At 44.3% G+C, this 57,671-nt stretch carries 52 protein-coding genes (2 of these 52 running past the window's edge); 32 read left to right on the top strand and 20 right to left on the bottom strand.

Annotated elements, in window-relative coordinates; genetic code table 11:
* Positions 1-740: the 3' portion of a ferrochelatase gene (hemH, locus tag L3V36_RS14815; RefSeq protein WP_102448536.1), read on the top strand. It extends 223 nt beyond the left edge of the window; 740 of the gene's 963 nt are visible here — the last part of the coding sequence; its start codon lies off the left edge, out of view; the stop codon is at positions 738-740.
* Between the two features lie 90 nt (positions 741-830).
* On the opposite strand, the gene L3V36_RS14810 is transcribed toward hemH, so the two are convergent.
* Positions 831-2,216, bottom strand: coding sequence for a peptide MFS transporter (locus L3V36_RS14810; protein ID WP_102453297.1), 1,386 nt, complete (start codon positions 2,214-2,216; stop codon positions 831-833).
* Positions 2,217-2,718: 502 nt separating this feature from the next.
* On the opposite strand from L3V36_RS14810, the gene rfaH reads away from it, so the two are divergent.
* The gene (gene rfaH, locus L3V36_RS14805) at positions 2,719-3,225 is read left to right on the top strand and encodes a transcription/translation regulatory transformer protein RfaH (protein WP_004734235.1); all 507 of its coding nucleotides are present in this window, start codon (positions 2,719-2,721) and stop codon (positions 3,223-3,225) included.
* 87 nt (positions 3,226-3,312) lie between these two features.
* On the opposite strand, the gene asnB is transcribed toward rfaH, so the two are convergent.
* The 4 genes from asnB to nagA all read right to left on the bottom strand — a co-directional run bounded on the left by asnB (position 3,313) and on the right by nagA (position 9,242).
* Complete coding sequence (asnB, locus tag L3V36_RS14800) at positions 3,313-4,983, bottom strand: asparagine synthase B (protein ID WP_017079461.1); 1,671 nt, start codon at positions 4,981-4,983, stop codon at positions 3,313-3,315.
* 234 nt (positions 4,984-5,217) lie between these two features.
* On the bottom strand, positions 5,218-6,804 hold the full coding sequence (locus L3V36_RS14795) for a cation:proton antiporter family protein (protein WP_017079462.1): 1,587 nt from the start codon (positions 6,802-6,804) through the stop codon (positions 5,218-5,220).
* 84 nt (positions 6,805-6,888) lie between these two features.
* Entirely contained in the window at positions 6,889-8,103 is a 1,215-nt protein-coding gene (locus L3V36_RS14790) for an ROK family protein (protein WP_004734232.1), read from the bottom strand.
* Between the two features lie 2 nt (positions 8,104-8,105).
* Positions 8,106-9,242, bottom strand: a complete 1,137-nt coding sequence (gene nagA / locus L3V36_RS14785) for an N-acetylglucosamine-6-phosphate deacetylase (RefSeq protein ID WP_017079464.1) — start codon at positions 9,240-9,242, stop codon at positions 8,106-8,108.
* 475 nt (positions 9,243-9,717) lie between these two features.
* Between nagA and nagE the strand changes: the two genes are divergently transcribed.
* Together nagE and glnS are read left to right on the top strand one after the other, a co-directional pair.
* Positions 9,718-11,277, top strand: a complete 1,560-nt coding sequence (gene nagE, locus L3V36_RS14780; protein ID WP_017079465.1) for an N-acetylglucosamine-specific PTS transporter subunit IIBC — start codon at positions 9,718-9,720, stop codon at positions 11,275-11,277.
* Positions 11,278-11,579: 302 nt separating this feature from the next.
* Positions 11,580-13,247 (top strand): glutamine--tRNA ligase, encoded by a 1,668-nt coding sequence (gene glnS, locus L3V36_RS14775; protein WP_017084091.1) that lies wholly within the window; start codon positions 11,580-11,582, stop codon positions 13,245-13,247.
* A gap of 160 nt (positions 13,248-13,407) precedes the next feature.
* Here the strand turns inward: glnS and fcrX are convergent, their stop codons facing one another.
* Complete coding sequence (fcrX, locus tag L3V36_RS14770; RefSeq protein ID WP_004734226.1) at positions 13,408-13,857, bottom strand: ferric iron uptake transcriptional regulator FcrX; 450 nt, start codon at positions 13,855-13,857, stop codon at positions 13,408-13,410.
* 207 nt (positions 13,858-14,064) lie between these two features.
* Here fcrX and L3V36_RS14765 point away from each other — a divergent pair, with 207 nt between their 5' ends.
* Complete coding sequence (locus tag L3V36_RS14765) at positions 14,065-14,571, top strand: DUF4442 domain-containing protein (protein ID WP_004734225.1); 507 nt, start codon at positions 14,065-14,067, stop codon at positions 14,569-14,571.
* A gap of 96 nt (positions 14,572-14,667) precedes the next feature.
* Here L3V36_RS14765 and fldA read toward each other — a convergent pair whose 3' ends face one another.
* The 3 genes from fldA to L3V36_RS14750 all read right to left on the bottom strand — a co-directional run bounded on the left by fldA (position 14,668) and on the right by L3V36_RS14750 (position 16,347).
* Positions 14,668-15,201: a flavodoxin FldA gene (gene fldA, locus L3V36_RS14760; RefSeq protein WP_004734224.1), complete on the bottom strand. Its 534-nt coding sequence runs from the start codon at positions 15,199-15,201 to the stop codon at positions 14,668-14,670.
* Between the two features lie 57 nt (positions 15,202-15,258).
* Entirely contained in the window at positions 15,259-15,477 is a 219-nt protein-coding gene (locus L3V36_RS14755; protein WP_004734223.1) for a DUF2788 domain-containing protein, read from the bottom strand.
* 108 nt (positions 15,478-15,585) lie between these two features.
* A complete protein-coding gene (locus L3V36_RS14750) occupies positions 15,586-16,347 on the bottom strand; it encodes an alpha/beta fold hydrolase (RefSeq protein ID WP_208775005.1) in 762 nt (253 codons plus the stop codon).
* Between the two features lie 93 nt (positions 16,348-16,440).
* Between L3V36_RS14750 and seqA the strand changes: the two genes are divergently transcribed.
* Complete coding sequence (gene seqA, locus L3V36_RS14745; RefSeq protein WP_004734221.1) at positions 16,441-16,980, top strand: replication initiation negative regulator SeqA; 540 nt, start codon at positions 16,441-16,443, stop codon at positions 16,978-16,980.
* Positions 16,981-17,072: 92 nt separating this feature from the next.
* Entirely contained in the window at positions 17,073-18,719 is a 1,647-nt protein-coding gene (gene pgm, locus L3V36_RS14740) for a phosphoglucomutase (alpha-D-glucose-1,6-bisphosphate-dependent) (protein ID WP_208774936.1), read from the top strand.
* A 127-nt stretch (positions 18,720-18,846) separates the two neighbouring features.
* Here pgm and L3V36_RS14735 read toward each other — a convergent pair whose 3' ends face one another.
* Positions 18,847-19,605, bottom strand: a complete 759-nt coding sequence (locus tag L3V36_RS14735; RefSeq protein ID WP_102448539.1) for a DUF1853 family protein — start codon at positions 19,603-19,605, stop codon at positions 18,847-18,849.
* Between the two features lie 90 nt (positions 19,606-19,695).
* Between L3V36_RS14735 and L3V36_RS14730 the strand changes: the two genes are divergently transcribed.
* The gene (locus L3V36_RS14730; protein WP_102453294.1) at positions 19,696-20,454 is read left to right on the top strand and encodes a Nif3-like dinuclear metal center hexameric protein; all 759 of its coding nucleotides are present in this window, start codon (positions 19,696-19,698) and stop codon (positions 20,452-20,454) included.
* A gap of 136 nt (positions 20,455-20,590) precedes the next feature.
* Here L3V36_RS14730 and L3V36_RS14725 read toward each other — a convergent pair whose 3' ends face one another.
* Positions 20,591-21,880 carry a citrate synthase gene (locus L3V36_RS14725; protein WP_004734217.1) on the bottom strand — a complete coding sequence of 430 codons (1,290 nt, stop codon included), beginning with the start codon at positions 21,878-21,880 and terminating at the stop codon, positions 20,591-20,593.
* A gap of 414 nt (positions 21,881-22,294) precedes the next feature.
* Between L3V36_RS14725 and sdhC the strand changes: the two genes are divergently transcribed.
* The 8 genes from sdhC (at position 22,295) to sucD (ending at position 31,913) form a co-directional block, all read left to right on the top strand.
* Complete coding sequence (gene sdhC, locus L3V36_RS14720) at positions 22,295-22,687, top strand: succinate dehydrogenase cytochrome b556 subunit (protein ID WP_012604532.1); 393 nt, start codon at positions 22,295-22,297, stop codon at positions 22,685-22,687.
* Positions 22,681-23,028 (top strand): succinate dehydrogenase, hydrophobic membrane anchor protein, encoded by a 348-nt coding sequence (sdhD, locus tag L3V36_RS14715; protein ID WP_004734215.1) that lies wholly within the window; start codon positions 22,681-22,683, stop codon positions 23,026-23,028. The genes sdhC and sdhD overlap by 7 nt, the downstream gene beginning before the upstream one ends.
* The gene (gene sdhA / locus L3V36_RS14710; protein WP_004734214.1) at positions 23,029-24,795 is read left to right on the top strand and encodes a succinate dehydrogenase flavoprotein subunit; all 1,767 of its coding nucleotides are present in this window, start codon (positions 23,029-23,031) and stop codon (positions 24,793-24,795) included.
* 12 nt (positions 24,796-24,807) lie between these two features.
* Positions 24,808-25,521: a succinate dehydrogenase iron-sulfur subunit gene (locus L3V36_RS14705; RefSeq protein WP_004734213.1), complete on the top strand. Its 714-nt coding sequence runs from the start codon at positions 24,808-24,810 to the stop codon at positions 25,519-25,521.
* 97 nt (positions 25,522-25,618) lie between these two features.
* Entirely contained in the window at positions 25,619-28,438 is a 2,820-nt protein-coding gene (sucA, locus tag L3V36_RS14700) for a 2-oxoglutarate dehydrogenase E1 component (RefSeq protein WP_017079473.1), read from the top strand.
* A 21-nt stretch (positions 28,439-28,459) separates the two neighbouring features.
* The gene (gene odhB, locus L3V36_RS14695; RefSeq protein WP_004734211.1) at positions 28,460-29,668 is read left to right on the top strand and encodes a 2-oxoglutarate dehydrogenase complex dihydrolipoyllysine-residue succinyltransferase; all 1,209 of its coding nucleotides are present in this window, start codon (positions 28,460-28,462) and stop codon (positions 29,666-29,668) included.
* A 206-nt stretch (positions 29,669-29,874) separates the two neighbouring features.
* Positions 29,875-31,041 (top strand): ADP-forming succinate--CoA ligase subunit beta, encoded by a 1,167-nt coding sequence (gene sucC, locus L3V36_RS14690; protein ID WP_004734210.1) that lies wholly within the window; start codon positions 29,875-29,877, stop codon positions 31,039-31,041.
* Positions 31,041-31,913, top strand: coding sequence for a succinate--CoA ligase subunit alpha (gene sucD / locus L3V36_RS14685; protein WP_004734209.1), 873 nt, complete (start codon positions 31,041-31,043; stop codon positions 31,911-31,913). The genes sucC and sucD overlap by 1 nt, the downstream gene beginning before the upstream one ends.
* A gap of 175 nt (positions 31,914-32,088) precedes the next feature.
* Here the strand turns inward: sucD and znuB are convergent, their stop codons facing one another.
* Positions 32,089-32,874 carry a zinc ABC transporter permease subunit ZnuB gene (gene znuB / locus L3V36_RS14680; protein WP_004734208.1) on the bottom strand — a complete coding sequence of 262 codons (786 nt, stop codon included), beginning with the start codon at positions 32,872-32,874 and terminating at the stop codon, positions 32,089-32,091.
* Positions 32,874-33,653, bottom strand: coding sequence for a zinc ABC transporter ATP-binding protein ZnuC (gene znuC, locus L3V36_RS14675; RefSeq protein WP_102445058.1), 780 nt, complete (start codon positions 33,651-33,653; stop codon positions 32,874-32,876). The genes znuB and znuC overlap by 1 nt, the downstream gene beginning before the upstream one ends.
* Positions 33,654-33,736: 83 nt before the next feature.
* Here znuC and znuA point away from each other — a divergent pair, with 83 nt between their 5' ends.
* Together znuA and L3V36_RS14665 are read left to right on the top strand one after the other, a co-directional pair.
* On the top strand, positions 33,737-34,621 hold the full coding sequence (znuA, locus tag L3V36_RS14670) for a zinc ABC transporter substrate-binding protein ZnuA (RefSeq protein WP_017088032.1): 885 nt from the start codon (positions 33,737-33,739) through the stop codon (positions 34,619-34,621).
* A 247-nt stretch (positions 34,622-34,868) separates the two neighbouring features.
* Positions 34,869-38,252 carry an AraC family transcriptional regulator gene (locus L3V36_RS14665; RefSeq protein WP_017093868.1) on the top strand — a complete coding sequence of 1,128 codons (3,384 nt, stop codon included), beginning with the start codon at positions 34,869-34,871 and terminating at the stop codon, positions 38,250-38,252.
* Between the two features lie 80 nt (positions 38,253-38,332).
* Here L3V36_RS14665 and L3V36_RS14660 read toward each other — a convergent pair whose 3' ends face one another.
* Positions 38,333-38,593, bottom strand: a complete 261-nt coding sequence (locus tag L3V36_RS14660; RefSeq protein WP_237296683.1) for a hypothetical protein — start codon at positions 38,591-38,593, stop codon at positions 38,333-38,335.
* Between the two features lie 352 nt (positions 38,594-38,945).
* Between L3V36_RS14660 and L3V36_RS14655 the strand changes: the two genes are divergently transcribed.
* From L3V36_RS14655 to L3V36_RS14645, 3 genes are read left to right on the top strand one after another with little or no spacing between them, the layout of a single operon-like run.
* Complete coding sequence (locus L3V36_RS14655; RefSeq protein WP_004734203.1) at positions 38,946-39,167, top strand: FeoA family protein; 222 nt, start codon at positions 38,946-38,948, stop codon at positions 39,165-39,167.
* A complete protein-coding gene (feoB, locus tag L3V36_RS14650; protein WP_102456985.1) occupies positions 39,168-41,441 on the top strand; it encodes a Fe(2+) transporter permease subunit FeoB in 2,274 nt (757 codons plus the stop codon). It abuts the gene before it with no gap.
* Positions 41,438-41,668: a FeoC-like transcriptional regulator gene (locus tag L3V36_RS14645; protein WP_004734201.1), complete on the top strand. Its 231-nt coding sequence runs from the start codon at positions 41,438-41,440 to the stop codon at positions 41,666-41,668. Before feoB ends, L3V36_RS14645 begins: the two co-directional genes overlap by 4 nt.
* A gap of 137 nt (positions 41,669-41,805) precedes the next feature.
* Here L3V36_RS14645 and L3V36_RS14640 read toward each other — a convergent pair whose 3' ends face one another.
* Both L3V36_RS14640 and argS read right to left on the bottom strand, forming a co-directional pair.
* Positions 41,806-42,234, bottom strand: coding sequence for an HIT domain-containing protein (locus tag L3V36_RS14640; protein WP_004734200.1), 429 nt, complete (start codon positions 42,232-42,234; stop codon positions 41,806-41,808).
* Positions 42,235-42,340: 106 nt separating this feature from the next.
* Entirely contained in the window at positions 42,341-44,074 is a 1,734-nt protein-coding gene (gene argS / locus L3V36_RS14635) for an arginine--tRNA ligase (protein ID WP_017088029.1), read from the bottom strand.
* Between the two features lie 350 nt (positions 44,075-44,424).
* Between argS and L3V36_RS14630 the strand changes: the two genes are divergently transcribed.
* Complete coding sequence (locus L3V36_RS14630) at positions 44,425-45,021, top strand: VOC family protein (protein ID WP_208774940.1); 597 nt, start codon at positions 44,425-44,427, stop codon at positions 45,019-45,021.
* Positions 45,022-45,328: 307 nt separating this feature from the next.
* On the opposite strand, the gene purU is transcribed toward L3V36_RS14630, so the two are convergent.
* Positions 45,329-46,162 (bottom strand): formyltetrahydrofolate deformylase, encoded by an 834-nt coding sequence (purU, locus tag L3V36_RS14625; RefSeq protein ID WP_017093523.1) that lies wholly within the window; start codon positions 46,160-46,162, stop codon positions 45,329-45,331.
* 282 nt (positions 46,163-46,444) lie between these two features.
* Between purU and L3V36_RS14620 the strand changes: the two genes are divergently transcribed.
* The 8 genes from L3V36_RS14620 (at position 46,445) to rnd (ending at position 54,558) form a co-directional block, all read left to right on the top strand.
* Positions 46,445-46,645 carry a hypothetical protein gene (locus L3V36_RS14620; RefSeq protein WP_208774942.1) on the top strand — a complete coding sequence of 67 codons (201 nt, stop codon included), beginning with the start codon at positions 46,445-46,447 and terminating at the stop codon, positions 46,643-46,645.
* A 160-nt stretch (positions 46,646-46,805) separates the two neighbouring features.
* Positions 46,806-48,734, top strand: a complete 1,929-nt coding sequence (locus L3V36_RS14615; protein WP_017079482.1) for an ATP-dependent DNA helicase — start codon at positions 46,806-46,808, stop codon at positions 48,732-48,734.
* A 59-nt stretch (positions 48,735-48,793) separates the two neighbouring features.
* Positions 48,794-49,495, top strand: coding sequence for a tRNA (adenosine(37)-N6)-threonylcarbamoyltransferase complex dimerization subunit type 1 TsaB (tsaB, locus tag L3V36_RS14610; protein ID WP_004734194.1), 702 nt, complete (start codon positions 48,794-48,796; stop codon positions 49,493-49,495).
* A 91-nt stretch (positions 49,496-49,586) separates the two neighbouring features.
* Positions 49,587-49,892 carry a chromosome partitioning protein ParA gene (locus L3V36_RS14605; RefSeq protein ID WP_208774944.1) on the top strand — a complete coding sequence of 102 codons (306 nt, stop codon included), beginning with the start codon at positions 49,587-49,589 and terminating at the stop codon, positions 49,890-49,892.
* 39 nt (positions 49,893-49,931) lie between these two features.
* Positions 49,932-50,492 carry a Slp family lipoprotein gene (locus tag L3V36_RS14600; RefSeq protein WP_208774946.1) on the top strand — a complete coding sequence of 187 codons (561 nt, stop codon included), beginning with the start codon at positions 49,932-49,934 and terminating at the stop codon, positions 50,490-50,492.
* A gap of 47 nt (positions 50,493-50,539) precedes the next feature.
* Entirely contained in the window at positions 50,540-51,496 is a 957-nt protein-coding gene (locus tag L3V36_RS14595; protein WP_102459147.1) for an alpha/beta hydrolase, read from the top strand.
* A 106-nt stretch (positions 51,497-51,602) separates the two neighbouring features.
* Positions 51,603-53,297 (top strand): long-chain-fatty-acid--CoA ligase FadD, encoded by a 1,695-nt coding sequence (gene fadD / locus L3V36_RS14590; protein WP_004734190.1) that lies wholly within the window; start codon positions 51,603-51,605, stop codon positions 53,295-53,297.
* Between the two features lie 142 nt (positions 53,298-53,439).
* The gene (gene rnd, locus L3V36_RS14585) at positions 53,440-54,558 is read left to right on the top strand and encodes a ribonuclease D (RefSeq protein ID WP_032500282.1); all 1,119 of its coding nucleotides are present in this window, start codon (positions 53,440-53,442) and stop codon (positions 54,556-54,558) included.
* A 113-nt stretch (positions 54,559-54,671) separates the two neighbouring features.
* Here rnd and minE read toward each other — a convergent pair whose 3' ends face one another.
* The 3 genes from minE to minC are packed head-to-tail and all read right to left on the bottom strand — an operon-like array spanning position 54,672 to position 56,438.
* Entirely contained in the window at positions 54,672-54,935 is a 264-nt protein-coding gene (gene minE, locus L3V36_RS14580; RefSeq protein WP_010436847.1) for a cell division topological specificity factor MinE, read from the bottom strand.
* Between the two features lie 6 nt (positions 54,936-54,941).
* Entirely contained in the window at positions 54,942-55,754 is an 813-nt protein-coding gene (gene minD / locus L3V36_RS14575) for a septum site-determining protein MinD (RefSeq protein WP_009848498.1), read from the bottom strand.
* Positions 55,755-55,775: 21 nt separating this feature from the next.
* Positions 55,776-56,438, bottom strand: a complete 663-nt coding sequence (minC, locus tag L3V36_RS14570; RefSeq protein ID WP_017084080.1) for a septum site-determining protein MinC — start codon at positions 56,436-56,438, stop codon at positions 55,776-55,778.
* A 221-nt stretch (positions 56,439-56,659) separates the two neighbouring features.
* On the opposite strand from minC, the gene L3V36_RS14565 reads away from it, so the two are divergent.
* Together L3V36_RS14565 and L3V36_RS14560 are read left to right on the top strand one after the other, a co-directional pair.
* Positions 56,660-56,950, top strand: a complete 291-nt coding sequence (locus L3V36_RS14565; RefSeq protein WP_017084079.1) for a YcgL domain-containing protein — start codon at positions 56,660-56,662, stop codon at positions 56,948-56,950.
* 30 nt (positions 56,951-56,980) lie between these two features.
* On the top strand, positions 56,981-57,671 hold the 5' portion of the coding sequence (locus L3V36_RS14560) for a lytic murein transglycosylase (protein WP_208774947.1). It continues 308 nt past the right edge of the window; only the first 691 of its 999 coding nucleotides appear in the window; the start codon lies at positions 56,981-56,983; its stop codon lies beyond the right edge, outside the window.

Raw genomic sequence — 57,671 nt, 5'->3', positions numbered from 1 at the left:
CACCACTGCTTGTATATTCTCAAAGACAAGCCGACAAGCTCCAGAAAAAATTAGGGATGCCCGTAGCGCTGGGTATGACCTATGGCAACCCAAGCCTTAAGACGGGGGTTGAGCAACTGATGGAGCAGGGTGTTGAAGATATTATCGTCCTGCCTTTATATCCTCAGTACTCAGGTACAACCACAGCGGCCGTTTCTGATGGTTTAACTAAAGCCTTCAAACAAATGCCTGTCATCCCGAGCTATCGCTTTATTCGAGATTATTACTCTCACCCTAGCTATGCGAAAGCACTGGCTGAAAGTGTTCGTAGCCATTGGGAAGAAAATGGCAGAGGCGATCACTTGGTGTGTTCATTCCACGGTATTCCGAAAAGGTTAGCCGATGAAGGCGATATCTACCCTCAGCATTGTGAAGCGACGACAAAATTACTTGCTGCTGAGTTAGGTTTATCCTCGGAAGACATCACCATGACATACCAATCTCGATTTGGTCGAGAAGAGTGGTTGAAGCCTTACACTGACGAGACACTTGAATCACTGCCGAGTAAGGGCATCAAGAAGATTGATATCATGGCTCCTGCGTTCTCGGTTGACTGTTTGGAAACGTTAGAAGAGATTTCTGACCAGTGTAAAGAGACGTTCATTGATGCTGGTGGCTCAGACTTTAGCTACATTATGTGTCTTAACGACAGAGACTCACACATCGATATGATGGCTGAGCTAGTGGCGCTTCATCGCTAACTGATATGCCAATTGAATAAATAACAAAAGGGCTGCTCATTGAGCAGCCCTTTTTGATCTTGATGTTTTTTCTTGAAATCGATCTAGCTATTAAGCGACCGAAGTTTCTGCTTTTGGTTCTGCTTCAAGAGTCATGTTGGTTTCTACACCATGCATCCATGATACAAGCTTGCCAGCACAAAGAAGCAGTAAGACGCCACTTATTGTCGCTGTAATTGCGATACCACCGAAGATAGACATTGCGCCAAGCTCACCAACGTGAGAACCCACAAGGCCAGCTACGTAGTTTGCGACAGCATTGAAACCAAACCATGCACCCATCATTAACGATGCTAGACGAAGCGGAGCTAACTTAGTGACCAACGACAGGCCAATAGGAGATAGACAAAGCTCACCAAGGGTATGGAAGAAGAAAGCACCGACTAGCCATAGCATTGATGTTTTCACTGTTAGGTCGCCGCCTTGCTCCATTACTGCACCCATCATGCACACAAAGCCTAGTGCTAAGAAAAACAACGCCATCGCAAATTTCACTGGCGAGTTTGGTTCACGCTTACCAAGCTTGACCCAAAATGCAGCAATGATTGGTGCAAGTGTAATGATGAAGAATGGGTTCAGAGATTGGAACCAAGCTGCAGGAACTTCAAAGCCACCAATCATACGATCCGTATATTGTTGAGTGTAGATGTTCATCAAACCGCCAGCTTGTTCAAAGCCAGCCCAGAAAACGATTACGAACAGACCCATAACAAGAATAACTTTTAGTCTGTCGAACTCTTCTTTGGTCAGTGGTGTTTTCTCTTTCGATTTGTTCAGCGCTTTCGCTCGTGCAGCTGCAGGTACTGAGCCAATGTTGCCTAACCATGACTGAGCCATCGTCAATTGCATAACTAAGCTAATAACCATACCGATACCAGCGGCTAGGAAGCCAGCTTTCCAGCCGAATGACTCGACTGCAGCACCTGAAATTAAGCCACCCAGTAGCGCGCCTAAGTTGATGCCCATGTAGAAAATGGTGAAAGCGCCGTCACGTCGGTTATCGCCTTCTTGGTATAGGTCGCCAACCATGGTCGAGATGTTTGGTTTAAACATACCGTTACCACTGATAAGCAGTGCTAAACCTAGATAAAGAGCATTTACTTGGTCTAAGCCAATAGCGCCGTTAGGAAGAGCAAGCGTAAATTGGCCTAATGCCATTAATACACCGCCCACTAGGATCGATTTACGTTGTCCTAAGTAGTTATCGGCAAGCCAGCCGCCGATTAATGGCGTGATATAGACTAAACCAGTATAGATACCATAAAGATCGAGGGCATCTTTTGTTGACCAACCAAGGCCACCATTGATAGTGGTATCGGTAAGAAATAAAACAAGGATCGCACGCATCGCATAGTAGGAGAAACGTTCCCATAGCTCTGTGCTAAAAAGTAGAAATAGGCCTCTAGGGTGGCCAAAGATGTTGTGATTGCTTGGCATAAGTTTTACTAATTTTAGGTATTAAAAGATTTTATAGTTCCTTATGTATACAGAGTGGAATAACCATCTGCAATAGGTGTCTTTTATGGTCACGATAACTATTTTTTTATAAGCTCATGAAAATATGGGGTTTTATTGTGAATGTTGCCCAGATAATGCGTGCTGCAAACTAATTTTCCAGTTTTGAGTTGAGCGCATAGTGTTCTTTTTAAAAGAATTATCGAATGCTAACCGTCGAATTGATTGGTTTGTCGGATGGTTTCTAGATTTAAATGGTATTGCGTTCTTTTTGTGTGTAGCATACATAGCCTTATAATAATGCGTCTTTTTATCTGTAAATGTTCCCTGTACAATGCTTAACCACTTTTTGTCCCTATGGCTTTTTGTTGATAAGTTGGCCTGTTACGCATAATTTATTGCTTATCAGGATTCATTTTATTAACGGTGATTAACGGTTTTAGGCTTGTGGTAATATGTCCCAAAATAGAAAATGGCTAGTAAAATGAAACGTTGGTATTTACTTTACTGTAAGCGTGGTGATCAAAAACGCGCTCAACAGCACCTAGAAAACCAGGGGGTAGAGTGCTTTTATCCTCAAATCGATGTCAAGAAGGTCGTGAGAGGGAAAGAGAAGCAGGTCAAAGAACCGCTGTTCCCGTCTTATATCTTTGTTCGCTTTGATTATGAACAAGGCCCTAGTTTTACGACAGTTCGTTCGACTCGTGGCGTTGTCGACTTTATTAAGTTTGGCGCAAGGCCACATGAAGTCCAAGGCGACTTAGTGTATGAACTGAAAGAGTTTGAGAAGTGTTGCGAAGATGAACCTGAAGAGTGCTGTGTTGAGTTTGAATCAGGGCAAGTGGTCAAGATCAATAGTGGTCAGTTTGCTGGGGTTGAAGCTATTTTCCATCAGAAAGATGGTGAAGCTCGATCTATTATGCTGGTAAAAATGATCAGCAAAGTGGTTCCGATCAGTATTGAGAACGAAGCACTACAAGCTCACGCATAAGTGCAGTAATACAAAGCAAAAAATAGGCTTAAAACAAAAAGGCGCATAATGCGCCTTTTTTAGTCTTTAGGGTTTGTTCAAAACGCGCTAAGCGTTGTAAGCATCGTTGTGAACGGCTTGTACTGCACGGCCTGATGGGTCGACACAGTTTTTGAATGACTCATCCCATTCAATCGCTTTCGCTGATGAACAAGCAACTGAAGGACCACCAGGTACACATTCTGCCGCTGATTCTAGAGGGAATAGCTCCTCAAAAATTTCACGGTAAGCATAACCTTCTTTGGTTGTTGGCGTGTTGTAAGGGAAACGGAACTTCGCAGCTTCCATTTGTTGATCCGTTACTTTTTCTTCAGCCGTTGCTTTTAATGTGTCAATCCAATCGTAGCCAACACCATCAGAGAACTGCTCTTTTTGACGCCATGCAATTGAATCTGGTAGGTAGTCTTCAAAACACTCACGTAGAATGTGTTTCTCCATTTTACCGTTACCACACATCTTATCTTCAGGGTTCAAACGCATTGCTACATCGATGAACTCTTTGTCCAAGAATGGAACACGACCTTCAACACCCCATGCTGCAAGAGATTTGTTGGCGCGAGCACAGTCAAACATGCTTAGAGCAAGAAGTTTACGCACGGTTTCTTCGTGGAACTCTTTTGCGTTTGGCGCTTTATGGAAGTACAGGTAGCCACCAAAGATCTCATCAGCACCTTCACCAGACAGTACCATTTTGATACCCATTGCCTTGATCTTACGAGCAAGCAAGTACATCGGCGTTGAAGCACGAATCGTCGTTACATCGTAAGTTTCAATGTGATAGATAACATCACGGATTGCATCTAAGCCTTCCTGAATGGTGTAAGTCATCTCGTGGTGTACGGTACCAATCTTATCAGCAACTTCACGAGCAGCGATAAGGTCAGGCGCGTTTTCTAGACCTACTGCGAATGAGTGTAGTTGTGGCCACCAAGCTTCTGATTGCTCATCGTCTTCGATACGCATTGCAGCAAAACGTTTAGCTACTGCTGAAGTGATTGAAGAATCAAGACCACCAGATAGAAGTACACCATAAGGTACATCTGTCATTAGTTGACGTTTAACTGCAGCTTCTAGCGCTTCAGTCAGTTCTTCTTTACTTGTGCTGTTACCTTGTACCGCAGCGTATTCATTCCAATCGCGGATGTAGTAGCGTTGAGGCTCTGCATCTTTCGAAGAATAGAAGCTACCAGGAGGGAACTCACTGATCGTCTTGCATACTTCAACGAGTGCTTTCATCTCTGAAGCAACGTAGTAGTTGCCGTGCTCGTCGTAGCCTTGGTAAAGCGGGATGATACCAATATGGTCACGGCCGACTAGGTACTCGTCTTTCTCTTCGTCGTATAAAACGAATGCGAAAATACCGTTAAGTTCTTCTAAAAGGTCCGCGCCCATTTCTTGGTATAACGCTAGGATAACTTCACAGTCAGAATCAGTCTGGAACTGGTATTTATCTTCATAGCGTGCACGAAGTTCTTTGTGGTTATAAATTTCGCCGTTCACTGCAAGAATGTGCTTTTTATCTTGGCTGTATAGTGGTTGTGCACCACTGTTAAGACCAACGATAGCCAAACGCTCGTGAGCAAGAATTGCTTTTTCACCAGCATAGATACCAGACCAGTCTGGGCCACGGTGACGAAGCTTTTTAGACATTTCTAAAGCAATAGGGCGAAGTGCTGCGGCATCACTTTTAATGTCGAGAATGCCAAATACTGAACACATAGAACTTCCTTTTAAATAATTTCTAAATCAACTGTATTCAATTTGCCATTCTGGCTAAAAAAAGCAACCGAATGTGAGCAAAAAAATAATATAAAGGGGTTTATGTTAGAAATTATCTAATTTTAAGGTGGTTTTGGTGAGTGGCGTCTAATTGCGGTTGGTTTTTTAAACAAAAACCTCTCAAAAGTGCAAAAGAACAGCAATTTTGAGAGGTTAACTAGACAATGTTTAGGATTAGATCTTATTGATGTTAGGGTTTAATTGCTCACATACGTGTCGAGCAAAACCACTACCAGCTTCACTGTAGATGTTGAATGCTGCATCGACACCATTCTCTTTCAATGTTTCTAGCTGGTCGGAGTATTCAGCAATGGCTGCGATTTGACCTTTAAAATTACGTGATTTTAGCTGTTCTAAGGCTGTTTGATTACCTTGGTGATGAGGCATCGCCAAGATCACTAGCTTCACGTTTGCTGTATCTAAGATACGCTCCCAGAAATCTGGGTCAGTTGCATCGCCAGAAATAACGTTTCTTCCAAGGCTTCTATGGTTGTGTGCGGCTTCTTCACGAACTTCGACACCTAAGCTAACCTTGCCATAGCGAGAACGCAATTCATCGTAGGCGCCGGTACCAATGCGCCCCATACCAAGAATAAGCACTTGTGCGCGACCAGGATCAATTCGTTTATCACGTTGATGAAGCTTTTCAGCAGCGTGCTCTTTGAGCCACTTACCTGACTGTTGATAAAGCTTATGACCCGCTTTGTTTAAAGGAGCAGCGATTAAGAACGATAACGAAACCGCAATTGCCACCGCCACTAATATATCGCCAGACATCCACCCCATCTTAAAGGCAAGACCACCGACGATAAGACCAAATTCACTGTAGTTAAATAATGATAGAGAGGCGAGTAGAGAGGTTCGAACACGGAATTTGAAGCGGTTGAGTACCAAGAAGTAAAGCACGCCTTTCACTGGCAGCAACAGCAAGAATAAGATGGCGAGCATAAAGCCTTGAATGGTAGGTTGCTCGGATAATCCAATATTCAAGAAGAAGCAGACAAGGAAAAGCTCTTTGAGGTTAAACAGCGATTTCGACAGCTCTGAAGCTTTTGGGTGACCGGCTAACAACATACCTAAGATCAGAGCACCTAGATCTGGTTTAACCCCTACAAACTGGAACAAGCCTGCACCGACGACCAATGCGAAGAAAATGCCGAACAGCACCAACATTTCGCCGTGACCAACCCAGTCGAGGACTTTGTAAAACAATGGACGACAGAATGGCAAAGCGAACAGTGCGATGGCATACCACTCTGGAATTTTGCCTGTCGATGCCGTTAAGAAGACCACGGCAAAGATATCCTGCATGACCAGAATACCGATCGCTAATGTTCCATAGGTCGCATTCATTTCCCCTTTCTCTTGCAGAGACTTAACTGCGAATACGGTACTAGAGAATGAAAGGGCAAAACCGAGTAGAACAATCTGTTCTATTGACATGGCTGCCAACGAGGAAATACCTAGGAATTTAAAACCAAACAGGGCGACCGCAAAAAACAGAGTGGATAAAAGGTTGTGGATTGTTGCGCCAGCCCAGATCTCTTTAGAGAGTAGGGTTTTGATATCGAGCTTTAAGCCAATCGTAAATAGAAGCAGGGTGACACCAAGGTCAGCCAAGGTAATGATGGTGTCATTGGTTTCAAAACCCAGAGCAAATAACCCAAAACCAGCGACCAAAAAGCCGACCAATGGGGGAAGGTGACACTTTAAAGCAATAAATCCTGCAATAAACGCAGTGGATATTAATATAAGTTCCATAACTTGTAGTAGTAGTTCCCTAGCTTAAAAAAACGGGCCGTGTTTATACAAACACGGCCCGCGGAAAATCAGAGTTGTTTTTCTTTAGTCTTCAAGAAGCTTTTGAAGTAACACACCGTTGAGCATGGCGCGCTTAATCATGGCAAAAGCTCCCATCGTAGGATGTTTATCGATCTGTGATGCTACAATAGGCAGGCCGCTATGGAAAGCCGTTAACGACTGATTCTCTACATTGCGCTTAATTGCAGGGAAAACAATCTCTTGTGCCTTTGTAATATCACCAGCAATGATAACTTTCTGAGGATTAAACAAGTTAATCGTCATTGCGATAGCTTTACCCAGTTGATTACCTACTCGAACCAAACTTTGCTTAGCCAGTTCGTCGCCATTGATAGCATGGTCACATACATCTTGAATGGTAATGTGCTCAATCTCTGTTAGCGAGGACTCATAACCTTGCTTAATTAGCTTTTGGACACGTTCAACAATGGCAGGGTTTGCCGCTACGGTTTCAAGACAACCGAAATTACCGCATTGGCATTGCTCGCCAAGTGGATCAATTTGGATATGACCAATTTCACCCACGTTGCGGTTATGGCCAAGGAAAACCTGACCATTAACAATAATACCAGCACCAGTACCACGGTGAACGCTAACCAAAATAGAATCTTGGCTGTCTTTACTTGCACCGAAGTAGTGTTCCGCAAGCGCCATTCCTCGAACGTCATTACCAACAAAACAAGCAACATGGAATGTGTCGCGAATAATGTCGCTTAACGCAAGGTTATCGATGTCTGTATTTGGCATGTACTCAACGACACCTGTCGTTGGGTTAACCAAGCCTGGAAGAGTGACACCAATGGCAATCAGTTGGTCGATCTTTGGTTGGTGTTCAGCAATGAAAGCCTTCAAGTTATTGACCAAGCCTTGGGTGAGGTCTGATTGGTCTGAGTAATTCAGGTCTTGCTGTTGGAAAGCCAACTCACGACCGCCAAGGTCATGCAGGCTTATTTGAATGTAGTCTCGGCCTAAGCGCACAGCGACAGAGTGAAAAGGCTCTACTTCTGTGGTTAGGGAGATAGCGCGTCTACCGCCAGTAGACGCTTGCTGCGCAACCTCTTTAATTAGGCCGCGCTCTAAAAGTTGGCGGGTAATTTTTGTAACACTTGCCGGTGCGAGTTGGCTTACATCAGCCACTTGTATACGACTGATAGGCCCTTGTTGGTCTATTAGTCGGTATACCGCCGCACTGTTTAGTTGTTTAACTAAGTCTACGTTACCTATTTGTCCGCCATTCATACTTAATTGTGCTCGTATTGTCCGTTAACAACAGTCGCTTTAACGTTAAAGTCTCGGTCAAATACAGCTAGGTTTGCAACCATGCCTTTTTTGATTCGACCTAGCTTGCTTTCTACACCGATAGCCGTAGCTGGGTATAGCGTAGCCATGCGAAGAGCTTCGTCTAAAGCGATACCGGCGTGCTCAACTGTATTCTGAACTGCTTCAATCATAGTCAGAGCCGAGCCGCCCAGTGTGCCGTTTTCATCAACACACTTACCATCACGGTAATATACTTTCTTACCGACAAAAATAAAGTATTCCATGTCAGCACCTGCAGGAGCTGTGGCATCCGTCACTAATACCAACTTTTCTCCCTTGATTTTGTGCGCAATTCGAATGTTTGCGTAATCAACGTGGAAGCCATCGGCAATAATGCCAGCATAAACCTCAGGAGTATCGTAAATCGCGCCAACAACGCCAGGTTCACGACCAACCATAGGAGTCATCGCGTTGAACAGGTGAGTGGCAAATGTAATGCCTGACTCAAAACCTTGACGCGCTTCTGCGTACGTTGCATTCGTGTGACCAATCGAAACAACCACACCAGCTTTGCGCAGACGCTCAATGTGTTCTGGGTCGTTGAGTTCTGGAGCCAATGTTACTTTTGCAACAAGGTCATTGTTCTCACAGATAAGCTCAATCATTTCGCTGTCAGATTTACGAATGTGATCGACGCTGTGAATGCCTTTTTTCGCAACGTTTAAATACGGACCTTCAAGGTGTAGGCCAAGAGATTGGTTTTGGTATTGGTTGTGATATTCACGAGCTGCGGTAATAACCGCGCGCATGTCTTCGTCAGAAGAAGTGATTAGCGTTGGCAGGAAGCTAGTACAGCCAGATTTAAGGTTTGCTTTGTGCATGATCTGCATTGTGTCTGCAGTGATCTCATCGTTAAGCATTACACCGCCACAACCATTCAATTGTAGGTCAATGAAGCCTGGGCTTAGGTTTGCTCCGTTTAGGTCGCGAACTTCGATTCCTTCTGGTAATTCAGAGATAGGACAGACTTTTTTGATCAGTTCGTTTTCGATTACAACAGCATGATCGGTTAGAACATCACTACCAGTGTAAATTTTACAGTTACTTAGCGCGTACATAGTCAGCTAATCCTTATTTCGTGAGATCTTTAAAATTTGTTCGTTACCTAAATGTGGACTTAGTTTGCGAGCATCATTTACGTAACGATTTATCTTTTATGGGCAAACGGCTTCAAGATGGGAAGCGATTTAAGTTGTTGAAAAATATATGAACAATTAATTATAGATATACATTTAGGTTCACTTTCAATGATTGTTTATTGGACAGTGTAAACCCAGAGATAGCATCATTTTGTCTAATGATTAGGTTTAGATTTTATCTATAAACGTTCATTTTTTTGAATGATAAAATAAGTTTTATGATCTCGCTAGCAAAAACCTCTGGATTTGGTAAAAACTGGTGATTACGATCACAAATGGTAAGGTTTTAATTTGCGGAGCAAAATTAATTGAATACACTGAATAGGACTAAATTGAGCGACTAAAATAAGTTTCTCAAACGAATTCTAAAAAATCCTATAGGGGGAAACAACTGGTGAATATTCTAGGATATGCACAGAAGCTTGGTAAGGCGTTAATGCTACCAATCGCAACGCTTCCGATTGCGGCGCTTCTTTTACGTTTAGGTCAAGGCGATCTACTTGATATTCCATTCATGGCAGAAGCTGGTGGTGCTATCTTCGGTAACCTACCATTGCTATTTGGTCTAGGTATCGCGATTGGTCTTTCTAAAGACGGTAACGGCGCAGCGGGTCTTGCTGGTGCAGTTGCTTACTTCGTACTAACAGCAACAGCAACCACAATTAACGCAGACGTTAACATGTCATTCTTCGGCGGTATCTTCGCAGGTATCATCGCAGGTCACTCTTACAACGCTTTCCATGCAACACGCCTTCCTGAGTGGCTGGCTTTCTTCGCGGGTAAACGTTTAGTACCTATCATGGCCGGTCTATTTGCACTTGTTGCAGGTGCTGTGTCTGGTGTGGTTTGGCCTGGTATTCAATCTGGTCTAGATGCACTAGCTCACGCGGTATCAACGTCTGGTGCTGTTGGCCAATTCGTTTACGGTACTCTTAACCGTGCACTAATCCCTGTAGGTCTACACCACGTATTGAACTCATACTTCTGGTTCGGTATGGGTACGTGTCAAGAAATCATCGTTGCTGGTCAAGGCGCATTCGCTAACATCACTCAACTTTGTGTTGACCCTGCACTGGCTAAAACTCTAGTTGTTGGTCAAGAGCATACATTCACATTCGCTAACTCAGTAACCCCAGAGATTACTACTGTTGTTAAAGAAGTGACTGAAACAGTTAAATCTGGCGACCTACACCGTTTCTTCGGTGGCGATAAAGGCGCTGGCGTATTCATGAACGGTTTCTTCCCAGTAATGATGTTCGGTCTACCAGGTGCTGCACTTGCAATGTACCTAGCTGCTCCTGCTGAAAAACGTAGCCAAGTTGGTGGCGCATTGTTCTCAGTTGCATTCTGTTCATTCCTAACAGGTATCACGGAGCCGCTAGAATTCATGTTCGTATTCCTAGCTCCTGCTCTATACGCAATGCACGCGGTATTTACAGGTCTGTCTCTAGTAGTGGCAAACATGTTTGGTACTCTGCACGGTTTCGGTTTCTCTGCTGGTCTAATTGACTTCGTACTGAACTGGGGTCTAGCAACTAAACCATTCACTCTACTATTGATTGGCTTAGCATTCGGTGCTCTATACTTCTTCACTTTCTCTTTCGCAATCCGCGCTTTCAACTTGAAATCGCCAGGTCGTGAAGATGATGACGAAGCTGCAGCAGCTCCTGCGGGTGACGCGCCAAAAGGTGACGTTGCTCGTCAATACCTGAAAGCTCTAGGTGGTCACGAAAACCTGACTTCAATCGATGCTTGTATCACTCGTCTACGTCTAACTCTTAAAGACCGCTCTATCGCTGATGAAGTTGTTCTTAAGAAACTTGGCGCTAAAGGTGTGGTTAAACTAGGTGAGAACAACCTACAGGTTATCCTAGGCCCACTAGCTGAAATCGTCGCTGGCGAAATGAAAGCTATCGGTGCAGGTGAAGACCTATCTGATGTAAAACTTCCATAGTAAAGGAAGTACTTGTTAAGACGTAACAACGGCTCTTAACTAAGTTTCAAATTGAAAGCCTCCCACACGGGAGGCTTTTTTGTGCCTGTCATGTAAGGCCAGTGAACAAGGTTCGTTCTATTCTTCATCGAATAGCAGAAATAATCACAATTAACTGATGGTTCTTATTGTGCAAAGGCGAAGAATTGTGGATGATTAGCAACAATGATCTTTCTATCTTTGATAGGCAGCAAAAGCCGCCTTTGTCTCGGATATGAAAGATAACTTTCTCTGACAATACTAAATACATAGAGGTGCTATAGATGAGTGAAGCTGAGGCTCGTCCATCGAATTTCATTCGCCAAATTATCGATAAAGATTTAGCGGATGGTACACACAGTAGCGTGCATACTCGTTTCCCGCCGGAGCCAAATGGCTACCTGCACATTGGTCACGCTAAATCTATTTGCTTGAACTTTGGTATTGCTCAGGACTACCAGGGACAATGTAATCTTCGTTTCGATGATACAAACCCTGAAAAAGAAGACGTTGAATACGTTGAGTCAATTAAGAATGATGTAAGCTGGTTAGGCTTCGAATGGTCTGGTGATATTTGTTACTCATCAAACTACTTCGATACGCTTTACGCTTATGCTGTGGAATTAATTAATAAAGGCTTAGCGTATGTTGACGAGCTAAGTCCTGAGCAGATCCGTGAATACCGTGGCACGTTAAAAGAGCCTGGTAAAGCGAGCCCATACCGTGATCGCAGCCCTGAAGAAAACCTAGCGTTGTTTGAAAAAATGCGTGACGGTGGCTTCGAAGAAGGCAAAGCATGTCTACGTGCTAAGATCGACATGAGCTCTTCATTCATGGTTATGCGCGATCCAGTTATCTACCGTGTTCGTTTTGCTCACCATCATCAGACTGCTGACAAGTGGTGCATTTACCCAATGTACGACTTCACTCACTGTATCTCTGATGCGCTAGAGGGCATTACGCACTCTATTTGTACGCTTGAATTCCAAGATAACCGTCGTTTGTATGACTGGGTTCTAGACAACATCACGATTGATTGCCAACCTCGTCAGTACGAGTTTAGCCGTCTGAATCTTGAATATACGGTAATGTCGAAGCGTAAGCTGAACCAACTTGTGGTTGAAAACCTAGTTGAAGGTTGGGACGATCCACGTATGCCAACAATCTCTGGTTTGCGTCGTCGTGGCTTCACTTCAAGCTCGATTCGCGAATTCTGTAAACGTATTGGTGTGACTAAACAAGAGAACATGATTGAGTTCGGCTCACTTGAATCTTGTATCCGTGATGATCTGAACGAAAATGCACCTCGTGCAATGGCTGTTCTTGACCCTATCAAGGTCGTGATTGAAAACTACGACGCTGATACAGTAGAAACACTGACAGTGGCAAACCATCCGAACAAGCCAGAAATGGGTACTCGTGAAGTTCCATTTACACGTGAAGTTTGGATTGAGCGTGACGACTTCCGTGAAGAAGCAAACAAGAAATACAAGCGTTTGGTTCTTGGCAAAGAAGTTCGTCTTCGTGGTGCTTACGTGATCAAAGCTGAACGTATCGAAAAAGATGCAGAAGGCAACATTACGACTATCTTCTGTTCTTACGACAATGAAACATTGGGTAAGAACCCTGCAGATGGCCGCAAAGTGAAAGGCGTTATCCACTGGGTATCTGCTGATAAAGCGCTGCCTGCTGAGATTCGTTTGTACGATCGTCTATTCACAGTGCCAAACCCAGCCGCTGCTGATGACTTCGCTGCAACGCTAAACCCTGAATCACTTGTTACGCTAAATGGTTTTGTTGAACCTAGCTTAGCGGAAGGTGTAGCAGAGCAAGCGTACCAGTTTGAACGTACAGGCTACTTCTGTGTGGATTCGAAAGACTCTAAAGCAGACGCACTAGTATTCAACCGCACGGTTGGTCTACGTGACACTTGGGGTAAAACTGAAGCTTAATGCTTGAGTGCTTAGTTTGTTAAAAACGACCCAATAAAAAACCGGCTTAGAGCCGGTTTTTTTGTGTCTGGGAAATAACCAAATTGTGGGCCAAGCTACTGTGATTCTTAATACGGTATCAGCCTATATAAAAAACGCCGGCCTAAGCCAGCGTTCTGTGTTATTTCTTCGCTTTATGCGCGTCTGGGTTGCCTTTGCAATCCCCAGTGATGCTTTTACCATACAGATATAAACTGTGGTTAGTTAACTGTACGTTGTAGCGTTGAGCGATTTCTTTTTGTCTTTCTTCGATAAGATCATCAGAGAATTCGATAACTTCACCGCAGTCTAAACATACTAGGTGATCGTGGTGATGCTGTGTTGAAAGTTCAAATACAGACTTGCCGCCTTCGAAGTGGTGGCGAGTTACAATGCCAGCATCATCGAATTGGTTCAGTACGCGATAAACGGTCGCAAGACCTATCTCTTCACCTAAGTCGATCAGCTTTTTATATAAATCTTCAGCACTAATATGTTGGCAGTCTGGTTGTTGTAATACTTCTAAAATTTTGAGCCGTGGGAGGGTCACTTTAAGACCAGCATCTTTTAGCGCTTGATTATTGTCTGACATATACTTTCCTGTTGATGATCTGCAGCAATTAACAGAATTCAATATTAATACCATTATAGTTTAGTCAGGCATAACAATAAACCACGAACTTCAAAGGGTTACTTACTGACATCACAATCTGTTTTGTAAATTGGAAGTATCTCACTTATAGTGGAGGTACGACCAGTCAAGCTGACGGTGTTTCTGATATGAACATGGAATGTTGTTATGAATAAGCAACTCGCAAAAATATATAAACCCAACATTGTAAAATTTGCTCTCAATATTTGGCCTCCTTTTTGGGGGGCGGGAATTCGAATAGCTCACATTAGCCCTGACTTTAGGGTTGTTAAGACGATACTAAAGCTGCGCTGGTGGAATAAGAACGCCAATCGTACTCAATATGGCGGCAGTATCTTTTCTCTTACCGATCCAGTTTACTCTTTGATGTTAATGGGAATTTTGGGTGAGCGATATTATGTTTGGGATAAAGAGGCGAGTATTAACTTTATCAAGCCGGGTCAATCCGACTTGTATGCAGATTTTGAGATAAGCCAAGGGCAACTGGATGATATCTATCGTCAGACACAGCTTGGTGAGAAATGTTTTCCCGAATTTATTATCCACGTTAAAGATAAGCAGGGGAATGTAGTGTCAGAAATTCAGCGAACCCTGTATGTGAGAAAGAAGCCACAATTTAGAGATGATGACGAAGCATTAGAAGCTGAGTGTTGATTGGTGAACATTAAATAGCAAAAAACCTCCTATAAGGAGGTTTTTTCATATCTACATATCGGTCATTAATTGTAACAATTAACAATCGGTAGAGAATTAGTCTTCTAGCTCTGCTAGGCACATTTCTTCGTGGATTTGTTTAACCCAGTTAGATACACGCTCATCAGTTAGCTCAGGTTGACGGTCTTCATCGATACATAGACCAACGAATTGGCTGTCATCGCCTTCAACTAAGCCTTTCGATGCTTCGAATTCGTAGCTTTCAGTTGATGTGTGACCTAGGATAGTACCGCCTTTCGCTTCAACGATGTCACGGATAGTACCCATAGCATCACAGAAGTATTCTGCGTAATCTTCTTGGTCGCCACAACCAAAGATAGCAACAAGCTTAGTTGAAAAATCAATAGCTTCTAGCTCAGGGAAAAAGTCGTCCCAATCACATTGTGCTTCGCCGTAGTACCACGTAGGGATACCAAGCAGCAGTAGATCGAAGTTATCGATATCTTCTTTGCTGCTTTTTGCAATGTCTTGAACTTGAACGAGCTGCTTGCCCAATTGCTTTTGAATCATCTTAGCAACAGCTTCAGTGTTACCTGTATCGCTACCAAAGAAGAGACCTACACTTGCCATAGAATCATTACCTTTCATTTTGTCTGTTGTCGGTGTAATAAAGTTCGGAGGAAATCGTTAGATTCCAGTTCCTTCCCAGCTTAGTTGGATTATCCCTTTTGCGATAAAACCTGCGCAGCCAAGGAAAAGTACTAACCATACGATGCGACGACCAAATGCAGGAACATTTCCTTCCTTTAGAACGTCTTTAATTGCCATTCCGATTAGAAAGAAAATCGCGGCAAACAGAAGATCTAAACCAATAGATTCAATGATGTTCATGTAGTCGTAAAGCATGGGAACCTTATATACCAAATTTGCTTGGGCGCACTATATCACTGTTGTGAGATAAAGTTAATCTGCTGTGATTACACAGCTCTCATTTATATCGACTAATCAACCTATCTAAGCAATGAATTTTCTTATTACACGGAGTACTTCAGCTGGCTTTTCCGCGTGTAACCAGTGTCCCGTGTTAGCGATAACATGAGCCTTTGCGTTGGAAAACTGCTGTTGAACGGCGGTTTGATGCTCAGCTGTGAGGTAATCAGAATCCCCACCTTTTATTAGTAAGGTTTTGACCGAGGTTTTCTCGAGCGGTTCCCAACCAATAATTTGTGGATAGTTGCTTAATAACGAAGCAACGTTGAAGCGCCATTCCATGATGCCTTGTTCCGTTTTGAACAAGGATTTAGTCAAGAACTGGCGAACCCCATCAATTTCGATATGTTTTGCGAGGATTTTCAGCGCGTCTGAGCGTGAGGTCGGTTTTTCTTCTATCACAGCTTGTAGGCCGGCGAATACGTTGTCGTGGCGACTTTGGGTGTACGCGACTGGTGCCATATCCAAGACAATCAATTTATGCAGCGTAAGATGTTGTGTCAGCGCCATCGCTACCTTGCCACCCATGGAATGACCAATCACAGTGACATCATTTAACTCAAGAACATTCAGTAGTTGAGCCACATCTTGTGCCATTGCTTTATAGTCGTGAGTGTCACTATGGAAGGATTGGCCGTGGTTGCGTAGATCGATACTAAGTACCTGGTGATCGGCTTTTAGATCCCTAGCGAGCAAGCCAAGGTTGTCCAGATTACCGAATAATCCATGGATCAAAACAATGGTGTGACCCGCACCTTCTAATTTATAGTTGAGCTGTACTGACATTTTTATCTTATTCATGGTGGGTTTGACGTAGAGTATCCGCGCGGATCTCGCTATAATCCCCCTGAGTTTAAACATTGAGATTGTGAAAAGCGAATGAAAACAATTGAGGTTGATGAGGACCTATACCGTTTTATTGCGGGTCAGACAGAACGTATTGGCGAAAGCGCTTCAGATATTCTGCGCCGCTTATTACAGGTTGATAGCCAAGGCATGGTTCCGATCGAAGAGATCGTTGAGCCAAAAGGTATCGTTGTTAGCAAAGAGGTAGGCTTTACTCCAGAGAAGTTCGATGGTGTTAAAGAAATGCGCTCACTACTAATATCAGATGAGTTTGCATCACTGAAGAAAGCCATTGATCGTTTCATGCTTGTGTTATCGACACTGCATAAAATCGACCCTTTAAGCTTTTCAGAAGCAACTCAAGTAAAAGGCCGCAAGCGTGTTTACTTTGCAGACAACGAAGAGACCTTGCTAGCAAACGGCAACACAACTAAGCCTAAAGCCATTCCACAAAGTCCTTTTTGGGTTATAACTAACAATAACACTAGCCGTAAAAGACAAATGGTTGAACAGCTTATGAGCCGCATGAGTTTCCAAGCAGAATTGATAGAAAAAGTAACAGGTTCAATTTAACGAAATCTGATTTAAACCTCATAATATCCATGGATAAGAAGATATTATGAGGTTTTTTTGTTTTTAAATTTTATATATAAGGATGTCGAAAAATGGCTATGCACCCTCGTGCTGGGCAGAAAGCTCAGCAGGAAGATCTTCATAATATTCCGGCTTTAGTGGCTAACTATTTCTTACAGCAACCGGATGCTACTAACCCAGACCACAAAGTACTGTTCGGTACTTCAGGTCACCGTGGTACAGCAGACAAATCAACATTTAATGAAAACCACATCCTAGCGATCGCACAAGCGGTGGCTGAAGTTCGTGCTGAGCAAGGTACAACAGGGCCTCTTTTCCTAGGTAAAGATACTCACGCTCTCTCTGAGCCTGCGTTTTCTACTGTAATCGAAGTGCTTGTAGCCAACGGTGTTGAAGTTATTATTCAAGAAAACAATGGCTTTACTCCAACACCAGGTATCTCGCACGCGATTCTTACGCATAACCTAGTGAATGACAAAAAAGCAGACGGCATTGTTATCACGCCTTCGCATAACCCACCACAAGACGGTGGTATTAAATACAATCCGACACACGGTGGCCCTGCTGAGGCTGAGCTAACTCAAGCGATTGAAGATCGTGCGAACGTCATCATTGCTGAGCAAATGCAAGGTGTAAAGCGCACTCCTATCGCACAGGCTAAACAGTCTGAGCTAGTGAAAGAAGTTGATTTAGTTGCACCATACGTTGCTGACTTGGTTAACGTGGTTGATATGGAAGCGATCCAGAAAGCAAACATCAAGATTGGTGTTGATCCACTGGGTGGCAGCGGTATTGATTACTGGCGTCAAATTGGCAAAGCGCACAACCTAGATCTTACTCTGGTCAGTGAAGCGGTTGATCCTTCGTTCCAATTTATGTCTCTAGACAAAGATGGTGTGGTTCGTATGGATTGTTCTTCTCCGTACGCAATGGCAGGCTTACTGGCGCTTAAAGACGACTATCAACTAGCGTTTGGTAACGACCCTGATTACGATCGCCACGGCATCGTTACGCCAAAAGGCCTGATGAATCCAAACCACTTCCTAGCGGTGTGTATTGACTACCTATACCGTAACCGTGAAGGTTGGGGTAAAGACGTTGCAGTGGGTAAAACACTAGTATCAAGTGCACTAATCGACCGTGTTGTTGCTGACTTAGGCCGTGAACTTTGTGAAGTGCCAGTTGGTTTCAAATGGTTCGTTGATGGCTTATACAACGGTCAGTTTGGTTTCGGTGGTGAAGAGAGTGCTGGTGCATCTTTCTTACGTAAAGACGGAACGCCTTGGTCAACAGATAAAGATGGCCTAATTCTTTGCCTGCTTGCGGCTGAGATCACTGCAGTAACGGGTAAGAATCCACAAGAATACTACGAAGAGCTTGCTGCTAAACACGGCGAATCTAAGTATAACCGTATTCAAGCGGTAGCAAATGGTGCACAAAAAGACGTACTTAAGAAGCTGTCTCCAGAGATGGTTTCTGCTGAGACGCTGGCTGGTGACCCAATTACTGCACGCCTAACGCACGCTCCGGGTAATGGCGCTGCGATTGGTGGCCTAAAAGTGACGACTGAAAACGGTTGGTTTGCTGCTCGTCCATCAGGTACAGAAGACATCTACAAGATCTACTGTGAAAGCTTTAAAGGTGAAGAGCACCTGAAAGCAATCGAAGCAGAAGCTCAAGAGATTGTTAATCAAGTATTTGCAGCCGCTGGCCTATAATCGAATACCGATTAGTAGAGTCATCAAGTAAATAGTGAAAGGGTTGATGTGAAAGCATCAGCCCTTTTTATTTGTCTGTAAGCAAGTGGCTAAGGCTAAGTCTAAGTCTACTTAATGGCTGAATAGATTATCCGTGTGGCCAGCTTTGTGGCATCACAAACCAGAATTGACCAGATTTGGTTTGTCCATGAACGAAGCGATCACCAAACTCAGAAAGAGGTTCACAGCTGAAGTCATCAGTTCCAGCTGCCCACTGCTCTTTGGTGAGAGGGTAGAGCGCTTCAGTGATTAAATGAGCTTGGTTTTGATAGCACCAAAAGCCGTTTACTTGGCTTGAATTAATGTCATAGCCCAAACATTCAGTAGGTACTTTTTGAACTAAGAAGGGGTTGGTATAGAGACGGCCCTGCATGAGGAGATGTTTTGAGTCGACATCGATCTCTGGATATTGCTCCACAAACGCCGCTGAAGAGGACATGCCAAGTTGATGGGTGAGCATCCTGTCTAACTTCTTATCCAATTGGTCATGAGAGTTAGGACCAAACCATGTCTGTTCATGGAGCAGGTAAAACTTGATCGCGACTTCCCAGTGTTGCAGCTTTTGGCTACTTTCTTCTTCTAAAATAAAGTCGATAGCACCGAGTGTTCTTCCCTCAACATTAATTTGAATCTCATCGTACTTGACCGAATAATCAGGTGAGGCTTCAATGACTTGTTCACATAGATGCTGGTAGAGGAAACCTAACCTTGGGTTTCCGTTATAAGTGTGTGATGAGTCGATGGCATGGGGGCTTAAGAATGCACCAAGATCGGAAATCGGTGGCTTAATTTTCAGTAACGGCGGTGAGTCGATGACCCATTGGTAAAAACGTTGCAGTGCTGTCATCGGTTCCTCATAAACTCATCGTGGGGCTTTCGACATTCTACCCGTAAATTGATATAACGACGTTATTATAAAGTTAAGCTGGAAAGAAAAATGAATAACTTACAATTAGAAAAGCTACTTAACGAAAAACTTCAGCCACAGCAGATTAAAGATTACTGTCCTAATGGTCTTCAAGTGGAAGGTACTTCGCAAGTGAAGCGCATTGTTACTGGTGTGACAGCTTCTCAAGCATTAATTGATAAAGCGGTAGAACTGAACGCAGACGCTTTATTGGTCCATCACGGTTTCTTTTGGAAAGGTGAGTCAGAAGCCATTCGTGGTATGAAGGGTAAGCGCATTCGGACTCTGATTAAAAACGACATCAACCTTTTAGGTTACCACTTACCACTGGATATCCACCCTGAACTTGGTAACAACGCCAAGCTTGCAGAGTTGCTCGACATTGAAGTTGAAGGCGGCTTGGAAGGGCATCCACAATCTGTTGCGATGTTTGGTAAGTTGAGTTCACCAATGACAGGTGCGGAGTTCGCAGAAAAGATTGGTCAAGCTTTGAACCGCAAGCCATTACATATCGCTCCAGAAAACCAAGATAAAATGATTACGACTGTCGGTTGGTGCACTGGTGGTGGTCAAGACTACATTGAGTTAGCTGCGTCTAAAGGTATTGATGCATTTATCTCTGGTGAAATTTCAGAGCGCACAACGTACTCTGCACGTGAGCAAGACATTCATTACTTTGCCGCAGGCCACCATGCAACAGAACGCTATGGTGTGAAAGCGCTAGGTGAATGGCTAACGAAAGAACATGGCTTAGACGTAGAATTTATCGATATTGATAATCCAGTGTAACCACGTTTAGAGATTATGACTTTCTGGATATTTGTACCTTCATTGAAGTGATACGAAATACTGGAAGACAAAAAAGGGTTGATGTTAATACATCAACCCTTTTTGATTTCAATCGATTAGAAAAGTCGAAACTTTACTATTCGCGCTCGTGTAGAGCTTGGAAATCACGCTGTTCTTCACCAGTGTACAACTGACGAGGACGACCGATACGGTTCGTCGGATCGCTGTGCATTTCGTTCCAGTGTGCAATCCAACCGATAGTACGAGACATCGCGAAGATTACTGTGAACATAGATACTGGAATACCGATCGCTTTCAGAATGATACCTGAGTAGAAATCTACGTTCGGGTATAGCTTCTTAGAAACAAAGTACTCATCAGAAAGAGCGATGCGCTCAAGTTCCATTGCTACGTCTAGTAGTGGATCTTGAATGTTTAGCTCTTTAAGTACTTCGTGACACGCTTCACGCATTACCGTTGCTCGTGGATCGTAGTTCTTGTAAACACGGTGACCGAAGCCCATTAGGCGGAATGGGTCATCTTTGTCTTTTGCTTTTGCTACATATTCTTCAATGTTGTCTACGCTACCGATCTCTTCAAGCATCATTAGACAAGCTTCGTTAGCACCACCGTGAGCAGGACCCCACAAAGAAGCGATACCAGCAGCAATACAAGCAAATGGGTTTGCACCCGAAGAACCTGCTAAACGAACCGTTGACGTTGAAGCATTTTGTTCGTGATCAGCATGTAACGTAAAGATTTTGTCCATTGCGCGAGCGACAACAGGGTTTACTTCATATTCTTCACATGGGTTTGCATACATCATGTGTAGGAAGTTTTCTGCGTAGCCTAGGTCATTGCGCGGGTAGATAAACGGTTGACCGATAGAATATTTGTAACACATTGCAGCCAGTGTAGGCATTTTTGAAATTAGGCGGTATGCCGCAATTTCACGGTGTGTGTCGTTATTAACATCTAGTGAATCATGATAGAACGCAGCAAGCGCACCTACCACACCACACATAACAGCCATTGGGTGAGCATCACGGCGGAAACCGTGGAAGAAACTAGCAATTTGCTCATGAACCATGGTGTGACGTGTGACTGTCGTCTTGAACTCTTCGTATTGAGCTCGAGAAGGGGCTTCGCCGTATAAAAGAATGTAACAAACTTCTAAGTAATCAGCGTTATTGGCCAGTTGATCAATTGGATAACCACGGTGTAGAAGAATACCTTTTCCACCGTCAATATAAGTTATTTGCGATTCACAAGATGCAGTGGCAAGAAAACCAGGATCAAAAGTGAAAAAACCATTAGAACCCAGTGTACGAACGTCGATGACCGGAGTACCAAGTACACCTTCTGTAATCGGCAATTCGATCGGTGCTTGACCTTCAATATGAAGGGTAGCTTTCTTATCCGCCATAACAATCTCCTTTGTTATTATTAATCCGTCCAGGATGTTTATGTGCCATTTTTTTACTGGTCTTACGTGAGAAAGTCAATTTTTCTGCAGCTTTGTGTGCACTTGTTAGTGTTTTTTACATTAAATTCGTTAAAAATCTGTTCTGTGTAGCATTATTTGTTGCATCAATTGTATTAGAATGTTGCCAGCCGTATAGTGGCGCTGAAAAGTTTGGTTAAAACCTTATAAATGCAAGGCTAAGAAGAAATGTGAGGTGTCTTCAGAAACCTAGCTGTTAACAATTATTTTACAATTATCTAAGGCTCAACTTACGTTATTTGTTAAGTTAATGTTAAATTTTGAAGGTTTGCAATCAAATTTTGTCCATAACAATACATAAGGTTATTTAATGACCATCATGCTCAATGGAGCTGAGTGAGCGAGCCCGTGAAAGAAAGAAAGACAAGACCTGTTAATTTAGATTTACAGACCATCCACTTTCCTATCACAGCAATAGCTTCCATCCTACACCGTGTGTCTGGGGTGATTACTTTTGTTGCGATCGGAATTCTGCTTTGGTTACTATCCATTTCCCTCTCTTCCCCTGTAGGCTTTATGGAAGCTAGCGACATTGTCGACGGTTTCTTCGTGAAGTTTATTCTGTGGGGCATTTTAACCGCTTTGGCTTACCACATTGCTGGTGGTATTCGTCACCTTCTTATGGACCTTGGTCACTTTGAAGAGCTGGAATCTGGCGCTAAGAGCGCGAAGGTTGCATTCGCAGCAACAGCGGTATTGTCTCTACTAGCGGGGATCTTAGTATGGTAAACAACGTTTCTACTTTTGGTCGTAATGGTGTGCATGATTATCTATTGATTCGTGCAACAGCCATCATTATGACGCTTTACACTATCTACCTAGTGAGCTTCTGTGCTTTCTCAGGTGATATTTCTTACGCATCTTGGACGCAATTCTTTGGTGGTACCTTCACTAAAGTCTTCACCATGTTAGCACTTACTTCAATTTTGGTTCACGCGTGGATCGGCTTGTGGCAAGTACTAACTGACTACATCAAATGTGCAAAATTGCGCGTTGGTCTTCAAGTCGGTGTTGTTGCGGTTCTTCTAGGATATTTCTTCTCTGGTCTGTTTATTTTGTGGGGTGCGTAAGTGACTATTCCTGTTCGTGAGTTTGATGCTGTAGTAATTGGCGCTGGTGGTGCTGGTATGCGCGCCGCGCTACAAATTTCTGAGCAAGGCCTATCTTGTGCGTTGCTTTCTAAAGTTTTCCCAACTCGTTCTCATACTGTGTCTGCGCAAGGTGGTATCACTGTTGCTCTTGGTAATGCGCATGAAGATCACTGGGAACAACACATGTACGATACGGTTAAAGGTTCCGATTACATCGGCGACCAAGATGCTATCGAATACATGTGTAAAAATGGCCCTGAGTCGGTTATCGAATTAGAAAAAATGGGTCTTCCATTTTCTCGCTTTGATAACGGCAGTATTTACCAACGTCCGTTTGGTGGCCAATCTAAGAATTTTGGTGGTGAGCAAGCGGCTCGTACCGCAGCGGCAGCCGACCGTACTGGTCACGCACTGCTACACACGCTTTACCAACAAAACATTAAACACAAAACGACGGTTTTCTCTGAGTGGTATGCACTGGATCTTGTTAAAAACGAAGATGGTGCAATCTTAGGTACTACCGCGCTTTGTATGGAAACGGGCGAGGTTTGCTACTTCAAAGCGAAGGCAACAATCCTTGCTACCGGCGGTGCTGGTCGTATCTACGCATCAACAACGAATGCACACATTAACACTGGTGACGGTGTTGGCATGGCAATTCGTGCTGGCGTTCCAATGCAAGACATCGAAATGTGGCAGTTCCACCCAACGGGTATCGCTGGCGCAGGTGTTTTGGTAACAGAAGGTTGTCGTGGTGAAGGTGGTTACCTTCTCAATAAAGACGGCGAGCGCTTCATGGAACGTTATGCTCCGAATGCTAAAGATTTAGCCGGTCGTGATGTGGTAGCTCGTTCGATGATGGTTGAGATTCGTGAAGGTCGTGGTTGCGATGGCCCATGGGGTCCTCACATTAAGCTGAAACTTGATCACCTAGGTAAAGAGACGCTTGAGTCTCGTCTACCGGGTGTATGTGAGCTTTCTCGTACGTTTGCTCACGTTGATCCAGTTAAAGAACCAATTCCTGTAATCCCAACGTGTCACTACATGATGGGTGGTGTTCCAACTCAGGTTTCTGGTCAAGCAATTAAACAAACTGAAGATGGTTCAGACGTTGAAATTCAAGGTCTATTCGCTTGTGGCGAAATCGCTTCAGTATCTGTACATGGTGCAAACCGTCTAGGTGGCAACTCGCTACTTGATTTGGTTGTGTTCGGCCGTGCGACAGGTCTTCACCTTGGTGAGACTCTGAATAAGCAAGCTGAAGCAAAACCTGCAACTGAAGCCGACATTGAACGTTCACTAGAGCGATACAATCGTTGGGAAAACAGTACAGACGGTGAAGACCCTGCGGTAATTCGTAAAGATCTTCAGCAATGTATGCAGAACAACTTCTCTGTATTCCGTGAAGGTAAAGCGATGGCTGATGGCTTAGAAGAGCTTAAAGTGATTCGTGAGCGTCTTAAGAATGCACACCTTTCAGACAAGTCGACAGAGTTCAACACGCAACGTATTGAGTGTTTAGAACTTGAAAACTTGATGGAAACGGCATTCGCAACTGCGGTTGCAGCAAACTTCCGTACAGAGAGTCGTGGAGCGCATGCTCGTTTTGACTTCCCAGACCGTGATGATGAGCAATGGCTATGCCACTCACTTTACAACCCAGAATCAGAAAGTATGACTAAGCGTGGCGTGAACATGGAACCTATCCATCGTGAAGCATTCCCGCCGAAAGCACGTACGTACTAAGGAGATATGACCATGAAACTGAATTTCTCTTTATACCGTTACAACCCAGATGTGGACCAGAAGCCTTACATGAAAGAGTACACCCTAGAGGTGGAAGAAGGCTCTGACATGATGCTTTTGGATGCGCTTATTCTTTTGAAAGAGCAAGATCCAACGATTTCATTCCGTCGTTCATGCCGTGAAGGTGTATGTGGTTCTGATGGCTTGAACATGAATGGTAAAAACGGATTGGCGTGTATTACGCCTCTGTCTGCTCTTACTGGCCAAGATAAAATCGTAATTCGCCCACTTCCAGGTTTGCCTGTCGTGCGTGATTTAATCGTAGACATGACTCAGTTCTACGATAACTACGAAAAAGTTAAGCCGTTCTTAGTGTCTGATGGCAATGTGCCACCGGCTCGTGAAAACCTACAAAGCCCTGATGAGCGTGCTCATTTAGATGGTTTGTATGAATGTATCATGTGTGCATGTTGTACGACTTCGTGCCCATCATTCTGGTGGAATCCAGATAAGTTCATCGGACCAGCTGGCCTGCTTGCAGCATACCGTTGGCTAATAGATAGCCGAGATACGGCGACAGACGAACGTCTGTCCGATCTTGATGATGCATTTAGCGTTTTTCGTTGCCATGGCATCATGAATTGTGTAAGTGTTTGTCCTAAGGGATTAAATCCGACGAAAGCGATTGGTCACATCAAGACCATGCTTGTGAATCGTTCGGTTTAAGTTATATAAAAATTGCCGCCCTAGAAGTTTTGGGGCGGCCTTTTAATAGCTCGGCATAGACCGCAGCAAACGTGAAAACTACTGGTTAAGGGAAAATATGCACAACGGCGTGATGAAGGCATGGCTCGAGTCTTCACACTTGGCTGGCGCCAATGCAACGTACGTAGAAGAACTCTATGAACTGTATCTAAGTGACCCCGATTCGGTAAGTGACGAATGGAGAAGTGTTTTTGAAGAATTGCCTGTGCAAGCTTCAGAAGCAGTGGAACAACCACACTCTCGTGTTCGTGAATACTTCCGTCGACTCGCTCAAGAAACAAAGCATTACAGTGTCCAAGTTAGTGATCCAGATGTCGATGCGAAACAAGTAAAGGTTCTGCAACTTATTAATGCCTATCGATTCCGAGGGCATCAATCAGCAAATCTAGACCCCCTAGGTTTATGGGAAAGAGATACAGTCGCTGAACTGGATCCTTCTTTTCACACTCTTACCGAAGATGACCTCAATGAGACGTTTAACGTCGGCTCTTACGCCATTGGCCAAGAGACGATGGTGCTTCGAGATTTGTACAAATCTTTAAAGCAAACTTATTGTGGTTCGATTGGTGCTGAATACATGCACATGACTAACACAGAGCAAAAGCGTTGGATCCAACAACGTTTAGAGTCTGTTTCTGGTCAACCCTCTTTCGATAAAGAAGAAAAGCAAGCTTTCCTAGAAGAGCTAACTGCTGCTGAAGGTCTTGAGCGCTATCTTGGTGCTAAATTCCCAGGCGCAAAACGCTTCTCGTTGGAAGGTGGTGATGCGTTGATCCCAATGACGAAGGAAATTATTCGTCATGCAGGTGGACAAGGCATGCGTGAAGTTGTTGTTGGTATGGCTCACCGTGGTCGTCTAAACATGCTGGTCAATGTGCTTGGTAAAAAGCCACAAGACCTGTTTGACGAGTTTGCGGGCAAGCACAGCGATGACTCGTGGGGCACTGGTGATGTGAAATACCACCAAGGTTTCTCTGCGGATTTCGCAACACCAGGCGGCAACGTTCACTTAGCACTTGCATTTAACCCATCTCACTTAGAAATCGTAAACCCGGTAGTTATCGGTTCGGTACGTGCTCGCCAAGATCGTCTAGACGATAAAGATGGCAGCCGCGTACTTCCAATTACTATCCATGGTGATTCAGCTATCGCTGGCCAGGGTGTAGTACAAGAGACGTTCAACATGTCTCAAGCTCGTGGTTTCTGTGTTGGTGGTACGGTTCGTATCGTTGTAAATAACCAAGTTGGTTTTACAACGTCTAACCCTCGCGATACACGTTCTACGATGTACTGTACCGATATCGCGAAGATGGTTCAGGCTCCGATTTTCCACGTTAACTCTGATGATCCAGAAGCTGTCGCTTTCGTAGCGCGTCTTGCATTAGATTACCGTAATACGTTTAAGCGTGATGTTGTTATTGATTTGGTTTGTTACCGTCGCCACGGTCACAATGAAGCCGATGAGCCGAATGCAACGCAGCCTTTGATGTACCAAAAAATCAAGAAGCATCCAACGCCACGTAAGCTTTATGCTGACGTGCTAATGGAACGCGGTGAGTTTGGTATTGATACGGCAACACAACTCGTTAACGAATATCGTGATGCACTTGATCACGGTGAAGTTGTGGTTAAAGAGTGGCGCCCAATGGCACTTCACTCAGTGGACTGGTCACCTTACCTAGGTCATGACTGGAACATCGAATGGGACAACAAGATTGACATCGAGCGCCTGAAAGAGCTTGGTAGCAAACTTTGTCAATACCCAGACAGCCATAAGCTGCAAAGTCGAGTAAACAAACTGTACAACGATCGTACTGCCATGGTGAATGGTGAGAAACAAGTCGATTGGGGTATGGCCGAGACTCTGGCTTACGCAACACTTGTTGATGACGGTAAGCGTATTCGTATCTCAGGCCAAGATTCAGGTCGTGGTACGTTCTTCCACCGCCACTCAGTACTGCACAATCAATCAGATGCAAGCACGTATGTTCCTCTTGCGAACATTCATGATAAACAAGGGCCATTCCAAGTATTTGACTCTGTGTTATCTGAAGAAGCGGTACTCGCATTTGAGTATGGTTATGCAACGGCAGAACCAAGCGGTCTAACCCTTTGGGAAGCACAATTTGGTGACTTCGCAAACGGTGCACAAGTTGTAATCGACCAATTCATTTCGTCAGGTGAGCAAAAGTGGGCACGTTTATGTGGTCTAACTATGCTGCTTCCTCACGGCTATGAAGGCCAAGGCCCAGAGCACTCATCTGCTCGTCTTGAACGTTACCTTCAATTATGTGCTGAACAAAACATGCAGGTTGTTGTTCCTTCAACGCCGGCACAGGTTTATCACATGATTCGCCGTCAGGTTGTTCGACCAATGCGTCGTCCACTGATCGTAATGTCACCTAAGTCATTGCTTCGTCACCCTCTATGTACGTCTTCTATGGAAGATCTAGCAGAAGGTACGTTCCAACCAGCTATCGCAGAAATTGATGATCTGGCTCCTGAGAACGTAAAACGCGTCGTGTTCTGTTCAGGTAAGGTTTACTTTGACCTGCTTGATCAAAGACGTAAGAACGAGCAAGACGATGTCGCTATTGTACGTATTGAGCAACTTTACCCGTTCCCTTACGAGGACGTGAGAGCTGCAATCGCACAATACACAAATGTAGTCGATTACGTTTGGTGTCAAGAAGAGCCACAAAACCAAGGTGCTTGGTACAGTAGCCAACATAATTTCCGAGCTGCTATTCCAGTGGGTGCTGATATTCAATATGCAGGTCGTCCTGCATCAGCATCACCAGCTGTTGGCTATATGTCGGTACACTTGAAACAACAAAAAGCGTTAGTTGACGACGCTTTGACCCTACTTAAGAACTAGAAGTAAAAGGAAAATACGCACATGACAATTGAAATTCTGGTTCCAGATTTACCTGAATCTGTGGCTGATGCAACAGTGGCGACTTGGCACAAAAAACCAGGCGAAGCCGTTGCACGTGATGAAGTCATTGTAGACATCGAAACAGATAAAGTAGTTCTAGAAGTACCGGCTCCTGAAGCGGGTGTTCTGGAAGCTATCCTAGAAGAAGAGGGTGCTACGGTACTTTCTAAGCAGCTTCTTGCAAAGATCAAACCTGGTGCTGTCGCTGGTGAACCAACGAAAGATACCACTGAAGATACAGAAGCTTCTCCTGATAAGCGCCACAAAGCGGCACTGACAGAAGAAAGCAACGACGCACTAAGCCCAGCTGTTCGTCGTCTTCTTGCAGAACACAACCTACAACCAGCTGACGTCAAAGGCACTGGTGTTGGTGGTCGTATTACTCGTGAAGACATCGACGCGCACCTAGCAGCAGCGAAAGCGGCTCCGGTAGCAGCATCTGCACCAGCAGTTGAAGCGCCAGCAGCGGCTCGTAGCCAAAAACGCGTGCCTATGACTCGCCTACGTAAGACAGTTGCAAACCGTCTTCTAGAAGCGAAGAACAGCACAGCAATGCTGACTACTTTCAACGAAGTGAACATGAAACCAATCATGGACCTTCGTAAGCAGTACAAAGACCAATTCGAGAAGCGTCACGATACGCGTCTTGGTTTCATGTCTTTCTATGTGAAAGCAGTAACAGAAGCGCTGAAGCGTTTCCCAGAAGTTAACGCTTCGATTGATGGTACAGATATCATTTACCACAACTACTTCGATATCAGCATGGCGGTATCTACGCCACGCGGTCTAGTGACTCCAGTACTGAAAGACTGTGACACACTAGGTTTTGCTGACATCGAAAAAGGCATCAAAGAGCTAGCAATCAAAGGCCGTGATGGCAAGCTAACTGTTGATGAACTGATGGGCGGTAACTTCACTATCACAAACGGTGGTGTATTTGGTTCTCTAATGTCTACGCCAATCATCAACCCGCCTCAAGCGGCAATTTTGGGTATGCATAAAATCCAAGATCGTCCAATGGCTGTTGATGGCAAGGTAGAAATTCTACCAATGATGTACTTAGCGCTTTCTTACGATCACCGTCTAATCGATGGCCGTGAATCAGTTGGCTTCCTAGTGACTATCAAAGAGCTTCTAGAAGATCCTGCACGTCTGTTATTAGACGTTTAGTATCGCTAAAACGTCTAGTTAACCTCGTTAGCTAGACGTAAAAAGTTTCAAAGGCTAGGCTGCTCAACGTCTGGCCTTCACTTGAACTGTAAAGCCATTAGAAAATGGACAGCAGTTGATTTGAGAAGACCCTACAGACGTACCACAGGAAACTGTGTCGTTATGGAAATAATAATCCCTTAAGGGAAAATAAACGGAATATCAAAATGAATTTGCATGAATACCAAGCCAAACAGCTGTTTGCAGAATTCGGTTTGCCTGTACCAGAAGGTTTCGCATGTGATACAGCACAAGAAGCTTTCGAAGCTGCAGGTCGTATCAGTACAGCCAAGAAAGTTGTTAAGTGTCAAGTACACGCTGGTGGTCGCGGTAAAGCGGGCGGCGTAGAGCTACATGACACTAAAGAAGGCGTTAAAGAGTTTGCACAAAAGTGGCTAGGTAAAAACCTAGTGACTTACCAAACAGACGCTAATGGTCAGCCTGTAACCAAGATCCTAGTTGAAGAAGCATCAAACATTGCTAACGAACTTTACCTAGGCGCTGTTGTTGACCGTGCAACTCGTAAAATTGTATTCATGGCGTCAACTGAAGGCGGCGTGGACATTGAGAAAATCGCTGAAGAAACTCCAGAGTTGATTCACCAATCTGCGATCGATCCTCTAGTTGGCCCTCAAGCTTACCAAGGCCGTGAATTGGCATTCAAACTTGGCCTAGCTGGCGATCAAATTAAACAGTTCGTTAAGATCTTCATGGGTCTTGGTGAAATGTTCGCTCAGTACGACCTAGCTCTACTAGAAATTAACCCGCTTGTTATTACAAATGAAGGTAACCTTCTTTGCCTAGACGGCAAGATCAACATTGACTCAAACGCAATGTACCGTCAGCCAAAGCTTCGTGAAATGCACGATCCTTCACAAGAAGACGAGCGCGAAGCGCACGCAGCTCAGTGGGAACTGAACTACGTAGCACTTGATGGCAACGTTGGCTGTATGGTTAACGGTGCAGGCCTTGCTATGGGTACGATGGATATCGTAAACCTACACGGCGGCAAGCCAGCAAACTTCCTTGATGTAGGCGGCGGCGCAACAAAAGAGCGTGTAGCTGAAGCATTCAAGATCATCCTTTCTGATGACAATGTTAAAGCAGTACTCGTAAACATCTTCGGTGGCATCGTTCGTTGTGACATGATCGCTGAAGGTATTATTGGTGCAGTTAAAGAAGTTGGCGTAACAGTTCCTGTCGTTGTTCGTCTAGAAGGTACAAACGCAGACCTAGGTCGCGAAGTACTTGCTAATTCTGATGTTGATATCATTGCTGCTGTATCTCTAACAGATGCTGCTCAGAAAGTTGTTGCTGCTGCGGAGGCTAAATAATGTCTGTATTAATTAACAAAGACACTAAAGTAATCTGTCAGGGTTTCACTGGCGGTCAAGGTACATTCCACTCAGACCAAGCTATCGCATACGGTACGCAAATGGTTGGTGGTGTTTCACCTGGTAAAGGTGGTCAAACTCACCTAGGCCTTCCAGTATTCAACACAGTACGTGAAGCAGTAGAAGTAACTGGCGCAACAGCAACAGTTATCTACGTACCAGCACCTTTCTGTAAAGATGCAATCCTAGAAGCAATTGATGCAGGTATCGAACTGATCGTAACGATCACTGAAGGTATCCCTACTACAGATATGATCGACGTTAAAGTGAAGCTAGAAGAAACTGGCGTTCGCATGATCGGTCCTAACTGTCCAGGTCTTATCACTCCAGACGAGTGTAAGATTGGTATCATGCCTGGTCATATCCATAAGAAGGGTAAGGTAGGTATCGTATCTCGTTCAGGTACTCTGACGTACGAAGCAGTTAAGCAAACAACAGATGAAGGCTTTGGTCAGTCTACATGTGTTGGTATCGGTGGTGACCCTATCCCAGGTTCAAACTTCATTGATATCCTAAAACTTTTCCAAGAAGACCCAGAGACTGAAGCAATCGTAATGATTGGTGAGATCGGTGGTACTGCGGAAGAAGAAGCTGCTGAGTTCATCAAAGCAAACGTAACTAAGCCAGTTGTATCTTACATCGCTGGTGTTACTGCTCCTCCGGGTAAACGTATGGGCCACGCTGGCGCAATCATCTCAGGCGGTAAAGGTACTGCTGAAGATAAATTCGCAGCGCTAGAAGCAGCAGGCGTTAAGACTGTTAAGTCTCTTGCTGACATCGGTAAAGGCCTACGTGAAATCACGGGTTGGTAATCAGCTGGCTTTTATCTAACGAGATAGAAGCTAACTGAACGATATAAGAAAGGCTTGGTCATTGACCAAGCCTTTTTCTTTTGTGACCGATTTTTTTGTAAACGATTCTTTTATAAACGACTGCCGCATCAACGGTTGTGTTGTTAAAAGCCAGAATGAATCCCGACTTTTCACTTTAGGCGCGGGTTCTGTACATTTGAGACAGCATAAACATTGCCGCAGCACTAATAACAACAGACGGGCCGGCTGGCGTGTCATAGAACCAAGACAAGCTCAACCCTCCGAACACAGCGATAGAGCCAATAACTGAGGCGAGGAATGCCATTTGCTCGGGTGTATTCGCAAATTTCCTTGCTGTAGCTGCTGGGATGATCAGTAGCGATGTCATGATTAACGCACCCACAAACTTCATACCGACTGCAATCACGATACCAACCAGCAACATCAGGATTAGGCGCATTAAGTCAATGTTGATGCCATCTACTGCTGCAAGATCTTCATTTACTGTCGTTGAAAGCAGTGGTCGCCAAAATATCGCAAGCACTAAACCAATCACTGCAGCACCCGCGTAGATGAACACCAAATCTGTTGGAGACACCGCAAGCAAGTCACCAAATAGGTAACTCATTAGATCGACACGAACATTGTCTAAGAAGCTGACAGCAACAAGGCCTAAAGAGAGTGCACTGTGCGCCAATATACCCAGTAAGGTATCGGTCGCGACTAGCTTTTGTTTTTGTAAAGTCACTAGCAACACGGCCAGCATCAAACAACAAATCAGCAGCGCGAAATACAAGTTAATGTTGAACAGAAAGCCAAGTGCTAAGCCCATCAAAGAAGCGTGAGCAAGCGTGTCACCAAAGTAAGCCATCTTGCGCCATACCACGAACGACCCTAATGGGCCTGCAATTAGCGCAATACCCAAACCCGCCAGAATAGAGGGAAGAAGAAACTCAAGCATTAGTGATGTCCATGTTTATGGTTTGAACATTCATGCACGTCGCCTTCGACAGGCTGGCCTGCAAGATCATGATGGTGATGTTCGTGTTGGTGATGATAAAACGCTAGTGTTTCTTGGGTCGCGGTGCCAAAGAGCGCAATATACGAAGGGTGGTGTTTGATGTCTGCAGGTGCGCCTGAGCAACAGATATGATGGTGCAAACAGATAACATCGTCTGTTTTTGCCATCACTAAATGCAGGTCATGTGAAACCATAAATACGGCACAACCAAAGCGGTGACGAATGGTGTCAATCAGGTCATACAGGTCTATTTGCCCTTGTACATCAACGCCTTGAGCAGGTTCATCAAGAACCAGTAGATCTGGTCTTCTTAGCAATGAACGAGCAATCAGCACACGTTGGTTTTCGCCGCCAGATAGCTGGTGCATGTTACTCTTCTGCAGATGTTCAGCACCAACGAGCTTCAATGCTTCAAGGATTTCTTGCTGACTGAACTTGCCAGTGAGCTTTAGAAAACGCTCTACGTTGAGCGGTAGTGAATCATTGAGCTTTAGTTTTTGTGGTACATAGCCAATTTTCAGTTTTTTAGCTTTTGTTATTGTGCCTGAAAATTGGGTTTGTAAACCCAGTACCACTTTTACTAATGTCGACTTTCCTGCACCGTTTGGCCCAATGAGGGTGGTGATTCTGCCGCGCTCTATATTTAGAGAGATGTTGTCTAGAACTTTTCGACCGTCAAATTCGACGCTCACAGAATCTAGTTGGATTAAGTTATCCATGAATAGAACTCATTTGCAATTCGCTAATGTTATAATGTAACATTTACCTCAAGCCTAAGCTACTTTTCTATTATCGAGGGATTATGTCACGTTCATCTTTTATACTTGCTACTTTGCTTTTAGCGCCAAGTGTCGCAAGTGCCAATACTATTCTAACAAGCTTTAAACCGATTCAAATGATTGTGACAGAATTAACGCAAGGCGTTAGTGAGCCGGATGTGTTGATGAACAGCAATGCTTCGCCGCACGATTATGCGCTTAAGCCATCGGATGTCAAAAAAGTTCACAGTGCCGATATGGTTATCTGGTTTGGTCCTGACCTAGAAGCCTTTCTGACTAAGGTGATTGGTTCAAAAGAAAACGTTATCAAGATCAGTGAGATTCCAGGAATTAACTTGCGAGAGTTCGGACATGATGACCACGATTCTCATGAAGGACACCATCATGGTAGCCATGACCCGCATTTTTGGTTGGGCATCGACCAAGTTGAAGTCGCGGCAAAATATATCTCAGCTAAGTTGATTGAATCTGACCCTGATAACGCAATGGCGTATCAAGAGAACCTAGACTCATTCTTGATTGCTTTGAAAGAGAAGAAGCAGTCAATTAATGAACAACTTGCGCCAGTGAAAGACAAAGGTTACTACGTATTCCATGATGCGTACGGCTACTTCGAACAGGAGTTTGAGTTAAATAACTTAGGTCACTTTACCGTGAGCCCAGAGCGCAAGCCGGGTGCAAAAAGCTTGATAGCTATCAAGAAAACCTTGGTGCGTGAAAATGTTCAATGTGTATTTGCAGAGCCTCAATTTACACCAGCTGTGATCGAATCGGTGACTCGCGGAAGCAATGCTAAGCAAGGGCAACTTGATCCTGTTGGTTCACAGGTTGAAGTGAAGAGTGGAAGTTATTTCGATTTTCTTCAGCAACTTACAGACAGCTACACCAGTTGCTTGAGTGCTAAGTAATCAATAATCAATATTCCTAACGACACTTTGCTCTCGTTAATTTATGAATCATGCCGCTTTTTGCGGCATTTTCGTGACCGCTAAGATAAAACCTCTCAACAAATAGCAAACCTCCTTTCTCCTTTGTTAATTTCCGCTAAAATAGAAAGATAATAATAAGCACAAAAAAACTGAATTTTTGATTAAGCAGCGATAAGACGTTGTGGACACCATAATTTCATGTGTTATTGCTGTTCAGGATGAAAAGTTGTATCGAATTATCTTCAGAATGTTCATGTTAATGAGCATTTCATTTAGCGTTCTCGCGGTAAATACATCACCCTCCGTTTTCTATCCTTTGCCCGTTCAAGCGCAAGGGAACTTTCTTGCGGCTAAAAACCTGTACTTAGGTGCCGGTGGCGGGCTATGGGTTCATGATGTCCATGGAAAAGTACTCTTTTATGATGGCCGAACCCTATTCCCGCGAAAGGGCAGCCTTCTGCAATTTTCTTCAGAAAGAGTCGCGTTTCTTAACGATGAGTTTTGGACATTTTTTGATAATGAGGTGTACCGACATAGCCCTGGTATTGGCAATGAGCTTGCGTTTAGTTTAAGCCCCGGCGCTGAGATCGCGAATATCGGCTCATCAGGTGATTATATTTGGGTCACAGATGGCAGTAATTTTTATACTTACAACACTCAATCTTTAGAATTTACCACCTACTCACTACTCAAACTGTATCGATACAACAATAGCAGTGATATTGCGATTAACGATGCGGAGTGGGTGTTGTCAAAATGGGTACTCGCGACCAGTTCTGGTGCTTACCTTTCCGAGGCGCAAGAGTTTACTCACATCACTGCATCAGATAAGCACCATATTGAGACGGTTTATTTTTCTAATGCTAGACGAGAGTTAGTGATTGGCACTTTAAATGGGGCGGTGATTGTTGATCTCGCGAATCCAGATAAAGAGAACAAAATAAAAGGGTCGCACGTTCTCTCGCTTGCTGAAACTTCAGACCAATATTGGATTGGCACAGAGCATGGACTCATTAGTTATAACTTCATTACGGGTCAAATTACACGATTCGAACAAGCCGCTAATCAAGATTTCTCGTTACCGGGAGAGAAAATATATTCGTTAATCAACGACCATGCTGGTGGGATGTGGGTTGCGACAAATAACGGCATCCGATACTTCTCACTGTTCAGTAAGACATTCTCAAGAACGCCATTAACGGGTATGGGAATGCACTCAAGTAGTGTCGTGATAAACAAAGTACAGCCGGTTAGTGAACAATTATCTTGGGTTGCTTCCTCAATGGGCCTCTATTTGGTCGATGCTCAAAGCAAAGAGAACCCAATTCGTGTTTATTCCAACTCGGTGCAGGACTTTGAGATCTTTGGTTCTTCCATTTGGTTGGCTACTGAAGAAGGCATTATTAGTTTTAATACCAATACGTTAGAGCCTGAAGTGCTCGGTTTACCAAGGTCTATCAAAGGGGTACACGTTGAGAACTTTGCGCTTCAAGCTGATAACGTACTTTGGATAACATCGGGGCAAGACCTTTATTCGTTATCTATCGAAACCATGAAGCTGACGGGGTACGGTACTGACTGGTTAGTTGATAAGTTTTTGCCAGCAAAAATCACTGCTCTCAATATAGGGTTACAAGGTCGTATTTATATAGGCACTGACCACGGCTTCTACTCTTTTATTGATAAACGGATTAGCTTTAGTCGCTCAAGCGAACGATTTGGCAAAGTGGTCGATATTGAAAAAGCGAAGGATGGGGCTCAATGGTTTGCGAGTAGTTATGGTGTGTATCGAATCCCTTATGACAGCTCTATTATTCAAGAGGTCACGCTTGTTGAAGACAATATTAGCCCAAATTGCTTAATAAGCGATGACAATGGTGTGTGGTTAGGTTCTTCGAAAGGTATCAGCTATTACGGACTGGATGGGCAACTGCATAAACATATCGGTTCACCATTTGGCTTGATCACCAATGAACTGGCGGCAGGGGCATGTGCCTTGTTTGACAGCGAAGGCAGCCTATCTACGAGGCTTATTTTTGGATCAAAATATGGCGTAGTCAGTGCGTTATCTGATGAGTTATTGGTATCAACAACACCTCATAGTCGAGCATTACTGAGTAAGATCAGTGTTGATCAGCAAACCGTATCACTTGGTGGTAAGACTGCTGATTTGGATGAAATCCCTTATGGTTCATCCATGAGTTTTAAGTTGGGTATCCTACCTGCGACGTTTGCCCCTGCGATGGAGTATCGCCTGAGCGACGATGAACCTTGGAGTGAATTTGAAGGAGGCTTGTTAACGCTCGATCATCTTCTTCCGGGGGACTATACACTGGAAGTAAAACCCGTTAAGGACTCGCATTATCGCTTTGTGTCAACGAATCAAAGCTTCTCAATCGCTGAGCCTTGGTATCTGAGCAATTGGGCTGCCGCAAGCTCTCTGGCGCTGCTGATTGGTGTCGTGACTATCTTGGTCTTTTGGCGTTCGCGTTATGTCACTTTTGCCAATAGACACCTAAAAGCGCAAGTTGCATTAAAAACCGATCAACTGAGGCACCAAAGTCGCATCCTGTTGACGACCAATCAACAGCTTAAAAAGCAGCTATCAGTTAAGAGTGCGCTTGTGTCGCACACAGCAAATGAACTCTCATCTGAAGTTAATCATATTGCTGCGATGCTTCCGAATTGGAATGATGAGAAAGGCAAGTCGCCAATCTTAACGCTGAAAAATGGCTTGGCTCAATTGAGTAATACACCTCAAGGAGAAGGGAAGGTCAGTTACGATATAATTTTGATCTTAGAAGCGGTACTCAAAGCTTGGCAAGATGATCTAGCCAAAGCGGGTATTGAACTGGATATTAGAGTTGATACCAAACAACGATACGTATCCTTGCTGTATTTTAATCTCGATATTATTTTCAACAACTTGGTTGCGAGCATCATCAAGAGAAACTTTAAGTCACAAAGCATGGTGGTTCTGGTTGAAGAAGTGAAGGAGCATCTTGTCGTTACGATTCGAGATCATGGGATGCCTTTCCCTAAATTGGCATCAAGCATGGGTGACAACACCGGAAAATCGACTGATCTAAATATCGAAAAATTACCTCTATTGATGAATCAGAGTGGTGGTGAGCTGAACGCGTTTGTTTCTGACTATCAAAATAAGGTTCAGCTTTCGTGGCCGATTGAGTATCAAGTGCTGGATAATCTGGAAGCCAGCACAATTGAGCAGATTGAAACCATTAAGCTTGCCGCTTCAACGCCAGAGCAGCAAAGGTTGAGTGCTGAACAAGAGTGGAAAAACAGAGTGTCGCAGCTTGTGAGCGAAAACTACGCCGATGCAGAGTTCAGTACTGCAACTGCTGCTAAGTACTTGTTCATGTCAGAGAGAAGCTTACAGAGACGCTTTAAATCGGCTTATAACAAGACCTTTAAAGAGCACTTGAATGAAGTGCGTTTAGAGCATGCGTGTGAGCGGTTACTTGCGGGAGAGAAAATCTCAGACGTCGCGTTTGATTCTGGTTTCAATGACCCTTCTTATTTCAGTCAAAGGTTTAAGCACCATTTTGGTATGTCGCCATCTAAGTTTGCTGAAAATAGCGAAGAGTAGTGAGCTACGGATTTACTCTACGTCCACATAGATAAAGATACTCTAAGCCTCGACATTCGTGTTGGGGCTTTTTTATGCTTCTACGAGATAGAGATAGAGATAGAGATAGAGATAGAGATAGAGATAGAGATAGAGATAGAGATAGAGATAGAGATAGAGATAGAGATAGAGATAGAGATAGAGATAGAGATAGAGATAGAGATAGAGATAGAGAGCAGTGGGGAGTTTAAAAGGCTGTTGGGATAAAACAAAAGGAAGAAAAAAAATATCGTGGTATAGCCGGGGGGACTATACCACGGGTGCCAAGGACACCTTCGCTTGCTGCCGGAGTGATATGGCAAGCCACATCACCTCTGGAATAAAATTAAAGAGAAGTAGTTTCTCTTCGTTGGAGTAACTATACGTCTGCACACTTATTTTACTTATAAAATTAACGACAGATGGCCATGAGAAAACCGACATTATTTTAAGTTATTGATAATTAATGATTTGTGTTGGTTTTTCTTGATTGGTACTAGTGAGGTAGTTCTCGTTGTTTGTTGAAAGTAACGTTTTTGACGTAAACGTTTTTAACGAAATTTACGAGTATGTATTTTCGAAAACATTGATTTCACACAATAGAATTGTGGTCATGTATGTGTATCATGGCGGTAATAACAATCTTTCTCATTATCAGTCACGAATTGGGCATTTATGAAACTCTCACAACTCGAGCAAGGAAAAGCGGCTTCTATTGTTGCACTAACAGGCTTAACACCAGACGTTAGAAAAAAACTTATGGTTATGGGCATGTTGCCAAAAACTGAGGTGACGCTAATCCGTCGTGCGCCGATGGGTGATCCACTTCAAGTGGAGGTGAGAGGTGTTTCTATCGCCATTCGTGAAAGCATTGCAGAACAAATCGAGGTTATCTAAATGGATTATCAAGTTCTTACCGTTGGTAACCCAAATAGTGGTAAAACAACATTATTTAACGCCTTAACTGGCGCTAAGCAGCACGTTGGTAACTGGGTTGGTGTAACCGTAGAAAAGAAGACGGGTTTGTATTCGCATGCTGGTGATCAGTTTCAGCTAACGGATTTACCGGGTATCTACGCACTAGACAGTGGTAATGATGCGAACAGTATCGATGAATCTATCGCGTCTCGTGCTGTGCTAACTCACCCTGCAGATGTGATCATCAATGTTGTAGATGCAAGCTGCTTAGAACGAAGCTTATACATGACATTACAATTACGAGAGTTGGGTCGCCCAATGATCGTTGTATTGAACAAGATGGATGTATTAAAGCGTGAGCGTCAGGTGATTAACCTTAAAGCGCTAGAGAAAGAGCTTGGCTGTCCAGTTTTAAGCTTGTCTGCAAACGACAAAGGCCAAGTTGCACGTTTTAAAGAGCGTCTGCATAAACTGCTTGTTCAAGGTGTGAGTCTTGATCCTATCTCTATTGATTACGATGCCGCGTTAGAAGCTCTTATCCCTTCTGTTGAGTCACAATTTGATGATGCTGATGTATCTCACCGAGCTCTGGCTATTCGTGCTTTAGAAAACGATTACTTAGTCTTGAACGGATTGGCTCCTCAAACTCGTACTCAAATCGACAGTGTGCGCCTAGGTGCCGATTTCGATATTGACCTTGCTGTTGCTGACGCTAAATACACTTTCTTACATGACCTTTGTAAACGTGTTCGTCGCAGTGAAGGGAAACTAAGCCGTAACTTTACTGAGAAAGCAGACCAATTCATTTTGAATAAATGGGTCGGTATTCCTTTCTTCTTCGTCATCATGTACCTAATGTTCATGTTCTCTATCAATATCGGTAGTGCGTTTATCGACTTCTTTGATATTGGTGTTGGCGCAATATTAGTTGATGGTGGACACCACTTATTAGATGGCCATTTACCGGTTTGGCTAGTCACCATTCTTGCCGATGGCATCGGCGGTGGTATTCAAACGGTTGCGACCTTTATTCCGGTTATTGCCGCGCTTTACTTGTTCTTAGCGGTATTAGAAAGCTCGGGTTACATGGCTCGTGCTGCATTTGTACTTGATAAAGTGATGCAGAAGATTGGCTTACCGGGCAAAGCGTTTGTTCCGTTAGTACTTGGTTTTGGTTGTAACGTACCTTCAATCATGGCAACCCGTACTCTTGACCAAGAGCGTGAACGTAAACTGGCAGCATCAATGGCGCCCTTTATGTCATGTGGAGCTCGTTTGCCAGTATACGCACTATTCGCAGCTGCGTTTTTCCCTGGTGCCGGACAAAATGTCGTATTCGCTCTGTACATCATGGGTATTGTAGCTTCTGTATTTACGGGCTTATTCCTTAAAAATACTATCTATCCTGGTAGCAGTGATAGCTTGGTTATGGAGATGCCAGATTACGAATTGCCAACCGTGCAAAACGTGATGCTGAAAACTTGGCAGAAGCTGAAACGTTTCGTGCTTGGCGCAGGTAAAACCATCGTAATGGTTGTGGCTATTCTTAGCTTCCTGAACTCATTAGGTATGGACGGCAGTTTTGGTAACGAAGACAGCGAAAGCTCAGTGCTATCTAAAGCGGCTCAAGTTGTGACTCCAGTGTTCCAACCTATTGGTATTACTGAAGATAACTGGCCTGCAACGGTTGGTATTATTACGGGTATTTTTGCGAAAGAAGCCGTTGTTGGTACATTAAACAGCTTGTACACCACGCCATCAGATGAAGAAGCGGCTGAATTCGATTTAGCAGCAAGCTTGCAAGAAGCCGTCATGACTATCCCTGAAAACCTAGCTGGTTTGAGCTATTCAGATCCATTAGGCATTGAAGTGGGCGACTTGTCTGACTCAAGCTCTGTGGCTGCAGATCAAGAGGTTGATACTTCGATCTTTGGTAACTTGAAAGACAAGTTTGTATCAGGCCACGCTGCGTTTGCTTACTTGATTCTTATCCTGCTTTACACACCTTGTGTTGCTGCGATGGGCGCTTATGTTCGTGAGTTTGGTCAGACGTTTGCCCGCTTCATAGCGGTATGGACAATGGCTCTTGGTTACTTCGGTGCAACCTTCTACTACCAAGCAGCAAACTTCGCTGTACACCCAGTAAGTAGTGCTGTGTGGATGGTGGCAATTGCTGGTGGCTTTGTGGTGACGTATCGCGTCTTCAAGAAAATTGGCAGTAAGCAAAAAGCGCTAGAGGTGCAAGTAGTATGATTTTAACTGAACTTCATCAATACATTGATAACGAGGGCGTTGCAGCTCGCAGTGAACTTGCGTCTAAGTTTGGTATGAGCGAAGACGGTGTCGATGCGATGCTGAGTGTTTGGGTCAAGAAAGGGAAAGTTTCCCGCTTGGTCGATACCAACAAGCATGGTCATACAACACGTATTCGTTACACCATCAGCAAACAAGATGGTCTGTCACTGAATGTGATGATGTAGTTCAGAGCTTCATACTCTCGTTGAAAACGGCGAGATTAGACAATAAAAAAGCCGCTCACCTATTTTAGATGAGCGGCTTTTTGTCATGTGTCTATTCTGAACAGCCTTGCTTTAAAGCGTAATGAGATGAACTCGAATTACGCTTTCTTAAAGATAGAGCTCAGTGATAAAACGTTTTGAATGCGAGTATGGATTGCGGCTTGTTCTTCTTCACTGCGTTGCTCGCCTTTGGTGTTGCCCCATACTGGACCTGGCCACGCGATGTCGTCTTTGAAACGTGCAATATGGTGAATGTGCAGTTGTGGCACCATGTTACCCAGCGCGCCTAGGTTTAACTTGTCTGGTTGGAATGTCGCTTCTAATGCTTGGCTTACCGCTTGAGACTCAAGCAAGAACTGCTGTTGTTCTTTCATTGGCAGATGGTGCAACTCTTTTAGGTTGGCGCGTTTTGGCACCAAGATAACCCAAGGCACTGCGCTGTCTTTGCTTAGCAGTGCCAAGCTTAGTGGAAATTCGCCGATAAGCGTGGTGTCTTTTGCTAACTGTGGGTGAAGTTCAAAGCTCATTATTATTATCCATTTCGATTTCTTGAATTCAGTATACGTTAGATAAAACAAAAGGTTGATGCTCTCACATCAACCTTTCTATTTATTCATTGTAACCCGAAGGGAATTACATGCGCTCTAGAGTTTCGATACCTAGAAGAGACAGACCTTGCTTGATAGTCTTAGCTGTCAGTGCAGCAAGCTTCAGGCGGCTCTGTTTAACGGTTTCATCTTCAGCCACAAGGATAGGGCACGCTTCATAGAAGCTAGAGAATTGACCAGCAAGTTCGAACAGGTAGCTACACATGATGTGCGGTTGACCTTCACGAGCAACAGACTGTACCGCTTCTTCAAATTGTAGAAGTTTCGCGATAAGGGCTTTCTCTTTTTCTTCAGTGATTTTGATTTCACCTTCAAGAGAGTCCATTGAAATGCCTGCTTTAGCAAAGATTGAAGCAACACGAGTGTACGCGTACTGCATGTACGGTGCTGTGTTACCTTCAAATGCCAGCATGTTTTCCCAGTCGAACACGTAATCAGTTGTACGGTGCTTAGAAAGGTCTGCGTATTTAACAGCCGCCATTGCAACTGTGTTCGCGATGGTTTTCTTCTCGTCTTCTGCTAGCTCAGGGTTTTTAGATTCAATCAGCTGAGTTGCACGTACTTCTGCTTCGTCCAGAAGATCAGCAAGACGTACTGTACCGCCTGCACGAGTTTTAAATGGCTTACCATCTTTACCTAGCATCATGCCGAACGCGTGGTGCTCAAGAGAGACAGACTCAGGAACATAACCCGCTTTACGAACGATAGTCCAAGCTTGCATTAGGTGTTGGTGCTGACGAGAGTCAATGAAGTAAAGTACGCGGTCTGCGCCCAGTTCTTCAAAACGGTATTTAGCACAGGCAATATCGGTGGTGGTGTATAGGAAGCCACCGTCACGTTTTTGCACGATAACGCCCATCGGGTCGCCATCTTTGTTTTTGTATTCGTCTAGGAATACAACTTGTGCGCCGTCAGACTCTTTTGCTAGACCTTGTGTTTGTAGGTCAGAAACGATGTTTGAAAGCATATGGTTGTACATACTTTCACCCATTACATCATCACGTGTCAGTGATACGTTCAGGCGATCGTAGTTACGTTGGTTTTGAACCATGGTTACGTCAACTAGCTTTTTCCACATTTCAGCGCAGTATTCGTCGCCGCTTTGCAGTTTCACTACGTAGCCACGTGCTTTCACTGCGAATTCTTCGTCTTCGTCGTAAAGCTTTTTAGATTCACGGTAGAACTGCTCAAGATCTGAAAGTTCCATTGAAACTTCGCCAGTTTCAGCTTGGATGCGCTCAAGGTTTGCGATAAGCATACCGAATTGAGTACCCCAGTCACCAATGTGGTTAGCACGGATAACTTTGTGGCCTAAGAACTCTAATGTACGAACAACAGCATCACCGATGATCGTTGAACGTAGGTGACCAACGTGCATTTCTTTTGCAACGTTCGGTGCTGAGTAGTCAGCAACAATTGTTTGTGCTTCAGCCGCTGTAACACCAAGACGAGAATCAGCCAGTGCTGCGTCTGCTTGTTGTGCTAAGAATGCTTCATCTAGGAAGATGTTTAGGAAACCTGGACCTGCGATTTCAACTTTAGAAGCGATACCGTCTAGGTTTAGAACGTCCAATACTTTTTGAGCAAATTCTCGTGGGTTAGTGCCTAGTCGTTTAGCAACACCCATAACGCCGTTTGCTTGGTAGTCACCAAATTGTGGTTTTGCAGATTGGCGAACAGCCGCAGGAGAGCCTGCAGGTGCGCCAGCGGCTTCTAGAGCCTGAGATACTTTGTCATTAATCAGTGCTTGGATATTCACACGCGTTTCCTTCAATTCAAGGATGAATAAGAGTGGCCGTTATTTCGTGGGTATTAAATTTGGTTAATTATGCTTCGAGTTAACGATTTAATGCCGAAATGAACAACAGACTCTGTTTAAGTTCACAAAAATGGCGTTAATCATACCAATTTTGTGGGGTTTCTTATAGGTCGAATTGATAGAAAATTAACATTTCCTGAGGGGTTTTTGACAATCGACTTTGACCAAGCCAGGTTTGTCTATTTAGGAAAGTAAGACACCGTACTTTTTGAACGTTTTTTTGTAAAAGCAACGCTTGTTGCTGAAAGTAAAACTGATACCATGCAGCCATTATTTGGAGAACAAAGACAATGACGATGAGCCTGAAGCAAGCCGAACTAGAACCACAACAAATGATTGCGCGCCTTGATACGTTTATGGAGAAAATTGAGAACCTAGGAAATGCACTGGGTTTAGATTTAAGCTTTGCTCAAGCGGATCATATTGCATTAAGAATCAATGAAACTGAGCTTGCGAAATCAGCACATCTGGCTTGGTCTGAATATGGCTCTACAATTTCAGAAGCGATGATCAATGGCCGTCCAATTGTGGTGTTGGCTTTCGATGAGCCATTGCAAAGCCTTGGTTGGAAGATTGAGTGCTTAGAGTTGCCATATCCAGCAGAAGGTAAAATTTATCCAAGCCAAGATTGGGAACATGTCGAGTTTGTGATTCCTTCTCACGCGCAAACGGCTGATGATTATCTGGCGGATCTTAAAGAGACTTACCCGCAGTTCGCTGCTAAGTTTGAAACTTTGGCAGAGCAAGGCGTTAAGATAAAACTGTCTAGCCCGAAAGGTGAGGGTGAACGTTTGAATAACCCAACGGTGGCTTTTAAACATCAAGGCATTTGTATTAAGTTGCATCCACACTCTTTGAAGAAGATTGTTGAGTCAGAACAGGCTTAATTTGAGCAGAGAATAGCTGGGGTAGATTTCTGATCTCGCCTAGGCTCGTCGGAATTACGGGGTGTTTGATGGTGTTTGCCAGGTCTATCTTTAGATGCTGACTGAGCGTTCGAGGGCGTATGTCAGAGTCTAAAGTTAGAAGGTTCTTGCCGAATTCGTCATTCCCGATAGCGACGAAGGAGCGTAATCAGGAATCTCTAAAAGCTAGTCTAATAACCAGATACAAAAAAACGCGCAATGGGTTAACCCTGTTGCGCGTTTTTTATTGGGTTCTAACTGGAAGTTTTACCGGAAATCGATATCCGACTTACAGAATCACAGTCTTGTTACCGTAAACAAACACGTGATCATTGATCACTTTGTTTAAAGCCTTACTCAACACGTTCTTCTCTACGTCACGACCGGCTTGAGCCATGTCTTTTGCGCTGAAGTTGTGATCCACTGGAATTACGTCTTGCTTGATGATTGGGCCTTCATCGAGATCGTTTGTCACGAAGTGCGCTGTTGCGCCAATGATTTTTACGCCGCGCTCATAAGCTTGCTGGTATGGTTTAGCACCAATGAATGCTGGCAAGAAGCTGTGGTGAATGTTGATGATTTTGTGGTTGTACTTCTCAACAAACCCCGGAGTCAATACTCGCATGTATTTAGCAAGCACCAGATAGTCCGCCTCGTACTGGTCAATCACTTCAAGCATCTTTTTCTCATGCTCTTCACGGTTTAATCCTTCGTGAGAAACATGATGATAAGGAATATCAAAACGCTCGGTTAAGCTTTGCAGAGTATCGTAGTTGCCAACCACCGCCGCGATTTCGACATCTAAGCTGCCATCAAAGTTCTTCATCAGAATATCGCCAAGGCAATGCGCTTCTTTAGTCACGAGTATCACGACACGCTTACGAGAAGAGCCCATCAGCTTACGTTTTGCATTCTCTGGCAATGCTTGGTCTAAATCGGCAAGCAAGGTTTCGTCATTGAAGTAACCCTCTAGCTCGGTACGCATAAAGAAGTGGCCACTAGTGTTATCGACGAACTCATTGTTGTGAATAATATTGAGTTGGTGCTTATAACAAATGTTGGTGATCTTTGAGATGAGGCCTGGGGCGTCAGTACAATGTGTTAATAAAGTTTTTCTTTCCATTTGCATCTTACTTCCGTGAATGTTGCACTTATTATATGAAATCGGGATTCTTCAAAATTTAATGCAGGCCGTCGAACGGTGAACTGAGCCGCAATATCACCGTTATAATTAATCTATTATCAATTTGGTTTCAACAAAATCTACCGTTCATTTAGGGGATTAATAAATTGAGAGGCTTAATAAATTCAGGTAGAGGTTAGATTTCTGACGGTTTTAACCGACATTCTCGGTCAAGTTCCACTAGAGCGAGCCAACATTTCAGCCATGCATAGGTGATCATTTATGGATAAAGAGTTACTAGCGAAAAAGTTATATTGTAAGCGTGTAAATTCATTAGTTGGTGATGTTCAGGTGGACGGCAACGTTCTTGATGAAATGTGGGAAAGCAAAGCTTCTCCGACTGATGCTGCTACAGCTATGCAACCAAGTGATTCCGGTTTTTCTGGTGCGCCTTGGTTATCTCGTTATTTGAATCGCAAGTAGTTAAACAACCCCTTCATTTGTTTTGGGCTAGGTTGGTTAACAAGACTTAGCCTGCCATGTTCTATTCGATAGACACCTCCGGTGCGCAGTCATTTCTGATTCGCACCGGCTCATTAAACCTGCCATAATTCGCCTTCTATTTTTCTAAATCACGTACTCTATGATATCTAAAACGTTTTCTGCTGATGGTGCTCTGGGTAAAGCGATCCCTGGGTTTCAACCACGACAAGCTCAGTTGGACATGGCTGAAGCGGTCTCACAGGCTATTGAGCAACAAAGCCAATTGGTTGTTGAGGCAGGGACAGGTACCGGTAAGACGTTTGCTTACCTAGTACCGGCGCTGCTGAGTGGCAAGAAAACCATCATTAGTACGGGGTCTAAAAACCTTCAAGAGCAGTTGTTTCATCGTGATTTACCATTAATGGTCGATGCGCTTGGCTTTTATGGTCAGGTTGCTCTGCTGAAAGGTCGTTCAAACTATTTGTGTTTAGATAGGCTCAGTCGCCAGATGATCGAAAGTCATGGCACTCATACCGATCCAACGCTGTTAGCTCAGTTGGTTAAAGTGCGCAGCTGGTCGTCAGCGACTCAAACTGGCGATTTAGGTGATTGCGATGATATTGCTGAAGATAGCCCAGTTATTCCAACCATTACCTCGACTAACGACAACTGCTTAGGCAAAGAATGCCCAAGCTACACTGATTGCTTTGTGCTTAAGGCGCGTAAAAAAGCGATGGACTCCGATGTTGTTGTAGTGAACCACCACTTGTTTCTCGCAGATTTAGCGATCAAAGAAACTGGGTTTGGTGAGCTGATACCTGAAGCCGATGTGTTTATCTTCGATGAAGCGCACCAACTTCCCGATATCGCCAGTCAGTACTTCGGACAATCGGTTTCCAGTCGACAGATCCAAGAGCTAGCCAAAGACATTGAAATCGCTTACCGCACTGAAGCCAAAGACATGCGGCAGCTGCAAAAGGTTGGCGAGAGGCTCATTCAATCAGCCGCCGATTTACGCATTGTGCTCGGCGACACCGGCTTTCGTGGTAACTGGCGTGAAGCATTGAAGTCAGAGTCGATTGCAAGAGAGCTCGTGCGTTTACAAGATGCGTTGCAACTGGCTGTGGATGTATTGAAATTAGCATTGGGTCGAAGCCAGTTATTAGACACGGCTTTTGAACGTGCCACTATGATCAAATCGCGCATTGAACGTGTATGTGACGTGTCGATTACCGGTTATTCTTATTGGTATGACACCACGCCACGACACTTTGCTTTGCACATCACGCCTCTTTCGGTTGCCGATAAATTCCACGAACAAATCGAGCTTAAACCGGGTGCTTGGGTGTTTACTTCAGCAACGCTAGCGGTGTCGGATGATTTCGACCATTTCACCTCTCGACTCGGGTTAAAACCGTCAGCACAGTTTTCACTGCCAAGCCCGTTTGACTATCCAAATCAGGCGCGTTTGTGTGTGCCTCGCTATCTTCCCGAACCAAATAGCCCAGGCTTAGCGGATAAGCTAGTAAGAATGTTGACCCCTGTGATTGAGCAAAACCAAGGTCGCTGTTTCTTTTTGTGCACCTCACACAGCATGATGAAAGAGTTGGGGGAGCGATTCCGTGAAACGCTCTCGGTTCCAGTTCTGCTACAAGGTGAGACAAGTAAGCAAAAAACCTTAGCCGAATTCATGGAATTAGGTAACGCATTGCTGGTGGCCACTGGCGCCTTCTGGGAAGGTATAGATGTTAGGGGCGACGCATTAAGCTGTGTTATCATCGATAAATTGCCCTTTACCGCCCCAGACGACCCGTTACTTAAGGCTCGAATCGAGGACTGTAAGCTAAAAGGGGGTGATCCTTTTGCACAAGTACAGTTACCAGACGCAGTGATTACCTTGAAACAAGGTGTTGGCCGATTAATACGTGATAAACGTGATAATGGCGCTTTAATTATTTGCGATAACCGCTTGGTGACCCGCGATTACGGTGGTGTGTTTTTGGCGAGTTTACCGCCTATCCCACGTACCCGTGACTTAGGGATCATTAAAGAATTCTTAGCTAAAGACCATTCAACCGCTGCTGAGTAATTGGCATTGTTGAGCTTAGCCATTATTTTTAGATTAGATAACGAATATTTGAGACACGAATGAGCGCGAAAATTCTTGCAGTAGATACCGCAACTGAAAACTGTTCAGTTGCACTAGTAATGGGTGACCAGGTGTTCGCACGTAGCGAAGAGGCTCCTCGAGACCATACGAAAAAAATTCTACCTATGGTTGATGAAGTACTGAAAGAAGCGAATGTCGCTTTAACCGATATTGACGCAATCGCGTTTGGCCAAGGCCCAGGCAGTTTCACGGGTGTGCGTATTGGTATCGGTATTGCTCAAGGCTTGGCTTTTGGTGCTGATTTACCGATGATCGGTGTATCTACACTGGCAGCGATGGCGCAAGGCAGCTACCGTAAATTTGGTGAAACTCACGTAGCTACAGCGATTGATGCGCGTATGAGTGAAGTATACTGGGCTCGTTACAGCCGTGAAGATGATGGTCGTTGGACTGCGGTTGATGCGGAATGTGTCACGCCTCCAAGCGAATTAGCTGCGCAGCTTGAAGCGGATTCTGAGACATGGGCAAAAGTCGGCACCGGTTGGGAAGCGTATGCAGAGCACATGGACACACTAGCGATTAACACCAAAGCGTGTGAAGTCCTGTTTCCAGAAGCTCAAGACATGGCGTTCCTTGCTCAATTTGCTTATGCAGAAGGTAAAGCGGTTGCAGCAGAAGAGTCTGAGCCTGTTTATCTTCGAGATAAAGTGACGTGGAAAAAACTGCCAGGTCGAGAATAAATACGTATTATTTTGGCTTTGCATTCACTTTGCAGAGCCAAAATAAAAACAGATACACAATCATTAACATCAGGTAATAAACTCTTTAAGCATGGTTTCAATAAACGGCTTACCTCCTTCTTCGATAGGTAATACATCCAAAACCAATCGAACCAACAAAAAGAACGAGGTAAACAAAGGCGATGCAAAAACCTCAGTTGGTCAGCCAACTAAGGTCGCGAATGCTGTCTCGCATTCGATTCGCCAAGTCAAAGAATCTGAGATTCACAAAGCTCAGGTTCAATATGATCTTCCAGAAGGGCGTGGACGACGTGCGATGGAAGAGTATATGGACGTGATGAATCAAGCTAAAAAAGAGGAACTTGCGAAGCTTATTGGGGTCGATATTTATATCTAGCTTTGTGCTTTCATTTATCCTTTTCTAAGGACCAGCATTATGTTTTCTCTCATTTCTAAATCTCGCTTATTTTTCCTTGTCGCCTTCTCTTCGATGGTGATGGGTTGCTCATCTCTACCAGAAGAACTTAATGCAAACTCTGAACAGGTGGTAACTGACTACCAAGAGTGGGTAAACACGGTGCCAGACGCTGGTGACGTTCGTTTAGGTGGTGTGATAGCTAAAGTCACTAACTTACAAGATAAGACTCGTGTTGAAGTGGTTAACTTACCTATCTCAAGCAGCGGTAAGCCAGATATTGATGCCGAGCCAAAAGGGCGTTTTGTTGGTTACATTGATGGTTACGTAGAACCTTTGAGCTTTGCTGAAGGCCGTTTAATCACCTTGGTTGGAACATCAAATGGCACTGAAGATGGCACCGTTGGTGATTATCCTTATACCTTCCCAGTAATGAATGTCTACAACCAACGTTTATGGCAGATCACCGAGCGAGTGGTCATCAACGATTTGGCGCCAACCTATTACTCTTGCCGCAGTTTGCATTGTCGCAGCTTTCAAACCATGCCTAAGTCAGGCCGTGTGATTCAAGATGTGGAATAGTTGAACCTGAAATCGACACACTAAACGATAGGGACACCATACAATCAATGATTGAAAAGTCATATTCCCTTGCGAGCGGGACGCTTGCAACACAACAGATTGGCAACCCGAAAACGACCGCAACGACGGTCGTTTTTATTCATGGTTGGCTAGATAATTCTGCAAGTTTCACTCAGGTTATGCCGCAAATAGCCAAGCTTTCTCCAGATACTCACCTCGTTGCTATTGATCTCTTCGGACACGGTTTCTCGTCGCATAAACCGGGCAGTTATTACCCATTTCACGACTATATTGATGATTTGCATCAGTTGGTGACTAAATTATCGCCAAACAGACTGGTACTGGTAGGACATTCACTTGGTGCATTGATCGCAAGTTGTTATAGTGCCGCCTTTCCTGAAAAGGTGTCAGGATTAATCCAAATTGAAGGTCACGGACCTCTTTCAGAAGCTCCCCACGAAACAGTCTCTCGTTTGAGGGATGGGGTACTCAGTCGTCTTCGACAGCGAAGAAAGCCTTCACGTCCTCTGGCAAGTCTTGAGGATGCTATTAAGCTGAGAGCTCACGCCAATCAAATCAAAGCAGAACTCATTGCTCCTATTGTTGAACGAGGAATCGTTGAGCTAAGTAATGTTGATCGGACTGTTGTTACTCAAGCTGCTTTTGATCAAGCGACTGTAGATCAAGTTGCTCTTAGTCAAGCGACTGTAGATCAAGGTATTGCCGAGTTCGATAACTCTTGGCAATGGCGATGCGACCCTAACCTAAAATGTGACTCGTTATATCGAATGTCACAAGCGCATGCTGAAGCGATCATGGCGGCTATTGAATGCCCTCAATTAATAGTTTTAGGAAATGATGGATTCCGACATTTGCAGCATAATCGCTACAAATCAGCCCATAGTTCTCTGAATATAGAGACTGTTCCTGGCGGACATCATTGCCATTTAGAGAGCCCAGAGCTAGTTTCAGAGCTAATTCTTGGTGTAGTTAACAAAATTTAAACAAGTGTTTGAGCCTTTTAGTGCTCATGCACTAAAGCTGTGCTGTAATACCGCAATGATAAAAAGCGGCGAAGCAGTCGTCAGCTGATAAACGAGGAGTAACATAGTGGACAAACCTTGGCTTTCACGTTATCCAAGTGACGTACCAGAGACGATCAACCCAGATCAGTACCCATCTCTTATTGAAATGTTCGAACAGTCAGTACAGAAGTACGCAGACCAACCGGCATTCGAGAACATGGGGTCTATCATGACATTCCGTAAGCTTGAAGAGCGCAGTCGTGCTTTTGCTGCTTACCTGCAGAATGATCTAAAACTGAAGAAAGGCGATCGTGTCGCGCTGATGATGCCAAACCTGCTGCAATACCCAATTGCACTCTTTGGTGTACTGCGTGCAGGTATGATTGCAGTGAACGTCAACCCACTGTACACGCCTCGTGAACTTGAACATCAATTGAATGACTCTGGCGCAAAGGCGATTGTTATCGTTTCTAACTTTGCGAGCACGCTAGAAAAAGTCGTTGATAAAACACCGGTTAAACACGTTGTACTAACCAGCCTTGGGCAAATGCTGCCAAGAGCAAAAGGTACGATTGTCGACTTCGTAGTGAAATACGTAAAAGGCATGGTGCCTAAGTACGATCTGCCGGGTGCTATCTCATTTCGAAAAGCACTGCATAAAGGCCGTCGCCTGCAGTATGTGAAGCCATTTATGGCTGGCGATGACATCGCATTCCTACAGTACACGGGTGGTACAACGGGCGTAGCGAAAGGCGCAATCCTAACGCACCGCAATATGATTGCGAACGTACTGCAAGCGAAAGGGGCATATAGCCCGGTACTGCAAGAAGGCCGTGAATTGGTGGTAACGGCATTGCCGCTTTACCATGTGTTTGCTCTTACCGTGAACTGCTTACTGTTTGTTGAGATGGGTGGCCGTAACCTTCTGATTACTAACCCTCGTGACATTCCTGGCTTTATTAAAGAGCTGCAAAAGGTTCCGTTTACCGCGATTACTGGCGTAAACACCTTGTTCAATGCGTTAGTGAATAACGAAGATTTCCACGAGTTGGACTTCAGTAACATGCGTTTATCTGTTGGCGGTGGTATGGCGGTTCAACGCGCTGTTGCTGAGCAATGGAAGAAAGCGACAGGTGTCCACCTACTTGAAGGCTATGGTTTAACCGAATGTGCTCCTTTGGTCACGGGTAACCCATATGATCTGAAAGACTACACAGGTGCAATCGGCCTACCAGTACCTTCAACAGAAGTTCGTATTGTTGATGATGAAGGTAAAGTGGTTGGCAATGACCAAGTGGGTGAATTGCAGGTTCGTGGTCCTCAAGTGATGCAAGGCTACTGGCAGCGTCCAGAAGCGACCAAAGAAGTGATCGACCAAGACGGTTGGTTATCGACTGGTGATATCGTTAAGTTTGATGACGAAGGCTTGCTGTACATCGTAGACCGTAAGAAAGACATGATTCTTGTGTCAGGATTCAACGTTTACCCGAACGAGATTGAAGATGTTGTGGCTCTGCATGGCAAAGTGTTAGAAGTTGCGGCTATCGGCCAACCTCATGAGGTGTCTGGTGAGCTGGTTAAGATTTACGTTGTGAAACGTGACCCTAGCCTAACCAAAGAAGACATTATCGCGCACTGTCGTGAACACCTAACTGGCTACAAGATCCCTAAATTGATTGAGTTCCGTGAAGAACTACCAAAAACCAATGTAGGTAAAATCTTGCGCCGAGTGCTTCGTGAAGAAAACGACGCAGAGCTTGCCAAACGCGCAAGCGAGTAATGCACGGGTTTGCGAGAAATTAGCCCCCGAAACCATTCAGGCGCTTAATCTAAGCGAGCGCTGAAAAATGGTGTTAGAATGCCGACAGTTAATGTCGGCATTTTTGTATCCGGCGATCAAAGTAAAATCAGTGAGAGTTTTTGTGGATTATCAAATCATTACCCAAGTGAAAGACCTTGAGCGAGTTTGCCAACAAGCACGTGAAGCCGATGTTGTTATGCTTGATACAGAGTTCGTTCGTACAAGAACCTATTACCCTCAATTAGGCTTAATTCAGTTATTTGATGGTGAAACGCTGTCACTGATTGATCCTATTGCTCTTGATGAAATGACCCCGTTTGTTGGGCTGTTGAAAGACACTTCAGTACTGAAAGTGTTACATGCGTGTGGCGAAGATCTAGAAGTATTCCAGAACGCATTTGGCTGTACGCCAACACCAATGGTTGATACGCAGATCATGGCAGCCTTCTTAGGTCATGGTCTTTCAACTGGCTTTGCGGCTCTAGTTTCTGAGTTTGTAGGTGTTGACCTAGATAAGAGTGAATCTCGAACCGACTGGCTAGCGCGTCCGCTTTCTCAAAAGCAACTCGACTACGCAGCAGCAGACGTTCACTACTTGATGCCAATGTACAACAAGCTTCTAGAAAAAGTGATGGAAGCGGGCTGGTGGGAAGCGGCGCAACAAGAGTCTGATTTACAAGTGGCTAAGCGCATCCGCAAAGCAAACCCAGATAACGCTTACCTTGATATTAAAGGCGCGTGGCAGCTAAAGCCTCAGCAGCTAGCTATTTTAAGACCGCTAGCAACTTGGCGTTTAAAAGAAGCGATTAAGCGTGACTTAGCGCTGAACTTTGTCTTTAAAGAGCAAGACTTATGGGCAGTAGCGCGTTTCGCGATGAAAGATCCTAAGCATATGGAGCAGGAAGGGTTTGATTACCGTTCTGTGCGTCGCCATGGTGCGAAGATCAGCTCAATCGTGAAATTAGCTGAGCATACGCCAGAAGAAGAGTACCCAGCGCCAGTAGAACGTCTAATGGACTACCCAGGTTACAAGCAACTCTTCAAAGTGTTGAAAGATGAAGTGAAAACAGCATCGCAACACAGTGGCTTAGCGACTGAGTTTTTGGCATCGAAGAAGCAACTTAATCAAGTGTTAAGCTGGATTTGGAAGTACGATCGTAATCCAGAGAAGCTGCCTGATGTAATGCAAGGTTGGCGCCTAGACGTGGTTGGTGAGAAGCTAAATAAAGCAATCAAATAACCTTATATCTTCAGTAAGCAACGAATGCTGCAGAGATAAAAGTTTCAGACACAAAAAAGAGAGCCTAGGCTCTCTTTTTTATTGAGTATTGATAAGCACAGCTCAGGCTCTAGTTATCGATCTTCTTCTGGAAGCTTAACGTTCAGCTCTAATACGGAGATGTCGTCATCTTTGTGTTCGAAAGTCAGATCAACCATTGATGGATCGACTTCCACATACTTCGCAATACACTTCAAGATGTCTTCTTTCAGTTGCGGTAAGTATGATGGTGCAGGGTCGTCATGGCTGCGTCGCTCGGCAACAATGATCTGCAAACGCTCTTTGGCTAGGTTTGCGGTTGTCTTTTTCTGTGGTCTAAAAAACTCTAATAATGACATTGCGTATTAGCCCCCGAACAGTCTTTTGAAGATGCCTTTCTTCTGTTCCGTTAAGAAACGGAAGTCCACTTGGCTACCCAGTAGTCGCTCTACAGTATCATTGTAAGCCATACCTGCGTCGGTTGCTTCGTCAAAGATAACTGGCACACCCTTGTTCGATGCGTTCAGTACTGCCTGGCTCTCTGGAATCACGCCCAGTAGAGAGATGTGCAGGATTTCTTCAACGTCTTCCACACTGAGCATCTCACCTTGAGTTACGCGTGCTGGATTGTAGCGAGTCAGTAGAAGGTGTGTTTTCACTGGCTCTAAGCCGTCTTCTGAACGACGAGATTTAGAGTCAAGAATACCTAGAATACGGTCTGAGTCGCGTACAGAAGAGACTTCAGGGTTAGTCGTCACAATCGCTTCATCAGCGAAATACAACGCCATCAGAGCGCCTTGCTCGATACCCGCAGGAGAATCACAGATGATGAAATCAAAGCCCATTTCATCCAATTCATCAAACACACGACGAACGCCATCTTTTGTTAGTGCGTCTTTATCACGAGTTTGAGAAGCAGGAAGAATGAACAGGTTCTCTGTACGCTTGTCTTTGATCATCGCTTGGTTCAGCGTCGCTTCACCATTGATAACATTAACGAAGTCGTACACAACACGACGCTCACAACCCATGATTAAATCTAGGTTACGCAGACCGATATCAAAGTCGATGACTGCGGTTTTCTTCCCTTTTAAAGCCAGACCCGAGGCAATAGCTGCACTGGAGGTCGTTTTGCCTACCCCGCCTTTACCCGATGTTACAACGATAATGCGTGCCATTCTGTTTTCCTTTTATTTCTCTTATATTGCGAGGACATCAACGTGTAATACATCGTTTGCCATACTGAACATGGTTTTCTTCTGCCAGTACTCGCTTTCAATTTGATCGCTGAGCCAGTAATTTCCTGCAATGGATACCAGCTCGGCTTGTAAATCATTACAAATTATTTTTGCTTCAGTTTGACCACTTGCACCTGCAATTGCACGGCCACGTAAAGTGCCATGAATGTGGATGCTGCCATCGGCAATTACTTCTGCGCCCGCGCTTACGTGGCTAAGAATCAGCAAATCACCGTCTTTGGCATACACTTGCTGACCAGAACGTATCGGGGTTCTCACCACTTTTATCGGGGCCATCTTCGCCGGAGCTTGAGAAGGTGATTTACTTGCTGTCATCACGGCAAAACCTGCATCTCTGGCTAAGTTTTGCATGCGTTTATCTGAACAGCCTGCCACACCAACCGGGATCATGCCCGCTTGAGATATACCATTTTTCAGTTGCACGAAATCTATATCGCCCGCGACTTTGCTAATGTTGATAACAACAGGCGCAGCTGCGAAAAAAGTGGGTGCCTGGTCTACCTTCTCTTGAAGAAAAGACACTGCATTTTCGACTTGATCATCGGATAAGTGCAAAACAGATAGCGTGAAACTGCTACCTTTTAGATCTGGGTTACTAGACATCGAAAAACTACAGGACCTCAATAGCGGATTGGTACAATTTCTTTATCAATAAAATAAAGGGCATTGCCTGAAACTAGGTTTATCATGTTATATTCCCAAACCAAGCACAGCAAGTAATCTTGTTGTCAAATGAACGTTTTGTTCCCAATATTTCCCTAACATAAACTATTGATCTCGCAAGTGAGAGTTTTGTAGTCATAAACATTTAAAAAAGGTTTGTCATGCTGTGTTCTATATATAAAAGTTCAAAGAAAGAAGGAACATACCTTTATATCCCTAAGAAGGATGATTTTTCACAAGTTCCTGACGCATTGATGCAAATGTTTGGTAAACCTAGTTTTGTAATGGTAATTAAAATGGACGGCCGTAAACTGGCTCAAGTGAACATCGATAAAGTGAGAGAATCACTGAACACCGATGGTTTCTTTTTGCAGGTTCCGCCACCACCAGTTAACGAACTTGAGCTTCATAAAGAGCGTAAAGCTCAAAAAAAAGGTCAAGACGAAGAGTGATAGCCACCTCAATTCAAGGAGGAGTGATCGTTGAGTAAATTTTCGAAAACCATATTGGCTGTGTCGGCATTACTATTGGGTAATAGCCTGACCATTGGCTCAGTTCAAGCTGAAGAGCTTAGCTTTGAGCAATATGTAGAAAAACTAAAGCAACAAGGTCGTGAAGAAGGTATTTCTGAAGCGATCATTGATGAAGCTTTTGATGGTGTGACGTTTAAGCCAAGAGCGGTAAAAGCCGACAAAAACCAACCTGAAAAGAAACTGACTCTGGATGAATACATTCCACGTGCGGTTCCTGACTGGAAAGTGAAGCAGGCGAGATCACTCTATAAGAAACACTACACAGCGTTAAAGCGTATTGGTGATGAATATGGTGTTCAACCAAGATTCATTGTCGCTCTGTGGGGTGTAGAGAGTAATTTTGGTAAGTTCACGGGGAATTACAGTGTTATTGATGCTCTAACAACCATGGCTTATGAAGGTCGCAGAGAAGCCTTCTTCCGTAGCGAAGCGATGGCGGCATTGAAGATTCTTGATCAAGGCCATATTGCACCAAAAGAGATGAAAGGCTCTTGGGCTGGCGCGATGGGGCAACCTCAGTTTATGCCAAGCTCATTCTTAGCTTACGCCGCTGATGGCAGTGGTGATGGCAAGAAAGATATTTGGGGTACCGAAGAAGACGTGTTTGCTTCGGCGGCGAATTATCTCAGTCAATCGGGTT

Source organism: Vibrio sp. G-C-1 (assembly GCF_021728015.1).
GTDB classification, from domain to species: Bacteria; Pseudomonadota; Gammaproteobacteria; order Enterobacterales; family Vibrionaceae; genus Vibrio; species Vibrio splendidus.
The sequence above is the reverse complement of the archived record's forward strand: the minus strand, read 5'-3'. Positions and strand labels throughout refer to the sequence as shown.

Bases quoted from the DNA above. Each gene is read 5' to 3' on its own strand.
- L3V36_RS14810 (WP_102453297.1), bottom strand. From the start codon at position 2,216: ATGCCAAGCAATCACAACATCTTTGGCCACCCTAGAGGCCTATTTCTA.
- rfaH (WP_004734235.1), top strand. From the start codon at position 2,719: ATGAAACGTTGGTATTTACTTTACTGTAAGCGTGGTGATCAAAAACGC.
- asnB (WP_017079461.1), bottom strand. From the start codon at position 4,983: ATGTGTTCAGTATTTGGCATTCTCGACATTAAAAGTGATGCCGCAGCA.
- L3V36_RS14795 (WP_017079462.1), bottom strand. From the start codon at position 6,804: ATGGAACTTATATTAATATCCACTGCGTTTATTGCAGGATTTATTGCT.
- L3V36_RS14790 (WP_004734232.1), bottom strand. From the start codon at position 8,103: ATGAATGGCGGACAAATAGGTAACGTAGACTTAGTTAAACAACTAAAC.
- nagA (WP_017079464.1), bottom strand. From the start codon at position 9,242: ATGTACGCGCTAAGTAACTGTAAAATTTACACTGGTAGTGATGTTCTA.
- glnS (WP_017084091.1), top strand. From the start codon at position 11,580: ATGAGTGAAGCTGAGGCTCGTCCATCGAATTTCATTCGCCAAATTATC.
- fcrX (WP_004734226.1), bottom strand. From the start codon at position 13,857: ATGTCAGACAATAATCAAGCGCTAAAAGATGCTGGTCTTAAAGTGACC.
- L3V36_RS14765 (WP_004734225.1), top strand. From the start codon at position 14,065: ATGAATAAGCAACTCGCAAAAATATATAAACCCAACATTGTAAAATTT.
- fldA (WP_004734224.1), bottom strand. From the start codon at position 15,201: ATGGCAAGTGTAGGTCTCTTCTTTGGTAGCGATACAGGTAACACTGAA.
- L3V36_RS14755 (WP_004734223.1), bottom strand. From the start codon at position 15,477: ATGCTTTACGACTACATGAACATCATTGAATCTATTGGTTTAGATCTT.
- L3V36_RS14750 (WP_208775005.1), bottom strand. From the start codon at position 16,347: ATGTCAGTACAGCTCAACTATAAATTAGAAGGTGCGGGTCACACCATT.
- seqA (WP_004734221.1), top strand. From the start codon at position 16,441: ATGAAAACAATTGAGGTTGATGAGGACCTATACCGTTTTATTGCGGGT.
- pgm (WP_208774936.1), top strand. From the start codon at position 17,073: ATGGCTATGCACCCTCGTGCTGGGCAGAAAGCTCAGCAGGAAGATCTT.
- L3V36_RS14735 (WP_102448539.1), bottom strand. From the start codon at position 19,605: ATGACAGCACTGCAACGTTTTTACCAATGGGTCATCGACTCACCGCCG.
- L3V36_RS14730 (WP_102453294.1), top strand. From the start codon at position 19,696: ATGAATAACTTACAATTAGAAAAGCTACTTAACGAAAAACTTCAGCCA.
- L3V36_RS14725 (WP_004734217.1), bottom strand. From the start codon at position 21,880: ATGGCGGATAAGAAAGCTACCCTTCATATTGAAGGTCAAGCACCGATC.
- sdhD (WP_004734215.1), top strand. From the start codon at position 22,681: ATGGTAAACAACGTTTCTACTTTTGGTCGTAATGGTGTGCATGATTAT.
- L3V36_RS14705 (WP_004734213.1), top strand. From the start codon at position 24,808: ATGAAACTGAATTTCTCTTTATACCGTTACAACCCAGATGTGGACCAG.
- sucA (WP_017079473.1), top strand. From the start codon at position 25,619: ATGCACAACGGCGTGATGAAGGCATGGCTCGAGTCTTCACACTTGGCT.
- odhB (WP_004734211.1), top strand. From the start codon at position 28,460: ATGACAATTGAAATTCTGGTTCCAGATTTACCTGAATCTGTGGCTGAT.
- sucC (WP_004734210.1), top strand. From the start codon at position 29,875: ATGAATTTGCATGAATACCAAGCCAAACAGCTGTTTGCAGAATTCGGT.
- sucD (WP_004734209.1), top strand. From the start codon at position 31,041: ATGTCTGTATTAATTAACAAAGACACTAAAGTAATCTGTCAGGGTTTC.
- znuB (WP_004734208.1), bottom strand. From the start codon at position 32,874: ATGCTTGAGTTTCTTCTTCCCTCTATTCTGGCGGGTTTGGGTATTGCG.
- znuC (WP_102445058.1), bottom strand. From the start codon at position 33,653: ATGGATAACTTAATCCAACTAGATTCTGTGAGCGTCGAATTTGACGGT.
- znuA (WP_017088032.1), top strand. From the start codon at position 33,737: ATGTCACGTTCATCTTTTATACTTGCTACTTTGCTTTTAGCGCCAAGT.
- L3V36_RS14655 (WP_004734203.1), top strand. From the start codon at position 38,946: ATGAAACTCTCACAACTCGAGCAAGGAAAAGCGGCTTCTATTGTTGCA.
- feoB (WP_102456985.1), top strand. From the start codon at position 39,168: ATGGATTATCAAGTTCTTACCGTTGGTAACCCAAATAGTGGTAAAACA.
- L3V36_RS14645 (WP_004734201.1), top strand. From the start codon at position 41,438: ATGATTTTAACTGAACTTCATCAATACATTGATAACGAGGGCGTTGCA.
- L3V36_RS14640 (WP_004734200.1), bottom strand. From the start codon at position 42,234: ATGAGCTTTGAACTTCACCCACAGTTAGCAAAAGACACCACGCTTATC.
- L3V36_RS14630 (WP_208774940.1), top strand. From the start codon at position 44,425: ATGACGATGAGCCTGAAGCAAGCCGAACTAGAACCACAACAAATGATT.
- purU (WP_017093523.1), bottom strand. From the start codon at position 46,162: ATGGAAAGAAAAACTTTATTAACACATTGTACTGACGCCCCAGGCCTC.
- L3V36_RS14620 (WP_208774942.1), top strand. From the start codon at position 46,445: ATGGATAAAGAGTTACTAGCGAAAAAGTTATATTGTAAGCGTGTAAAT.
- L3V36_RS14615 (WP_017079482.1), top strand. From the start codon at position 46,806: ATGATATCTAAAACGTTTTCTGCTGATGGTGCTCTGGGTAAAGCGATC.
- tsaB (WP_004734194.1), top strand. From the start codon at position 48,794: ATGAGCGCGAAAATTCTTGCAGTAGATACCGCAACTGAAAACTGTTCA.
- L3V36_RS14605 (WP_208774944.1), top strand. From the start codon at position 49,587: ATGGTTTCAATAAACGGCTTACCTCCTTCTTCGATAGGTAATACATCC.
- L3V36_RS14600 (WP_208774946.1), top strand. From the start codon at position 49,932: ATGTTTTCTCTCATTTCTAAATCTCGCTTATTTTTCCTTGTCGCCTTC.
- L3V36_RS14595 (WP_102459147.1), top strand. From the start codon at position 50,540: ATGATTGAAAAGTCATATTCCCTTGCGAGCGGGACGCTTGCAACACAA.
- minE (WP_010436847.1), bottom strand. From the start codon at position 54,935: ATGTCATTATTAGAGTTTTTTAGACCACAGAAAAAGACAACCGCAAAC.
- minD (WP_009848498.1), bottom strand. From the start codon at position 55,754: ATGGCACGCATTATCGTTGTAACATCGGGTAAAGGCGGGGTAGGCAAA.
- minC (WP_017084080.1), bottom strand. From the start codon at position 56,438: ATGTCTAGTAACCCAGATCTAAAAGGTAGCAGTTTCACGCTATCTGTT.
- L3V36_RS14565 (WP_017084079.1), top strand. From the start codon at position 56,660: ATGCTGTGTTCTATATATAAAAGTTCAAAGAAAGAAGGAACATACCTT.